The sequence below is a fragment of the Streptomyces sp. NPDC093591 genome (assembly GCF_044764885.1).
GTDB lineage: Bacteria > Actinomycetota > Actinomycetes > Streptomycetales > Streptomycetaceae > Streptomyces.
This window is the reverse complement of the sequence record NZ_JBIWIY010000016.1, coordinates 1-50604: the sequence shown is the minus strand read 5'-3', so window position 1 is coordinate 50604 and position 50604 is coordinate 1. Positions and strand designations below refer to the sequence as shown.

The following is a 50604-nucleotide window of genomic DNA, read 5'->3' as shown; positions in this document are numbered from 1 at the left end:
GGGGGGGGGGTCGCCCCCACCCGCGGGTTGGTCCCCCCCCCCGCCCCCCCCCCCCCCCCCCCCCCCCCGCCGGGGGGGGGGCCCCCCCCCCCCGCGGCCCCGCCCCCAACGCAAACCCAAGGCGCTACGCGAACCCCCACCCCACAGCAACAGGCCGCCGCAGGCACCCCGCTCAGCCCCCGGACGTGTCCAGCTCCGCGTCCTCCCCGACCCCCGCGCAGTCATAGGGGTCCTTCAGCCAACCGTCCGGCAGCACCACCCGGTTGTTCCCGGACGTACGCCCACGCGGCCCATCGGCCCCCACCGGCCACGGCTGATCCAGATCCAACTCATCCAGCCCAGAGCGCAGTTCCTCCAACGACGACGTGATCGCCAGCCGCTTCCGCATCTCCGAACCGACCGCGAAGCCCTTCAGATACCAGGCCACATGCTTACGGAAGTCGATGACGCCACGCGCCTCGTCCCCGATCCACTCCCCGAGCAACGTGGCATGCCGGACCATGACGTCGGCCACTTCCCGCAGCGCCGGACGCGCGATGCCCGCCGTACGCCCCTCGAACGCCGCGACCAGATCCGAGAACAGCCAAGGCCGCCCCAGGCACCCCCGCCCGACGACCACCCCGTCACACCCGGTCTCCCGCACCATCCGTACCGCGTCCTCGGCCGACCAGATGTCGCCGTTACCGAGCACAGGAATCTCCGGCACGTGCTCCTTCAGCCGAGCGATGGCATCCCAGTCCGCCGTGCCGCCGTAGTGCTGAGCCGCCGTACGCCCGTGCAGCGCGATGGCCGTCACGCCCTCCTCCACGGCGATCCGCCCGGCGTCGAGGTAGGTGATGTGATCGTCGTCGATGCCCTTGCGCATCTTCATCGTGACCGGCAGGTCCCCCGCCCCACTCACCGCCTCCCGCAGAATCGCCCGCAGCAGATTCCGCTTGAACGGCAGCGCGGACCCCCCACCCTTCCGCGTCACCTTCGGCACGGGACACCCGAAGTTCAGGTCGATGTGATCGGCCAGCCCCTCCTCCGCGATCATGCGGACGGCTTTGCCGACCGTGGCCGGATCCACTCCGTACAACTGCACCGAACGAGGCTTCTCGCTCTCGTCGAAGTGGATCAGCTGCATGGTCTTCTCGTTGCGCTCGACCAGCGCCCGCGTCGTGATCATCTCGCTGACGAACAGCCCCTTGCCCCCGCTGAACTCACGGCACAGCGTGCGGAAGGGCGCGTTCGTGATCCCGGCCATGGGGGCCAGGACGACGGGCGGCTGAACAGTGTGCGGCCCGATCCGCAGGGGCGAGGCGACGGGCGAGACGGTCATGGACATCCACCCATTCTCACGCACCGGACAAGGTACAGCGAAACTCATTAGTTAGGCGTACTATCCAAGGATGCCGGAGCTCAGCCCTCGCCGCCGCCTGATGGTCCTCGCGATCTGCTGCATGAGCCTGCTGATCGTGAGCCTCGACACCACGGCCCTCAACGTCTCCCTGCCCGCCATGCAGCGGGACCTCGACGCGAGCACGTCGGGTCTGCAGTGGACGATCGACGCGTACACCCTCGTCCTCGCCTCCCTCCTCATGCTGGCCGGCTCCACGGCGGACAGAATCGGCCGCAAGCGCGTCTTCATGGCGGGCCTCGTCCTCTTCACCATCGGCTCGGCCCTGTGCTCCGTCGCGCCCGACCTCGACTGGCTGATCGCCTTCCGGATGGTGCAGGCGGTGGGCGGTTCGATGCTCAACCCGGTGGCGATGTCGATCATCACCAACACCTTCACGGACCCGCGCGAACGAGCCCGGGCGATAGGCGTCTGGGGAGCCGTCGTCGGCATATCGATGGCCGCGGGTCCGCTGGTCGGCGGCCTCCTCGTCGACGCGGTGGACTGGCGCGCGATCTTCTGGGTCAACCTGCCGGTCGGACTCGCCGCCCTCCTCCTCACCTTCCGCTACGTCCCCGAGTCCCGCGCCCCGAAGGCCCGCCGCCTCGACCCGGTGGGCCAGCTCCTGGTGATCACGCTGTTCGGCTCACTGACGTACGCGATCATCGAGGCGCCGAACGCCGGGTTCACGGCGGTGCTCCCGTTCGCGATCGTCGCCCTCGCGGCCCTGCTCGGCCTCCTCCGGTACGAGCCGCGCCGCGCCGAGCCCCTCATCGACCTGCGGTTCTTCCGGTCGGCGCCGTTCAGCGGGGCCACGGTGATCGCGATCGGCGCGTTCGCGGCGCTGGGCGGGTTCCTGTTCCTGTCGACGCTGTACCTGCAGAACGTACGAGGGCTGGACGCGCTGCACGCCGGGCTGTGGATGCTGCCGATGGCGACACCGATGTTCCTGTGCGCGCCGCTGTCCGGACGGCTGGTCGGCAGCCGGGGGCCTCGGCTGCCGCTGCTGATCGCCGGTACCGCGATGACGGCGAGCGCGGCGATGTTCGCCCTCTTCGACGCGGAGACGTCCGACGTCACGCTGGTCATCGGGTACGCGGTGTTCGGGATCGGGTTCGGGTTCGTCAACGCGCCGATCACCAACACGGCCGTCTCCGGAATGCCGCGGGCGCAGGCCGGCGTCGCGGCCGCCGTCGCCTCCACGAGCCGTCAGATGGGGCAGACGCTGGGGGTGGCGGTGGTCGGTGCGGTGCTGGCGTCCGGGGTGGGGGCGTCGTCGTACAAGGACGCGTTCGTCTCCGCCGCCGTACCGGGATGGTGGATTCTCACCGGGTGTGGGCTCACGGTCCTCGTCGTGGGCGCGGTGACCAGTGGCCCGTGGGCCCGCCGTACCGCTGAACGTACGGCTCAGAGGCTGGAGTCGGCTGAGATTCGCGATGCGTCGAGGGTTGTCGCGTAGTCGGGCGTTGGACGGCTACAGGTGGGCGGGGATCGCGCCCACGCGGCGGAGCCGCACATGTCACAGCCCCGCGCCCGCCTCGCGGAACTCCGCGGACTCCGCCCGCAGCCTCTTCAGCAGCATCTTCCAGGCGGGCTCGGCCAGGTGGCCGGCCATCGCGGCGCGGAAGCGGGCGGCCATGAGGCGCTGGGTCTCCTCCAGGTGGACGATCGAGGAGCGCCACTCGTCCTGCGTGTACGCGCGCTCACCGAGGGCCGGGCGGCGGGCTGGCCGCTGTGGACGTGGCTGTCGCTGGCGGCGTTCCCGTTCGTGGCGTGGGCGTTCTACGCCGTGGAGCGCAGGGCGGACCGTCAGGGCCGTACGCCGCTCGTGCCGCCGAGCCTGTTCCACCTCCTCTCCCTCCGCCGCGGCCTGGTGATGATCGTGCCGTTCTCGATCGGCTTCAGCGGCTTCATGTTCGTGGTCACGGTGGCGTTGCAGCAGGGCGCGGGGCGGGGCCCGGTCGCGGCGGGGCTGGCGCTGGCCCCCATGGCGGTGGTGTTCTTCTTCGTCTCGCCGGCCGGTCCACGGCTGGTGGCCCGCTACGGCACCCGGGTCGTCACCGCCGGTGCGGCGATCCAGGGGGTGGGCGTGGCCCTGATGGCGCTGGCCGCCTGGCGCTCCTGGCCGCACCTCGGCCTCGTCGAACTGCTCCCCGGGGCGGCGATCGCCGGTGCGGGCCAGGCCCTCCAACTCCCCGTCGTCTTCCGGATCGTCCTCTCCGAGGTGCCGGCCGCGCGGGCGGGCGTGGGCAGCGGGGTGATGATCACGCCCCAGCAGTCGTCGTTGGCCCTGGGTGTGGCGACGCCGGGCACGCTCATCCTCTCCCTGGTCCCGGCGACGGGCATGCGTGACGCCCTGGTCACCACGCTCCTGGGCCAGTTGGCCGGAGTGGCGCTGACGGGGCTGCTCAGCCTGCGTCTGCCGCGCACGATCGGCTGACCGACTTGTGAGGGTGTGGCCACAGGTTGGTCAACTCGCGAGGGAGGAGTCCCTGTTGATGTTGGTCTTGCTGCACACTCCTTGCTGCGCACGGCCGCTCGGGGCCGGGCACGCGGACTCGATGTCCTCGGACGCTGGAGGCGTCATGCTGGAGATCAACACGAGCAAGGTGAGCCGCTGGGACCACCACGGACGCGAGCACGTCGTACGGGTACAGCGCAAGGGCGCACAACGCACGATCAGATGTGACACCTGTGGTTGGCGCCAGGGCGCGCAGTTCCTGCCGTGGCTGAAGGCGGAGGAGCATCTGGCGGAGGCGCATCAGGCGACGGTGGACCCGACGGAGACGGGATCGGACGGGTGACGCCGATGACGCGCATCCGCCGGTACCGCACCGAGGACCGGGACGCCGTCGAGGACATCTGCGTCCGCACGGCACACGAGGGCGGCGACAGCCGGCCGTACTACCGGGACCCCGGCATCTTCCCGACGACCTTCGCCATCCCGTACGTCGTCCTCGAACCGGACCTCGCCTTCGTCCTGGACGACGGGACGGGCCGGGCGGTCGGCTACATCCTCGGCGCCGCGGACACGCCCCGCTTCGTCGAGGACTTCCGCACCAAGTGGCTCCCCTCGGCAGCCGAGCGCTACCCCGAGCCGCCCGAACCGTCCGAGGCGCCCGAACCGCCGAGCACCCCGGACGAGGCGATGATCCGGCTCCTGCACCACCCGGAGCGCATGCTCGTTCCGGAGGTCGCCGCCTACCCGGCCCACCTGCACATCGACCTGCTCCCCGCCTGGCAGGGACAGGGCCACGGCCGCGCCCTGATGCGCACCCTGTTGCAGGCCCTCCAGGACAAGGGGGTCCCGGCCGTCCACCTCTCGATGGTCACGGCCAACACCCCGGCCAGGGCCTTCTACGACCGCCTGGGCTTCCACGAGATCGCCGTCCCGAACCCCGGCCCGGTCACCTACCTCGGGCGCACGACCGCCGCCAACTCGCCCTCGACGCCCGTCTGATCGGCCATTCCCTACTTGCCGGAACGGACGGAACAACCGGAACGAACGGAACGACCGGAACGAACGGAACGAACGGAACGACCCACCGGCCCTAACGCCCGAGGCCCGCGACCGCCACGGTGGCGGCCTTGGCGATCAGCGCGTCGCGGCGCTCGGCGCCCTCCTTGCCCCGGGTGGACATGACCGCCATGACGATGGGATTGCCACCGTCCTCCGGCCACAGCACGGCGATGTTGTTGCGTCCCCCGTACCCGGCGCTGCCGCTCTTGTCGGCGACCTCCCAGCCGTCCGGGACGCCCGCCCGGATGAGCGTGCCTCCGGTCATGTTCGTCGTCATCCACCGCCGGAGCAGCTCGCGTTCGTCCCGTTTCAGGGCGTCGCCGAGCAGGAAGGCCCGCAGGCTTCCCGCCATCGCGCGCGGTGTGCTGGTGTCGCGGATGTCGCCGGGCCTGCCTTCGCTCATGTCGGGCTCGTACCGGTCCATCTCGGTGACGTCGTCGCCGAGGTCCTCCAGCACCTTCTCCAGGCCGTCGGGGCCGCCGAGTTCGTCGAGGAGCAGGTTGACGGCCGTGTTGTCGCTGTACCAGAGGGTCGCGGCGCACAGCCCCCGCAGGCTCATGCCCTTCTCGACGAAGTTCTCGGACACGGGCGAGTCCGCGACCACGTCGTCGCGCGAGGCGGTGACCACCTTGTCGATGCCGTCCGTCCCGAACTTGCGGAGGATGGCACCCGCCGCCAGCGCCTTGAACGTGGAGGCGTACGCGAACCGGTCGTCCGCCCGGTACCCGACCGTCCGGCCCGTGCCGGTGTCCAGGGCGTAGACGCCGAGCCGTGCGTCGAACTCCCGCTCCAGTGCCTGGAATTCACCGGCCGTGGGCTTGGTGGCCGGCGTCGGTGACGCGGATCGTGCCGCACCGGCCGGTGAACCGGCCCCGGACGCGGTCTGCTGACCGCACGCGGGAAGCGCGGCGAGGGCGAGTAAGCCTGCTGCCGCCCAGGCGGCGCTCCGACGGACGCGAAGCGAATACGTCATGGGAGGGATCTCCAAGCAATCGAAGGGGTAACGGAACCGCCGCCACTCTCCGGCCTTTCAGCGGCCGGGGTCCAAGACCCGAACGCTCGATTCCATGCTGTTTTGGCATAGTGGGGCCCGTGGATCTTGTCGCGGCATGCCGGGCGTTCGTCAGTGTGAGCGAGCACGGCAGCTTCACGGTGGGCGCGGCGGCGGCCCGGACGGCCCAGTCGGTGGTGAGCCGCCGCATCGCCGCGCTGGAACAGCGCCTCGGTGAACGGCTGTTGGACCGGTCCTCGCGGACGGTGACGCTGACGCCCTTCGGCCGGGACATGCTGCCGACGGCGCGGCAACTGGTGCGGCTCGCCGACCGATTGGAGCACGAGGCGGAGGCCGCGCGACGCCGACCGCTGCGGCTCGCCGTACCCGCCGGCTGCCCGACCGCCGCCGTGGCCCGCCTCATCGCCGAGGCACACGAGCAGGGGATCCTCCTCGACCCGTTCCCCGCCGGACCGGCCGAGCGGGCCGACCTCGTGACGTCCCGGCAGGTGCGTGCGGCGCTGCTCGCGGTGGCCCCTACGGAGGCGACCTGGACGGTTCCGCTGGGTCTGGCGGTCGCGCAGGACCCGGGCGGCGGACCGATCTACCTGGACACCCTGCGCCCCGGCCGCGCCGACCGCGACCGGCGGCCCCGGCGCGTGTGGCTCCAGCCGGAGGACGACGTACCGCACGTCGGCGACCGGCTCGCCCGCCTGCGCGACGCGGTCGGCCTACGCCCGGCCCAGCTGACCACCGCCCCCACCCTGGCCACCGCCGCCGCGGACGTACTCAGCCACGGCGACGCCCTGCTGTGCTCGGCCGCGCAGGCCCGCGAACTCGGCCTCCACTGGCGCCCCGTCGGCGAACTGGGCCCCGCCTTCGCGCGCGGGTTCTCGCTGGCCGTGGCGGACGAGTCGGACACCGACGCGGTCCGCGTACGCCAGACATGCGCCCACGGCATCGCCCACTGCCTCGACGCGACGCAGCCCTCGGAGCCAGCCGCATGACCACCCGCACCAAGAGACCACGCCGCACCCCGCACACCCACCCGCGCGACACCACCGGACCGCACCCGGCCCAACCGACCCTCGCACCACCCCTGGCCACCGCCACGCCGGACACACTCAGCCACGGCGACACCCCACCGCACCCGACCGCACAGGCCCACGACCCGCACCCTCACCCGCACCGGCGAGAACCCTCGGAGCCAGCCACATGACCACCCGCACCGAGAGACTGCTCGGGGATCTGCGCCGGGACCTGCGCGAGGGCGGGCTGTTCGGCTCGTTCCTCGTCCGGGACCTGGAGACCGGCGACGAGATCGGCATCGACCCCGACATCGAGTTGCCCGTCGCGTCCCTGGTGAAGATCCCGCTCGCCCTGGTGACGCTGGAACGCGTCCGGCGCGGCGAACTCGACGGCGCCAAGGTGATCGAGGTGCCGCCGGGCCGGATCACCACGCCCGGCCCGACCGGCCTGAGCCGCTTCCGTCACGCGGCCCACATCGCCGTGGAGGACCTGCTCTACCTCAGCACCTGCATCAGCGACAACAGCGCCGCCGACGCCCTCTTCGAGCTCACGCCGCCCGACGAGGTGGGCGCGGTCCTGCACGAGTTGGGGCTGCGCGGCATCGCCGTACGGCACACCATGCGCGAGCTGATGGAAACCCCGGTGGAGCGTTTCGACCCGGCGGACGTACACCTCGCGCACGCCCTCGCGATCGACGCCGGCACCCCGGGGCGCGGCCACCGGGTCCCCCAGCTCGACGTCTCGCGCGCCAACACCGGGACGGCACGGGCCTTCGTCGACCTGCTGCAAGCCCTCTGGCAGGCCCGCCCCCGAACCGAGGACGGACCCGGCACCGAGGACGGCGCCGAGCCCTCGGCGATGGCGATCCACCCCGACGTCGCGGCCCAGGTACGCGGCTTCATGGCCAACAACCTCGTCCGCAACCGCCTCGCCCCGGACTTCGACTCCGACGCCTCCACCTGGTCGTCCAAGACCGGCATGCTGCTCAACCTGCGCCATGAGGTCGGCGTCGTCGAACACGCCGACGGCCAGAGCTACGCGATAGCCGTCCTGACCGAGTCCCGGGTGGCCGCCGGCCGCCAGCCGGGCGCCGACGCACTCATGGGCCAGGTCGCCCGGCGCCTGCGCGACGAACTGCGCTCGAGGTGGATCTAGAGACTCCCGAACGCTACCGGGCCGTGACCGCCAGCTTCGCCCCCAGCGCCACGAACGACCCGGCGAAGCCCCGCCGCAGCCATGTCATCACCCGGGGCCGGGAGGTGACCTGCCTGCGGACGGAGGCCGCGAGCACCCCGTAGGCCGCGAAGACCGCGAAGGTCACCAGCATGAACACCCCGCTGAGCGCCAGCATGCGCGGCAGGGCGTTCGCCTCGCCCGGATCCACGAACTGGGGCAGGAACGCGAAGAAGAAGATCGTCAGCTTCGGATTGAGGAGGTTGACCAGCACGCCCCGCAGGATCACGCGCCCCGAGGAGCGCGGCGCGGCACCCTCGTCGACCGCGATGGCGTCCTTGTCCCTGAGCGTCGCCCACGCCATGTACAAGAGGTAGGCGACACCGGCGTACTTGAGGAGTTGGAAGGCCGTCGCGCTCGCGTGCAACAGCGCGGCGACCCCGGTGATGGTGGCCAGCATGTGCGGCACGATCCCGAGCGTGCACCCGAAGGCGGCGACGACGCTGGCGCGACGGCCGCGGGAGAGACCGGCGGCCAGGGTGTAGACGACGCCGGTGCCGGGGGTGGCGACGACAACAAGGGTGGTCAACAAGAACGCGATACTCATGGCCGACACCCTGCGGCCCCGGGCACCCCGGGTACAGGACCAATCGCCCGCCGTCTACGAGGACCAATGCGCCTCACCTGAAAACGCCGGTTCCCCGCACCCACCCAAGGGGCGCGGGGAACTGCGCGACAAGCCACGACGAACCCGCAGCCGGCGGATCACACGAGCCAGGCGGACGCTGACCCGTCCAACCACCTAGCAGCCGATGAGACGTCCAGCCAGGTAGCCCTCGATCTGGTCGAGAGACACCCGCTCCTGCTTCATCGAGTCCCGCTCACGAACCGTGACGGCGTTGTCCTCAAGCGTGTCGAAGTCAACGGTCACGCAGTACGGCGTACCGATCTCGTCCTGGCGACGGTAGCGGCGCCCGATCGCACCCGCGTCGTCGAACTCGATGTTCCAGTTCTGCCGCAGCGCCTGCGCGAGGCCCTTGGCCTTCGGCGACAGCTCCGGGTTGCGCGAAAGGGGAAGCACGGCCACCTTCACCGGGGCCAGACGGTGGTCCAGACGCAGCACCGTCCGCTTCTCCATCTTGCCCTTGGCGTTGGGCGCCTCGTCCTCGACGTAGGCGTCGAGCAGGAACGCCAGCATCGCCCGCCCGACACCGGCCGCCGGCTCGATGACGTACGGCGTCCAGCGCTCGCCGGCCTCCTGGTCGAAGTAGGAGAGGTCCTGGCCGGAGGCCTTGGAGTGCGCGCCGAGGTCGTAGTCGGTGCGGTTGGCGACGCCCTCCAGCTCGCCCCACTCGTTGCCGCCGAACTGGAAGCGGTACTCGATGTCAGCGGTGCGCTTGGAGTAGTGGGAGAGCTTCTCCTTCGGGTGCTCGTACCACCGCATGTTCTCCTCGCGCAGGCCCAGGCCGGTGTACCAGTTCCAGCGCTGCTCCATCCAGTACTCCTGCCACTTCTCGTCCTCGCCCGGCTTGACGAAGAACTCCATCTCCATCTGCTCGAACTCGCGGGTGCGGAAGATGAAGTTGCCGGGCGTGATCTCGTTGCGGAAGGACTTGCCCATCTGCGCGATGCCGAACGGCGGCTTGCGGCGCGAAGTGGTCTGCACCTGGGCGAAGTTGGTGAAGATGCCCTGGGCGGTCTCGGGGCGCAGGTACGCGATCGAGCCGGAGTCCTGCGTCGGGCCGAGGTGGGTGGAGAGAAGACCCGAGAACTGCTTGGGCTCGGTGAACTGGCCCTTGTTGCCGCAGTTCGGGCAGTTCACATCCGCGAGGCCGTTCTCCGGGAGGTGGCCCTTCTTGGCCTCGTACGCCTCCTCCAGGTGGTCGGCGCGGAACCGCTTGTGGCAGGAGGTGCACTCGGTCAGCGGGTCCGTGAAGGTGGCGACGTGACCGGAGGCGACCCAGACCTCGGGGGCCAGGATCACGGACGAGTCGATACCCACCACGTCCTCGCGCGACGTCACCATGTAGCGCCACCACTGGCGCTTCAGGTTCTCCTTGAGCTCGACACCCAGCGGTCCGTAGTCCCAGGCGGCGCGCTGGCCGCCGTAGATCTCACTGCACGGGAATACGAAGCCACGGCGCTTGCTCAGGCTGACGATGGTGTCGATCTTGTCGGCGGCCACGGTGCTCTCTTCATTACGACGACGGGCGACGAAGCGAGGCGCTTCACAGCGAATGCTTCAGGGTACCGGCGGGGCCTCCCCCTCAACCAAATCGGTATCGCCATCCGTAGCGCTCCGTGGGCGGCCGCTCACGCTTGTTGACAATGGTTTCCACTTTTGCTGAAAATGACTGTCATGAACGTACGACGACACCACATATCCGGCGTTGCCCTCGCGGCCGTGACCGCGCTGGGCCTCGGCTCGCTCTCCGCCTGCTCCTCGGACAGCGCGGCCGCGGGCAACACGGACAAGTTCGACGTGGTCGCGTCGTTCTACCCGATGGCCTTCCTCGCCGAGCAGATAGGCGGCGACCATGTGAAGGTCACCAGCCTGACCAAGCCCGGCCAGGAGCCGCACGACCTGGAGGTCAGCGCCCAGCAGCGCGCGCAGATCGACGATTCCGACGCCGCCCTCTACCTGAAGAGTCTGCAGCCGGCCGTGGACGAGGCCGTTGAGCAGTCCGGCGTCAAGACCAAGATCGATGCCGCCACGCTCACCACGCTGGAGGACCACGGCGCCGTCGAGGACAGCCATGGGCACGAGGGCGAGGAGGCGCACTCCGAAGAGGAGGAGCACGCCCGCGACCCGCACATCTGGCTCGACCCGGTGAAGTACGCCGAGGTCGCCAAGGGCGTCGGCGCCGCCTTCGAGAAGGCGGACCCGGACCACGCGGCCGACTACAAGAAGAACACCGCCGCGCTGGTCAAGAAGCTCGACGCCCTCAACACGCAGTTCACGGACGGCCTGAAGAACACCAAGAGCAAGGTCTTCTTCACCAACCACGCCGCCTTCGGCTACCTCGCCGAGCGCTACGGCCTGACCCAGGAGGCCATCTCCGGCCTCGACCCGGAGAGCGAGCCCAGCCCGGCCCGGATCAAGGAGCTCCAGCAGGAGGCCAAGGCCGACGGCGTCACCACGGTGTTCTACGAGACACTGGTGTCCGACAAGACCGCGAAGACCCTCGCCGACGACGCGGGCCTGAAGACGGACGTCCTCGACCCGCTCGAGGGCATCACCGACAAGTCCAAGGGCGACGACTACTTCGCGGTCATGGAGGCCAACCTCAAGGCGCTGCAGACCGCCCTGGGAGCCAAGTGATCCATCAGGAGGACGGCATGACCGAGCCCGTCATATCACTGCGCGGCGTACACGCCGAGCTGGGCTCGCGCCCCGTCCTGCGCGGAATCGACCTCACCGTGCGCCGCGGTGAGGTCGTCGCGCTGCTCGGGGCAAACGGCTCCGGCAAGTCGACCGCCGTGCGCGGCATCATCGGCCAGGTACCGGTCGCCGCCGGCGAGATCGAGCTGTTCGGCACCGCGCGGGCCCGGTTCCGCGACTGGGCGCGGGTGGGGTACGTCCCGCAGCGCACGACCGCCGCGGGCGGCGTCCCGGCCACGATCACCGAGGTCGTCTCCTCGGGCCGCCTGTCCCGCACCCGCTTCGGCGTCCTGCGCAAGGCCGACCACGCGGCCGTGCGCCGCGCCCTGGAGCTGGTCGGGATGGCCGACCGCGCCAAGGACTCGGTGAACGCCCTCTCTGGCGGCCAGCACCAGCGCGTACTGATAGCCCGTGCCCTGGCCTCCGAGCCCGAACTGCTGATCATGGACGAGCCGATGGCGGGCGTCGACCTGGCCAGCCAGGAGGTCCTGGCCCGCACCCTCAGGGAGCAGGTCGCGGCCGGTACGACGGTCCTGCTGGTCCTGCACGAACTGGGTCCCCTGGAGCCCCTGATCGACCGGGCGGTGGTGCTCCGCGACGGCTGTGTCCTGCACGACGGCCCGCCCCCGAAGGCGGTCGGCCAACACGCGCTGCCCGGCCACGACCACGTCCACCCGCACGCGGCTCACGACGCCGAACCGATCCGGACGGGACTGCTGAGCTGATGGAGATCCTGAACTACGCCTTCATGCAGCGGGCCCTGCTCGCCGCCGTCCTGGTAGGCATCACGGCCCCCGCGATCGGCATTTACCTGGTCCAGCGCCGCCAGGCCCTGATGGGCGACGGAATCGGCCATGTCGCGATGACGGGCGTCGGCCTCGGCTTCCTCCTCTCCTGGTCCCCGGTATGGATGGCGACGCTCGTCTCGATCATCGGCGCGGTCCTCATGGAACTGATCCGCTGGTACGGCAAGACGCGCGGCGACATCGCCCTCGCGATGCTCTTCTACGGCGGTATGGCCGGCGGCGTGATGTTCATCAACCTCGCACCCACCGGCTCGAACGCGAACCTCACCTCCTACCTCTTCGGCTCCCTGTCGACGGTGAGCGAGTCGGACGTGACCGCGATCTGTCTGCTCGCGGCCTTCGTGGTGCTGGTCACGCTCGGCCTGCGCCGCCAGCTGTTCGCGGTGAGCCAGGACGAGGAGTTCGCGAGGGTCACCGGTCTTCCCGTCCGCGCCCTGAACCTGCTGACGGCGATCACGGCGGCCGTGACGGTGACGGTCGCGATGCGCGTCGTCGGCCTGCTGCTGGTCAGCGCGCTGATGGTGGTGCCGGTCGCGGCGGCCCAGCAGCTGAGCCGCAGCTTCGCGGCGACGTTCGCGATCGCCGTCGCCATCGGCGTCACGGTGACGATCGGCGGCACCGTGACCTCGTACTACCAGGACGTGCCGCCCGGCGCGACGATCGTGCTGCTGACCATCGGCGCGTTCATCGCGCTGACGGCCCTGGCGACCCCGCTGGCCCGCCGCAGGGCCCGCGCCCTGGCTGCCGCGCACCCCTCCGGCGACCCCGCGGAGTGCGCGATTCCGGCCAGCCGGGGGACCGACGGCAAGGTGAGCGTCTGACCGCTCTCAGTCCGGGCTGGCACAATGGCCCGGCAAGGCGCAGACGTGAGGAGGAACCGGTGACGACCGCAGGACCGCCCGTGAAGGGCCGAGCCACTCGGCAGCGGGCCGCCGTGGCGGCGGCCCTTGACGAGGTCGACGAGTTCCGCAGCGCGCAGGATCTCCACGACATGCTCAAGCACAAGGGCGACTCGGTCGGGCTCACCACGGTCTACCGCACCCTGCAGTCCCTGGCCGACGCGGGCGAGGTCGACGTCCTGCGCACCTCCGACGGCGAGTCGGTGTACCGCCGCTGCTCCACCGGCGAACACCACCACCACCTGGTCTGCCGCGTCTGCGGCAAGGCCGTCGAGGTCGAGGGCCCGGCGGTGGAGAAGTGGGCGGACGCGATCGCGGCCGAGCACGGCTACGTCAACGTGGCGCACACGGTGGAGATCTTCGGTACGTGTGCGGAGTGCGCCACGGCTTGAGCCGCTGAGGGTTTTTAGTGCGAGCGCCGCACGCTCTGCTGCGCCAGGTACCGCAGTCGCGTGCGGTGCGGGGTGTCAGGAAGCAGGTCCAACAACTTTTGCGCCTGCCTGGCATAGGCGTGCGCGACTGAGCGAGCCCGATCGAGCGCGCCGGTCTCCCGCACCAGCTTCCGCAACTCGGGGAAGGCCGCCTCCCGCATCCGGATCACGCCATACGGCGTCCAGGCGGGCCCGGCGCTCCGGACCGGCGTGTTCGTGGGCGAGCAGCACCGGCAGGGTGGGCCGGTGGTTACGCAGTTCGCTCGCGGGGTCCTTGCCGACGTCCTGCGGGGAGCCGTCGTAGGGCAGCAGGTCGTCGCGGATCTGGAACGCCATCCCTAGGGCCGTACCGAAGCCGTCGAGCGCGTCAGCGTGTTGGCCGCCGCCGCCAAGTTGCGCACCGAGCCGGCAGGAGAGCCCGAAGAGTACGGCTGTCTTCAAGCGGGCCATCTCCAGATAGCGCTCCCGCCCGCAGGTCAGGTCGTCCTCGATCTCCAGCTCCATGGCCACGCCCCTGGCCATGGCTTCCGCGGTGACGCTCATGCCGTGCCATGCCATGTTGACCTGTTCCGCGCTGTTGCCGCGCGTCAGGCATTCCGTGAGGCACTGCATGGCGGACATGTAGAGGGCGTTGGCGAAGCCCTGACCGAAGCGGCGCGGTGCGGTGTCCCGGCCCCGCCGCTGCTGGTCGCCGTCGATGATGTCGTCGTGCATGAGGCTGGCGACATGGATCATCTCCATGGCGACCGGCGGGCAGCACGGCCTCCGGCGATCCCCCCGCAGAACCGGCGCTCTCCAGGACCAGCACCGGCCTGAGCAGTTTGCCCGGCGGCAGCAGGGCGTGCTGCTGGATACGGGCGAGGGCATCGTCGTCGGCGCCCGTGACGCGGCGGGTGAGCTCGGCGCCGGCGGCTCGGTGGGTGGGCCACTGGCGGATGTCCTGGGGCGTCTTGGTGGGGGCGTCGGCCGTACGTGGCTCGGGTACGGTCGCCGACTGCCGCAGCGTCACCAGCGCGAGCCGCTTGAGTTCCGCCTTGCGGATGTGCGGGACGCGGCGCAGGACCGCGGGCAGATCGCTGGTGACGGCGTCGAGGTGGGACCGGTGCAGGGAGCCCATCGCCTCGATCGCGGCCGCGCCGTACGGGGGGAGTCCGGCGGCCAGTTTGTCGCCGTAGGCGAGGAGTTCGCGGGCCTGCGCGGCGGACCGGCGCAGCGCCTCCAGCACGCCGGGGGTGGCGCGGCGTTCGAGAAGTTCCGAGCGATCGGCCCCGCAGGCGCGCAGCATTTCATCGGAGATCCCGGCCCAGCCGCGCGCCAGGTCCTGGGAGAGGTCCCGGAGATTGTCCACCCGGTCAAGGCCGGCACCGAAGGCCATGGCGAGTTCGTCGAGGACAGGATCGTCGCTGGGGCAGCCGAGCAGAGAGGGACATCCGGACGGGGGTGCCAGCGACGCCTCGGGCCAAAGCGGAGAGCTCTTCCTCGGTGGTGAAACGGGTACGGCCGAGGTCGGCGCGGGTGGTAGTGATGAACTCCTCCACCGGCTGCCGGGGAAGCGGAAAGCGGGTGATGGCGTGCACGAGGGCGGCACGGACGGGATGTTCGGAGGTACCGGCGCTGATCTCTTCGAGCAGCAGTCCGGTCTCGCGGTCGAAGCGGCCCGGGCTGGACATGTCACCGTCGTCGGCCAGGTCGTCCACCCACCGCACGAGTCCTCCCACGGCGGCCATCGCGGGGCGGTGTCGCGCGGGCAGCAGGGCGCCCGGCATGGCCATGCCGCGGTCGGTCTTCAGGGCCAGTTGGAGGCAGGTGCGGTACGAGTTCCGCAGCCTGGTGTCCGTGATTCCGGAGGCCGTTAGGCAGTCATTGAACTTGTCGATCTCCCAGCGAGCCACGACGCTGCCTTTCTTCTTCTGAGTACGGGGCCGGGGCCCAGGTAACGGTCATCGTGCCGCCCGTGGAGAGCAGCAGAAACCCGAGGAACAGACCGCCCAGGTTGGCCATGACGAGACTGACGAAGGCGGCGGCGAGGGCGAGGACGCCGGGGAGGATGCGCCGGCCGGGAGCCCACCAGGCGAGGCCGCCGGATGCCAGGCCGACGGCACACACAAGCCACCCGGTGGCCCCGGCGAGCCCGGAAAACTGAACCAGCCCGAGTCCACCCCAAGTGGTCCATACGCCCTCAAGCCCACCGACCATGATCAGTAGCCCACCCCAGAACGGCCGGGACCGACGCCACACCGCCCAGCTCACGAGCAGCCGTTCCCGTCACGGCTGACGCCGGCGTGGAAGCCCTGGGCCGACATGGTGGCGGCGGTGTAGGAGCGCGGCTTGATGGTGACCTGCGAGGCCTTGAAGGAACCGGCGGTGAGTTCGAAGGGACGCGAGGTCTCGGAGCCGTTGGCTTCCACGTCCAGCCCGGCGTCGGACATGGACAGACGGGAAGCGGACAGCCCGGCGGCTTCGATGGTGAACCCGGATGCGGTCATGGACTCCATGCCGATGTAGACGATGAACCGCCCGGCGAGAGGGAGACGCACGGGGGACGTGAGGCACACCCGCTCGGCCCGAAAGTCCTTGAACAACTCGACGAACGCAGCGTCGGACTTGCCACCGGGGGCGAGAGACAACCCGGAGACGGAGACACGATCAGTGGTGATGGTGACGGGCGCCCGCCCGGCAAGAGACACCTCGACGGCACCGGCGTTACCACTGACGACCAGAGCAAGGGCGGCGCCGTGAACGGCCGCCAGCACAGGGACGCAGTACCGCCACCGAACCCGCCGCTCCCCCAGTCGGACTTTCCGCAAGGACACGGCCGGGTGAGGGGTCGGCAAGCCCTGCTGATTCAAGACGGGTATTTCGAGCCACTTTGCCGCATTCATTACCAACGTGCCCAGCCTGAAATGCCTGGAAGTTCCATGCCGGCGGAAACCTTCCGCCTCATTTCGACGCCCGGAAGGCCGTGAAGACGCACATAGGGTGAGGTATGCGCTTTTATCTGGTTCGCGGTTCCCTTGATGTGGTGACGGTGCGGTGATCGGAATGCCCGTGTCGATGGGCGTGCCTCCGGTACGATCTGGTTATGTCTGACGGACTCCCTTTGAGTGAGGTATTGGCGAGCCTTCGCAGGGAACTCGCCATCGCTCACGGCCAACGTGATCCGCTCATGCCATTACAGGTAAAGGCGATCGAGGTTGAGCTCACGGTCGAGGTGGCCAAACAAACCGCGGCCGACGCGGGTATCAGCTGGCTCGTGGTCGCCAAAGGAAGTAGAACTTCCGCGTCAACGCACTCTCATAAATTGACGCTCACCCTGGATCCCGGTTTCGTCGATTCCAACGGGAACCGGGGCGAGCTTCCGGTCACGCCCTCGGTGCTGATCCGGGATGACGGCTGAAATGGCCGAGACCCGCACCGCCCGAGTGGCCAAAATCAGATTCGATGCGGCCGACGGCCGAGTGTTCCTCGGCAGCGGGTTTCTGCTCGCCGACGGCCTCGTCCTGACCGCCCAGCACGTCGTGACGAAGGCGTACGAGTACGCCGGCGGCCGCGTTCCCGCGCGGCGGTTCACAGTCAAGCTGGAGGGATCCACGTCGGCGGCGGTCGCGGAGATCGTCCCGCTGGAAGCCGACGGTCTCGACGCCGCGCTGCTCATTGTCCCCGACTTGGACGCGCCCAGAGGCACCGCCGCCCTCGGAGGCACCCACCACGGCGCCCAGGCGCTGGAGAACTGCCGCATCATCGGATACCCGGTCGCGGGCATCGAATCCGGCTCCGCGTCGCCCAAGCCGATCGTCGTGCGGGTGAATCTCGCCCCGGTGGCCGGCGACGACACGGCGCTCGCGATTCAGGTCATCGACCCGACGCCGCGGGCCGACGAGGATTGGGGCGGGATCTCGGGGGCGGGCGTGATCGGCCCGGGCGGGCATCTGCTGGGCATCGTGACCAGCGTCCCCAGGCAGTGGAACGGCCGCCTGCGCGGCGTCTCGATCGCCGAGATGAAGTCGGCAGCCCAGCGGTACGCGGCGACTGCACTCGAACCGCTGCGGAACCTTCCCCTCGACGATCTGTCGGTGCGGCCGCCGGTCTTCCGCGCCGAGAACTGGTCCAGTGACCCGCCGCGGCTGTCCGACGCGAGCCTCTTCGCCTTTGTGAACTACCGGTTCCGCCAGGTCGAGTTCGTCAACGACGGCCAGAGCGAAGCGGTGCTCGACCGCATCGTCGGCTGGGCGAACAATCTGCCGCCGAGACCGGATCTGAGGATCGCGCGGCTGACCGGTCCGGCCGGGGTGGGCAAGTCCAGGATCGCCGCCGAGGCCTGCCGGAGACTCACCGGGGACCTGAGCACGACGTGGCAGGCGGGATTCGCCGACTACGACAAGCTCTCCGGCACACACAGCTTCGCCACGCCGCATTTCATCGTCTTCGACTATGCCGAGCACCAGCACGAACTGGTTGGCGCGTTCATCGAGAACCTCTTTGAGCAGGCGATCAATGCCGGCCACCTCGGCGCCTCGGTCCGGCTCCTCGTCATCACCCGCAGCGAGGATGCCTGGCCGGGGCAGCTCCGTCCCCGCAATGTCGATCTCCCCTCGCTGCTCACCGGCTCCTTCGACCTGACCACACAGGCGTTCGATGAGCCGGATGTCCGCGAACGGCATGCCGAAGCCGCCTATCGCTCCTTCAGCAGGGCCATCGGCGGACCGGACGCGCCACGGGATCTGCCGTCCGAAGAGCTCCGGCGGATCGCCGAGTACGACCGGCCGCTGCTCGTCCACGTCGCCGCCTTGCTGGCGGCCTCCGGCCGGGCTGTGCCCATCTCCGCCGCCGACGACTCGGCGCATCTGCTCCTTGACAGGCTCATCGACCTCGAAGTCGGCCGTCTGACCAGGTCGAGCGGGGCGCATACGGACGGCGCGACCGCGCTGGCGGATCGCGGCCGGGCGATGCAGGCGCTCTGCGTCGTGACACTCACGGCTCCGACTGTGCAGGATCTCGTGGAACTGCTGGAATCAACGCCCGCTTTCCAGGACGAGCCGGAGTGGTCCCGCGGGAACGTCGCCAACGCGCTGCACCGCCGCTACCCGGCCACAGTCGTCGCGGACGGAGCCTCGGGCGCCCTGGTCGCGCCGATCGAACCAGATCTGATCGCCTCTCACCTGCTCGCGACCGCGGAGGGCCGAGCCGCTCTCGTCGAGCGGCTCGTCGTTTCGCGCGCCGTCGCCGCGCACCCGGCGTATCTCGCGCGCCTGCTGAACTCCCTCGCGCTCGCCGCGGACGACTACCCCGAGGTCAGTGACGATCTCAGAAGCCACCTGGGGCAATCCCTCGCTCAACTCGTCGACAGCGCCGACGCCTCGCAATCGCTCTCGGAACTGCTCCAGGCGCATCTGCGGCGCCTGGTGGACGTCGCCGTGGAACTCGCCGGGCGGCAGGACCTGAGGGCGGCACGGCAGCTGACCACCGCACTCGGCCTGCCCTATCTGACCGGGGCGGATGTCATCAACGAGGCCGCGTATCACGCTCACTTCACCGTGCCGCACCCGCACGATGCGCTCGACGGGCTCTCGGCCGCGCTCGCGGCTCGGGGTGTGGTTCACCGAACCGCCTCGGGTGAACCGGAGGACATGTATGGCATCTACCTGAACTACGGTGCCCGCCTGCGCTATCTCGGCGAGGCGACCCGAGCTCTGAACGCCACAAGGAGCGGAATCGGCTACCTCGAGGAGGCGGTCGCAGCCGGTCGGCGAGACCGGCGGGCAACATTGGCGACCGCGCTGCACAATCTGGCCGGCGCTCTCGCGGCCGCCGGCGAATACGACGAAGCCCTGCGCACGGCCGAACGCGCGGTGGACTACCTGACCGAGCTCGTCGCCGAAGACCGTAGGAAGCACCTCCACTTCCTGTCGCTTGCGCAGGCCCAGTACAGCGGTGAGTTGCGCAGGGCGGAGCGCGCGGCCGAGGCGCTCACGGTGTCCCGCCAGGCGTTCCAGGGCTGCGAGGAGCTGGCCCACTGGGGCTACAAGGCGTACAAGGCTTATCTGCCGTACATGACCCAGATCACGGGAATGCTCGCCGACGCCCTCGCCGACAACGATGAGCCGAACGAGTCCCTCATGCTGCACCAGTACAGCACCTTTCTCGCCGAGGAACTCGTCGACCAGGACAGGGCCGCGTCCCTGAGCGAGCTGGCGGTCCAGACCGACGGACTCGCCGTGAGCTATTACGTCCTCGGCAGAATGGACGACGCGGTCGCCGCGATCTCCAGGACCGTCGCGGTCTACGAGGAGCTTGTCGAGGACGGCGAGGAGCGCTATCTCCGCCCTCTCCTGAGAGCGTACGAGACGGCGGTCAGGTTTCGCTGTGCGGCGGGGCAGGATCTCGAAACGGCCCTGCGGATCTGCAACGACGGACGTGCCATCGCCGAGAACCTGGAGCAGACCGGCCGGGAGCTCGTGGGGAATCTCGGTATGAGGCTCCGGATGACGGACACCGATCTCGGCTTCAAGTTCTCCCGGGCGATCGATCAGACGATCGAGATCCTGATCGACCTGGCCCAGGGTCGCCTGAGCGGGGATCCTGACTTGCCGAAAAAAGGGTCATCGATCGTGTTCGACGGAACCGACGTGGATCCGGCGACGCTCGCCGGACTGGAGGAACTCACGCAGAGCATGGGGCCGGGCGACAAGATCTACGTCTATACCGACAACAGCCTGCTTCTCCCGCGCCTCCAAAAACTCCTGGAGTTCATCCGGTCGGAACCGGTGATCCGGATGCGCGTGATGCGGATGCTCGCGGATTCGACGAACGAGACGAACGAGGGACTCGAAGCCTGCCTGCGGGCTCTGCCCAGCGTCGCGAAAGCCCTCCAGGCCGACGCCGTCGATGGCGCGGGCCAGAAGCAGCTTCGCGAATTCCTGGAGGACCACGAAACCCTCGCACACCTGGATCCGGACGACCGGGCGCACTGGGGGTCCTTCAAACTGGCGGTGGGTGCCCTCGGCATGCTCGGCGGGCCGGCCGTGAGGCTCGGGGCGAATTCCGAGACATTCCGTGTCATCGTTCCCGGAATTCTCCGCTACACATATCTGGCCGGTGACCGTCTGGCCGGGCTCACCGCCGGATGGTTCGTCAAGAGCGTGTGGAAAGGCGTCCTGGACCCCGATCATCGGGACTTCATCGCGCTGAACGACCGGTTCGCCGGGAACGTGTTCGCCTCAGGTGATCACGGGCGAGCCCTGGCCCTCTGGAAGGACGTGGTCGACCGGCGCGAGCGGGTTCTCGGGCCGGATGACCGGCGCACGATCGTCGCCACCGGCAACCTCGCCGTCTGCCTCCTCACGTTCGCCGAATTCGATCAGGCGGCGGCTCTCTTCGAGTCGGCCATCGGACGCGGCGATCGAGTCATCGGGCCAGATGACCCCGACGTGCTGCGGCTGCGGAGCAATCACGCCGGACTGCTTTTCAGACGCCGGCGATACGACGAGGCGCTGGCGCTCCAGCAGGACCTGTTGCGCAGATACACGGACATCCTCGGCGCCGACCACCAGGAAGCACTCAGCGTTGCGGGCGACCTGGCCCTTACCTTGCGGGCGCTCAGGCGATACTCGCAAGCAGAGGTTCTGGCAGAGGTCACCCTGGAGCGGGCCATGCGGATATTCGGGGTGGGGGATCGGCGAACGCGGCGATACGAGGAGAGGCTCCGACGGATCAATGAACCGCTCGAAGCCGACGAGGACGACGCGGAAGACGAGGACTGAGCGTCAAACGTCGGCCGGGCTGAGTACGTCAGCCCGGCCGACGTCACCGTCAGTCCTCCGTCCGCCCCTCCATCGCCAGCAACTCCTCATTCGGGATCGCTCCCCCAAAACGCCGGTCACGCGACGCGAACTCCAGACAGGCTCGCCACAGGTCACGTCGGTCGAAGTCCGGCCACAGCACGTCCTGGAAGACCATCTCGGCGTAAGCGCTCTGCCAGAGAAGGTAGTTGGACGTACGCTGCTCACCACTCGGCCGCAGGAACAGATCAACGTCCGGCATGTCCGGGTAGTACATGTACTTCGCGAAGGTCTTCTCATTCACCTTCGAAGGATCCAGCCGCCCGGCCTTCACATCCTCCGCGAGGGCCTGCGCGGCATCCGCGATCTCGGCCCGCCCGCCGTAGTTCATGCAGAAGTACAGCGTCAGCCGGTCGTTGTCCTTGGTCTGCTCCTGCGCGACCTGAAGCTCCTTGGCGACCGACTTCCACAGCTTGGGCATCCGGCCGACCCACCGCACCCGGATCCCCAGCTCGTCGAGCTGGTCCCGGGTCTTGCGGATGAAGTCCCGGTTGAAGTTCATCAGGAAGCGCACCTCGTCCGGCGACCGCTTCCAGTTCTCGGTGGAGAAGGCGTACAGGGAGATCGCCCCCACACCCATCTCCACCGCACCCTGCAGAACGTCCAGCACCCGCTCGGCACCGACCTTGTGCCCCTCGGTCCGCGGCAGCCCACGTTCCTTCGCCCAGCGGCCGTTCCCGTCCATGACGATCGCCACATGGTTGGGGACGAGCTCGCCAGGGAGCTTCGGCGGGCGGGCACCGGACGGATGCGGCTCCGGCGTCTTGTACTCGCGGCGCCGACGCCCCAGGAACCCACTCACGGCCATGTGCTTCTCGTCTCCCTTGCTTCTACTTCTCGACGTAGCGAAGTGAGCGCAGCCCGCGCTCCAGGTGCCAGTGCAGGTAGGCGGACACCAGCCCGCTGCCCTCCCGGACGTACCGCGCCTCGCAGGCGTCCGCGGTCTCCCAGTCTCCCGTAAGCAGCGCGGCCAGCAGCTCCAGGGTCTGCGGCGACGGTACGACGCTACCGGCCACCCGGCAGTCGACGCAGACCGAGCCACCGGAGGCCACCGAGAAGAAGCGGTTCGGCCCGGGCATCCCGCACTTGGCACAGTCGCTGAAGGAGGGGGCGTAGCCGTTGACGGCGAGCGACCGCAGCAGGAAGGCGTCGAGAACGAGGTGCGGCGCGTGCTCGCCACGGGACAGCGTCCGCAGCGCGCCCACGAGCAGCAGGTACTGCTGCACGGCAGGCTCACCCTCGTGATCGGTGAACCGCTCGGCGGTCTCCAGCATGGCCGTCCCGGCGGTGTACCGCGCGTAGTCGGTGACGATCCCGCCGCCGTACGGCGCGATGGTCTCGCTCTGCGTGCACAGCGGCAGCCCGCGCCCGATCAGCTCACTCCCCCGCGCGAAGAACTGCACGTCGACGTGGGAGAAGGGTTCGAGCCGCGCCCCGAACTTCGACTTGGTCCGCCGCACCCCCCGGGCCACGGCCCGCACCCGCCCGTGCCCACGAGTGAGCAGGGTGATGATCCGGTCCGCCTCACCCAGCTTCTGGGTCCGCAGCACGATGCCGTCGTCCCGGAAGAGACTCATCGCACACCCCCGCGGGCTTTCGGCCGGGGGTCCGGGGGTTGCCCCCCGGGACAGCACAGCATGATCCGGTCCGCCTCACCCAGCTTCTGGGTCCGCAGCACGATGCCGTCGTCCCGGAAGAGACTCATCGCACACCCCCGCGTCCCCCGGGGCAGCACAGCATGATCCGGTCCGCCTCACCCGGCTTCCGGGTGCGCAGCGCGATGCCGTCGTCGCGGAACAGACTCATGGGGTCATTCTCTCGTACGGCAGGAGTCAGCGGGCGCGGTCGGGGTGGCTGATGGCGTCCCAGGGGGCGAGGTTCCAAGGGCTGGAACGATTCTCCGGGTCCAGCAGGGAGCGCAGGTGCGCGTCGGCGACGTCCTGCGGTGCCGCGAAACCGGCGTCCTCCGTGCCCCGCAGCCCGTCCCGCCACACCTTCCGCCCGAGCAGATAGTGAGCGGCGTACTCCCGCCACGAGCCGTACGTCCCCGCCACCGCCGGCACGATGTTCTTCAGCGCGGTCCAGGCCTCGGACTCGCCGATCAGCCCGCCGGCGAAGCCACGGCGGGCGATGTCGACGTACAGGGCAGCGTCCCAGGCGAGCGGCGAGACACCGGTGAGCCGGTACGCCCGGGCCCGGTAGCCGCTGCGGGACAGGTCGTCGAGCCGGCCGGCCAGCTGCTCACGCGAGGTGATCTCCCACTGGTCGGCCAGCCAGCGCCGCGCGCTGTCGTCGTCGATCCGCGTGAACGGGTACAGCGTGGTGCGCGAGGCGCCACGGTCCCGGCTCACCGGCGCGCTCAGCGACACCATCCACAGCTGGTGCGAGGTGAGCGGCACGGGGTAGCGGCGGGACGCCTTCGCGCCACGTCTCCTCCATCTCCACAAAGCCATGCCGCCGCACCTTACGTGCCCACCGTTACGTCAAGGAACCTCACCCCGGCTGCGTGCGTTCGCGTACGCCGTCGCCGCGCGCAGCCGCTCGGCGGGGCTTGCCGTGCGTACGGACGCCGGCTCGGCGTCCCACTCCTTGCCGCCTCCGTACGGTCTGAGTTGGACGTACGGTCCCTCGTGACCCATGACGATGCCGATTCTCCCCGAACGAGTGTCGACGACGTAGGCGCCGATCGGTGGCTTCATCGCAGGACCGCCGCGAGGCGCTGCGCGGTCTCGACGGAACAACGGCCCAATTCGACGAGCGGGCAAGGGGCTTCACGCGCAAGACTCGCCGGATCGATCCGGAGTGTCGGAAGCGTAATTCCTGCCTTCTCCAGCGCCGCCCGCAATTCCTTCACTGCTTCCTCCGCTTCTTCGACGCAGCGCGCCGAGTGTCGTGCCGTCACGTCACTCCCCTCATATTTGGGTTTCACCCTTTTCATCTCCATGGTGACCTGCGACGCCTACACTCGGCAGGAGTCTGTGCCCTACAAGTGCAGGGCAGTACAAGGGGGTTGGCCATGGCCAATGGTTCGCGTCAGGCGGCCTGGGAGTTCTTCGGGTCCGAGCTGAAGCGACATCGGGAGAACGCGGGGCTCACTCAGGTGGAGTTGGGCTTGCGGGTGTTTGTCTCCGGCGGATACATCGGGCAGTTCGAACAGGCAATTCGAAAGCCGCAATTGGATGTCGCCCAGCGGATTGACCAGACGCTACAAACCGACGGTATTTTCGAGCGGATGTGGCGACGGCTGATCAATGACCAGAGGTACGCCGATTACTTCGCCAGGGTCGTGGAGCTGGAGCGCCTGGCCACGAAGATCTGCGAGTTCGCGCCTGCACTGGTGCCGGGCCTGTTGCAGACGGCGGGGTACGCGCGGGCGGTGACCCTGGCTATGAACCCGTTCGCGACAGACGAGCACATCGAGGACAAGGTGTCCGGCCGACTGGAGCGCCAGCACATCCTCAAGGACGCTACAAGGCCCGTGTATTGGGTCGTACTCCACGAGAACGTGCTGCGCATCCCGGTTGGCGGCCCTGCGGTCATGGCGGAGCAGCTTGAGCGCGTGGCAGCGATGGCACGGGAGCGGACCCTGCTGGTGCAAGTGCTGCCGTATGCGGCAGGCGCGTATGCCGTGATGACCGGCGACCTGAAGCTCATGGAGTTCGAGGACGCCCCGCCCACCGCCTATACAGAAGCGGTGTATTCGGGGAACCTCCTCGACGATCCGGCTGTGGTGAAGCGCGCGTACACGGCATACGATCTGCTGAGGGCCGCCGCACTGTCGCCAGAGGCGTCCCTGGTCCTGATCGAGCAGGCGGCGGAGGAGTTCAGACGATGCGCGAGTACGACCTGAGCAACGCCCGCTGGCGCAAGAGCTCCTACAGCGACGGCAACGGCGGAAACTGCATCGAGGTAGCCGACGGAGTCCCCGGCACCGTCCCCGTCCGAGACACCAAACTCGCCTCGGACAGCCCCGTACTCCTCATCCCCGCCCCCGCCTGGAGCAGGTTCCTCACGTCCCTGAAGTGACCCTCGGCAGCGGAGGACCACAGACGATGCGCGAGTACGACCTGAGCAACGCCCGCTGGTGCAAGAGCAGCTACAGCAACGGACAAGGCGGCGACTGCGTCGAGGTCGCGTACGACTTCCTTGACGCCGCCCGCTGGCGTAAGAGCACCTACAGCAACGGCGAAGGCGGGAACTGCCTCGAGGTAGCCGACGGAGTCCCCGGCATCATCCCCGTCCGAGACACCAAACTCGCCTCGGACAGCCCCGTACTCCTCATCCCCGCCCCCGCCTGGCAAGGCTTCGTCACCTCTCTGAAGTGACCCTCGGGACCGGGTCCGGCTCCGGGTCGGCGTCCCGGTCGGGGTCCGGCTCCGTCGCCGCCCACAGTTCCGCGAACTGGCTGATGCGGTCCTCGATGTGGTCCGGCTCCGCCCTCAGCCAGGTGCCGTCCGGGTTGGACTGAAGGTCCGGCTTGGTCTCGTAGCACATCTCGCCGTCGAAGATGATGAAGTCGTTCACCCTGGGGTTGGACTCCATCAGTGACCGCACGGCGATCCGCGCCTCGATGCCCCGCCTGCGCTGGTCCTCGCACAGCGCTCTGAGTTCCGGCGTGACCTCCTCCGGGACCCGTACGACGAACAGGCGCCGGATCTCCACGCCCCGCCTCCTGATCGCCTTCTCCTGCGCGGCGAGGTACCGCTCGGCGGGCCCGCTGGTCCAGAACTCCCGGTCCACCGAGGTGCTGGTGGCGTCGAGGGTCATCTTGACGCAGTCGGTGATGTCGATGAGCCACTCGTGGTTCTCGCCGGGGCACTCCGCGCTGCCGCTGCCGAGCCCTTCCATCGTCTTGGCGAGGCGGCCGAGTTCCTTCTCGGCGAAGGCCTGCACGATGTCGCCGCCCTGCTCACGGACCTTGGTGTAGCCGAGGACCAGCCGGGTCACCTCGTCGGAGCGGAGCACCGAACCGTCGACCTGGCTGAACAGCGTCGTCGCGGCGAGGATCTCGTTGAAGCGGGTGTCGACCTTCTCGAACCGCTCCCCGAAGTCGATCAGGTACTGCACGATCAGTGCCGCGCTGCCGATGACGATGGACGCCACCCACTGCCAGATGTTGCCGTCGTCCTGGTCCAGGATGCTGGTCAGCAGGAAGGCCCCACCCGCCGCCGAAGCGGTGATCAGGATCCGCCAGAACATCTTGGGCATGCGCGGCTCCGGGCGCGGTGGGTGACCGTTGTTCCCTGTGCCTAAGGGCGCTCCGTTCATTTCTCATCCCCCGTGTCTGTATGCGGTTTCGGTTCCGCCCCTCAGCGCGGGCTCAGCGCCTGGTGCGGTGTCGCCACGGCCTGGAGGGCCAGCCGGTCTCTGATGCGCCGGCTGAGGTTCTCCCATTGGCGGGAGAACCCCGGTTTCTGTTCCAGTACGTCCCACAGGTGACCCAGCGCGGGGTCCACGTGTGCGCGCGGCATCCACAGATGCAGTAGGTGCACCACGACCGGATGGAGCGCCTCGACGACCGAGGGGCCGTCCGCCGCGCCGATCCTGTTGTTGTCAAGCATGAGCTGAACAGTCGTCAAAAGCCAGTCGTGCAGGGCGAGATCCTCGCAGAGACCGGCCGCGGCGGCGGCCGGGACGTCTTCCGGCAGCCGTAACTCCATGGTGCGCAGCCCGCCTTCGGCCACGGTGAAGTTCGTCAGGGCGGCGCGCTCGCCCGCGGGCTGGCGTCGCGCCACCCAACGCAGGTGTGTGGGACGGGACTTGAAGGGCACGCGGCGGTCCAGGAGCGCGTGGCGGCGGAGCTGGGCCAGCAGGCCCTCGGCGATCGTCCCGAGGTCGAGTTCACCGCGTCCGGCGCCGCGCAACACTCCCTCGGCGGTGGCCTGTTGGGGCAGTTTGCCGAACGGTTCGACCAGACCCGGGCGGACCAGGTACTGCCCCCAGGGGCGCCGGATGTCGGGCCCGGCGGCCGGGACGCTGAAGTACGCGGTCGACTGCAACAGGCGGCCCTCGGTCAGCGCCGCGCGGGCGACGACCGTACCGACGGCCCGGACCTTGCTGCCGTTGGAGGTGGGCAGCCGGCAGTCCACCCCGGTCAGCACCTCGGGGGAAAGGGCGTACATGGTGGGCCGCAGGGAGACCCGGACGGGTTCGTCGGCGCGGAGCTTGAGGAGCTGGGCGGCGGCCCGGCCGTCCAGCGCCTGGAAGGACGGCAGCAGACAGGTACGCACCTCCCCGCAGGCGAGGACGGAACGCGCCGACTGTCCCCGGGCCGCCGTCATCTCAGGTCCCCTCAGCCTCGGAGGAGTCGCCGGGCTCCTCGTAGAAGACGTATGTGGCGCGCTGTGCGACGGCGGCCGGTACCGCCATCCCCTCCCCGCCGGACCGGTCGGCGACCTGCTTCAGTGCCCCGGCGTCGACGTCTATCTGGTCCAGGATGAGCCGTACGGCGTCCTCGACGGCGAGGAACCGGTTCGGCATGAGTGTGCAGGTGCGGTAGGCGCTGAAGGCCGCTGTGGTGTCGGTGAGCTTGATCAGGGGCGGCAGCCGGTCCCAGTCGTGCGGGAACTCCTCGCCCGTCCAGGCCTGCGGCACCAGCACGGGCTCACCGAGGTGCCGTAACAGCCCCAGCCGGGCCAGTTGCCATACGGCGGCCAGGAAAGGGCAGGACCACAGGCGCTGGCCGTCCTTCTCGGACCACAGCTCCACGTCCATGAAGACGGAGTGGTTGCGGGCCGCGGTCTCCTGGGGCGGCTGCCACCCCTTGACCTCGCCCAGGGCGCTGCGGGACATCGTGGGCGTGCGCTGGCCGTTGGCGAGCCAGCCGGTCTGGCTGACGGGTGGGCGGGAGCCGTAGCTGCCGGGCGGCGGTGACTCGACGAGGCGGTGCATGACCGATTCGGCGAGCTCGATGCGGTCGGCGACCGCGCAGGCCGACTCGCGGGCGAGGTAGTCGATGACGAGGCCCGCCTTCTCGGCCTCCTTCAGCACCATCGGGATCAGTTCGGCCGGGGTGGAGAAGCGGGTGAAGTAGTCGTCGATGAGGAAGCAGGTGCTGATGCGCGGCCGCTTGCTGCGGCGGGCGGCGGAGGCGCGCACCGCGTCCACCCAGATCCGTACCTCGGCGAAGTGCTCGCGCAGCCGGTCGGGCCCCGCCTCGAAGTCCTCCATGTAGAGGTGGCCCAGCTCCAGGGAGAGATGGGACAGCGGCACGGACTTGGTGACGGGCTCGGCGGTGGTCTCCCGGAAGACGGCTTGGGCTTCGGTCATGCCTCCTCCCAGGCCTCGTCGTCGGTCAGCCGTGCGGCGAGCCGGCTCAGCGCCGTCCAGGTCTCCTGGTTGGCGATCTTGCTGTCGAGCACGTCCACGTCCGTGATGAGCTGCTCCCGCCACTGCAGGACCGGTTCGAGGGGTACGGAGCCGAGGAGCTGGCTGTAGCCGATACCGGCGGTGGAGGCGAGCTGCTTGAGGTCGCCGTCGGTCTTGCGCATCCACGCCGACTGGGTGGGCGAGACCTGGGACCACAGCGCCGACTCGGGGTCGGGTACGGCGCTCCGTACGAAACGGATGGCACCCCGCAGCGCATCCTCGTCGTGGCCGCGGTCGACGCCGCCGGCGACGATGCCGCGCCTGCCGAAGACGAGGCTGGCGGCGGCCGCCACATGCTGGCGGGTCCAGCGGTGGAAGACCAGCCAGCGGGCCGTGACCTCGCTCATCTCGGGCTGTGCGGTGGCCTCCAGGGCCATGTCGACGGCGTAGGAACGGCCGGCGCTGAGGTCGACGATGACCAGGTCGAACTCGTAGTACAGCTTCATCAGCAGGTCGACGCACCGGCGCAGGTTGTCGTCGGTGGTGGCGAACTCGCCGCCGCTGACGTCGCCGGGCATCAGCACCAGCCGGCCGCAGCCGGGCGGGGGGTCGCGCAGCACCTGGTGCTCGGTCTTGGCCCAGACGTCGATCCGCTCCGGCTCGCTGACCTCGCCTATCAGATAGGCGTGCAGGCCGCGGTCCTCGGTGTCCTCACGGGCGTCGGCCACGTCGAAGACGGCGACCGCGGTGGGTGAGCCGAAGTCGAAGTCCAGGTAGCAGACGTCGTCCCCGGCCAGCGCCCGGTGGTAGGCGAGGTTGGCACTGGTGACGGAGCGGCCCGTGCCTCCCTTGTCGGAGGCGGCGAAGATCAGCACGGTTCACACTCCCCGGTCCGCGGCCTCGCGGGCACGGGCGAGCGAGTCGAGCTGTCCCAGCACGTCGAGCGTCAACGCGTAGGCCGTACCCGGCTGTTCGTCCACGAGGCTGCGGGCGCGGCGCAACTTGACCTCGATGTTCCTCAGTTCCATCCCGTGCCGGCCGGCGTCCGTGGGCGCGGGTTCCATCTGTTCGTTGCCCAGCAGGTGGGCGGACTCGCTGAGCAACGCCCTTGCCAGCTCGGTGAGTTCGAGGCTGCGGATCGGTGGCTGCCGGTACATCGCGTGGGCCTGGACCATCACCTCGGTGACCCGCTCGGTGATGCTCCAGGACACCGGGACGCGCCGCTTGTGGATCTCCGCGTCGGGATAGGCGGCGTGGATGTTGTCCCACAGGCCGACGCCCTCACCGTCGCGGATGCGGCGCCGCCACATGTGGTCGAAGATGTCCTCGGCGAGTCTGAGCAGCCGGTCGTGCGAGGCGAGGTTGCGCGACAGCGTGCACAGCTGGACGGTCCGCTTCAGCAGCTGTGCCGAGAAGTCGGTCATGGACCAGGTCATGGGCGGGCCGATCCGCTCGCTGCCCTGCAGGGGCAGGGCGACGCCCACGTTGTGCAGCTGGTGGACCATCGGGTCGTCGAGGGTCATCCGGCTGGTGATGCGGCCGCGTTCGGCGAGGCGTTCCATGACGCCGACGGTGCGGGTCAGGTCGTCGTCGGTGGCCCGGCGCCGCATCAGGTCGTGCACGAGGATGGCGGCGACGGAGAGGGAGAAGTACTCGGACTCCAGCCGCTGTCCCGTCGTACGCCAGGGGATGTCCTCCAGGGGCCAGCTGTCGGCGTCGAAGCGGGCGATGCCGGACCAGTACTGCTGGGTGAGCTCCCAGCGCAGCCGGAGCGCCTCGGCGAGCTTCTGCTGCTCGGTGTTGAGCAGGCCCAGGGTGAGCGTGCGGTCGGAGAACAGGTCCTGGATACCGTCGAGCGCGACCACGGTGAAGTACAGGTACGGCACCGAGTTGGCGACGCCCGCGGGCTGCGGGCCGATGGGTTCGCTGGTCTCGACCTCGGGGGCGTCCTTGACCATGGTCCACGCCCAGCCGCACTCGAACAGCTGGTTCTCGTCCTTGAGGCCTTCCTGGACGTCGATACCGAGGAAGACGCTCTCGACGAGCGCCGCGCGCAGCGGACGGAAGCGGTTCTGGAACTTGTTCAGCACCTGCCGCTGCGACATCCGTCCCTGGCCGAGGAGTTCGCAGAGGGTACGGCCCTGGGGGGCGTCGGTGTCGAAGACGTTGACGACGAAGGAGCGCAGCAGGCTGACCATGGCGGCGGTGAGCCGGTTGCTGGTGGCTTGGCGCAGCTCGGCGATCGTCTCCCTGATGTCGCTGCGCCGGGTCCTGGTCTCGTAGACCTTGAGGAAGCCGAGCGTGGCGAGGCACAGGGTGATCGACATGGAGAACGAGTCGGTCACGCCGAGTTGGCGCTGCTCCTCGGTGAGCTCCTTGGTCTTGTCCCGGGAGCCGAAGTAGTAACCCCCGGCGAAGGTGGGCCTCTTGTCCTCGCCGGTGTGGGTCCGCATGAACTCGGCCGCGGCCGTGACGATGTTGGCCGGGAGGTCCAGCCGCCCGCCCGCCTTCTTCAGGGCCTGCTGGACGTCGTCCTGAGTGGTGTCAGGGTCGTCCAGCCGGAACGCGGGGATCTCCGTGGCCGGGTAGAGCAGGCAGAGCAGCCGCTCGGCGTCGGCGACGCTGCTCACTCCGCCCCATTCGCCCCACTCCCACTCTCCCCCGGCGAAAGAGTGGCGAGCGATCGCCTGCCAGATGTCCAGCAGATGCTGACGTGGCTTGATCTGCATCCCATGCCCCTCACACAGGCCGCCCTGCCATCAGTTGAGCAATTCACTGTTCTCTTGTGAAGATTCGCCGATCAGTCGACCGGAATGTCCACATCCGAATTACGCCGCCAACCGTGGGCGACAAGCATTCCCTTGTATCCCTCGCGTACTCGCGCCGAGGATTTGAGCGGCCTGACCTTGAAGTCTCTCGCAAACCGCTCCAGGCTCGCGTACACGTCAGACTCTCCCACGTCACACGCGGGGAAGAAATGCTCACCGGCGTGATAACCCTGTGAATGCGCCATGAAAGCGGCGGCGAACGGGGCACCGGGGGCGAGGCAGCGCATGAAACGCTCCACGCCCAGCGCGAACTCGCCGGGAGACTGTGTCATCGACTCGGCGACGAAGAACATGGTCCCGACGGACCACCGCCCCTCGTACCGCTCGAGTTCGAAGATGTCACCCTGCTCGACCTTGACGACCTTGCGGAACTTCTCACGCGGGTCCACATCAAGGGAGCGGTAGGCCTTCTTCCGGCACAGGGCGGCCCAGAACTTGTCCCAGTTCTCCCCGTAGGAGTCGACCTGGCCGTCCAGGTACTCGACATTCGAGGAGGAGCGCTCGAAGAGAGTGATCTCGTCGCACCACGGCAGCATGGCCAGTGCGGGATAGAGATTGACGCCGGCACCCACATCGATACCGGAAACCGGGCCGACGCCCTGCTTCCGGAAATGATCGCCGAAATGATCCCGGATGATCTGCAGGATCTCCGCGTCCTCTTCCTGTAAGTCGCGGTAATTGTGATCAAGGTAGGCGATCGAGTCGAATGCCTCGTCCCATGGCACATCGGCATTCTTCACCTGGACGCCCCCCGACGATCTCTGGGTCATTCCACCAACGGTACCAAAAACAGGCGCATCGGGAGCGCGTTGAGGCATAGGCATCAGGGCAGTCTTGAAGAGGCGGACCGCGCTCCTCAAGATGGGCGGACCTCGGCTGAGCACCTGAAACGGCAGGCAGCAGGTACTCACCCGCACGAGTGACTCCATTCCATCACACAGGGGGCGGCTGATGGCTGTACCGGAGGAACGTTTCCCTTTCTCGGGCGGCACCACTGACCAGGCGTTCTTCGCCGACATCAACGACCGGCCGCTGACCATGAGGGGCGTCACCGAGGCGGATCTGCCCGAGCTCCTGCGCGTGGACCGGGAGGTCTTCCCCGAGGAGCCGTATCCGTACTTCGTGCTGCGCCAGCACTTCGACGCGCACGGCGACCGCTTCCTCGTCCTCGACGACGGCGAGTGCCTGCACGGCTACGTCCTCTTCGTCAACTCTCCTGATGGCTACGCGTGTTGGGTCCTGAGCCTGGCCGTCAGCGCCGACCAGCGGGGGCGTGGGCTGGGCAAGCGGCTGATGCTGGAGGTACTGCGGCAGCTGCGCCGGGAGCGGGTGCATGAGGTGCGGCTGACCGTGGAGCCGACGAACGCGGCGGCGATCCAGCTGTACCGGTCTTTGGGGTTCTCGACCGAAGGCGGGGTGCACAGGGATTACCTGGGGCCCGGGGAGGACCGGTTGATCATGACACTGGGGATGGGGTAATCCCCCGTACGCATACGGGAGTTACCGGGATGTGACGTTCCGTCAATCAGCGGCAGGCTGCTGGGCATGAAGCAGATCACCAAGAGCGCCGCCCTGATCGCCGCCGCCTCCGGAGTCGTCTTCGGTCTCGTCACCCCGCTCACCGCGTCCGCCAACGGCGTGCCCGCGCCGCTGAAGTGGACCAAGTGCGAGGGCGGGGGCCTGGATCCACGGCAGGAGTGCGCGACCGTATCCGTACCGATGGACTACGCCGATCCCACCGGCCCGAAGATCGATCTCGCCATCTCCCGCATCCCCAGCGAGAAGCCGTCGGCGCGCCGGGGCGCCCTGCTGATCATCGCGGGCGGGCCCGGGGGGACGAGCCTCGGCGAACCCTCGGACAAGGGGCAGCGGCTGCCGAAGGAGGTACGGGAGGCCTACGACGTGATCGGGTTCGCCCCGCGCGGCAACGCACCCTCCGCGCCGGTCAGTTGTGACCTGGAGGAGAGCGACCTCGCCCTGACGAAGGCCCGCCCGTGGCCCGCCCCCGACGGGTCCGTCACCGAGAACATGGCCTACGCCCGGCGCGTCTCGGACGCCTGCACACGCAACGGCGGCGAGCTGATGAAGCACATCAGCACCAAGAACAACGCCCGCGACATCGACCGCATCCGGGCCGCGCTCGGCGAACACAAGCTCTCGGCGTGGGGCGACTCGTACGGCACGTACGTCGGCACGGCGTACCTGGAGCTGTTCCCGCACCGCACCGACCGCATCGTGCTGGACAGCAACGACGACGCCGACCCGGTGCGGGCGGAGCGCGCCTGGCTGCAGGCGTTCGAGGTGGGCGTCGAGGACAACTTCCCCGAGTTCGCCAAGTGGGCGTCGACGCCCGGCAACCGGTACCGGCTCGCCCGCACCGCCGCCGAGGTGCGCCCGCTCTTCCTCCGCCTCGCCGCCCGCCTGGACCGCGAGCCGATCCCCTGGCCCGGCGCCAACCCGGCCGAGCTGAACGGCAACGCCCTGCGCCAGACCATGCTGGACAGCCTCTACGACCCCGACGACTACCCGGTCCTGGCCGAACTGATGCTGGCCGCGCGGAAGGGCGAGGTGCCGCCCGCGCCCCAGCTGCCGCCGCTGACCGCGCTGCAGAACCTCGCCGCCGTCGGCTCCGCCACCATCTGCAACGACGGTGCCTGGCCCAAGTCGGCGGCCGCGTACGAGAAGGGCGTCGCCGAGAGCCGCGCGAAGTATCCGCTGACCGCGGGCATGCCGAGGAACGCGATGATGTGCGCCGGCTGGCCGTGGCAGCCGAAGGAGGCGCCGGTACGGGCCACCGACCGCGGCCCGTCCAACGTCCTCCTCGTCCAGAACGAGCGGGACGTGGCCACGCCGCTGAGCGGCGCCCTGAAGCTGCGCGAGGACCTCGGCAGGCGGGCCGTCATGGTCACCGTGAACTCCACCGGCCACGGCGCCTACCTGGAGAACGGCAACGCGTGCGGTGACGCCACCGTGTCCCGCTTCCTGGCGACCGGGGAACGGCCGGCCCGGGATCTCTACTGCGACTGAGCACACCTGCGGTACCGGCGGGCCAGCGTGTGGAAGGCCTCCTTCGGTTCCCAGTGCCAAGGCGAGGCCGGGTCGTCGGGGCGGTTCTTGATGGCCTTGGTGATGCTGTAGCTCGCCAGGTCGAGGTCGTAGCGCGGGTTGTCCGGGCGGTGCGGGGCGTCCGGGGAGACGAACTCGAAGGCCATCGCCGCGTACAGGCCCATCGACTCGAAGACCTCCAGCAGATCGGCCATGTAGGCGGCCTGTGTGCGCTCACTGCGCACCAGGTCGCCTTTGATCTCGTGGGGCTCCTTCGTGTAGTCGACGATGTCCCAGCCCATGCCGCCCGCCTCGGGGGCGCCGACGTACGCGCACGTGCCGAACTCGGTGATGGCCAGGGGCTTGCCCCAGCGCAGGTAGCCCTTCAACTCCCGGACGTAACCGGCTGGTTCGCGATGGTACGAGTAGTAGTCGATGCCGACGACGTCGAAGAGGTTCCAGTCGACCGGTTCGAACTCCTCGTCCTGTGCGGCGGCGTAGCTGAGGCGGCCGTGGAAGACGGAGCGGCCGACGCTCGCCGCCTTGGCGGTGAAGCGAGCGAGCCGGCGCCGCATCTTCGCCATGTCGACATTGCCCTTCTGGAGGTTGTCGATGCGGTCCAGGACCGTCTCCCCCGGCACGATCCCCGGCACGAACAGCCAGAACTCGCAGCCCACGCTGAAGTCGACGCTCGCGCCCTGCCGCCGCAGCCGCTCCGCGAACCGGCCGCACTCGGCGATGCCCTCCAGGATGTCCCGCTCCGGTACATCTCCCAGGGTCGGCTGGAGCCAGACGTGCAGCCCGCGTTCGGCGGCCTCGGCGGCCGTGGCGGTCAGGCGTTCGACGCCGTCGCCGGTGACGTCGAGGGTGTCGGCGTGCAGCTCGTCACGGATCGCCCGGACGTCCTCGCGCATCCGGGCGGCACTCCACGCGGTGCCGGGTGTCTCACCCGCCCCGACGGTGTAGACGACACCCCTGTGCTTCAGCCGCCTGCGCCCCGGCTCCCGCCCGGTGGCCACGGCCTGCCCCGCGGGCAGCACCGCCCCCGCAAGCCCGACGACGGCGGCCCCCGCCAGAAACCGTGCCCTGCTGATTCCCTTGGTCTTCTCCATACGGCCACTGTGGCGAGCGCGGCGCCGCAGCACCGTCCGCCGAAGGTCTACGGCGCCGCAACCAAGGGATGAGACAGGGCGTCGATCACTGGAGAGATCGTCGAAGGCCCACGAGCGAAGGAGAACGAGATCTTAAGCGCCGCTTCCACCTCCAAGTCCCCGATGACCAGACGCACGCTGCTGACAGCCGGCACCGCCGCCACCGCGGCCGCCCTGCTCGCGAGCACCCCCGCCCACGCCACCCCCGGCGACGACGACGTCACCGCCCGCCTCCGCGCGCTGGAGGAGCGACACGGCGCCCGCCTGGGCGTGTTCGCCCACAACCTCGCCACCAAGCGAACCGTCCGCCACCGCGCCGACGAACGGTTCCCGATCTGCTCCCTGTTCAAGACCCTGGCGGCCGCGGCCGTACTGCGCGACCTGGACCGGGACGGCGAGGTTCTCGCCAAGCGCATCCACTACACGGCCGCCGACCTGGTGGCGAACTCCACCGAGACCGAGAAGCACCTCGCCACCGGCATGACCGTCGCCGAACTCGCCGACGCGGCCATCCGCTTCAGCGACAACACGGCCGGAAACCTCCTGCTGCGCGAGCTCGGCGGCCCCACCGCCATCACCCGCTTCGCCCGCTCCCTGGGCGACCCGGTGACCCGCCTCGACCGCTGGGAGACGGAGCTCAACTCGGCGGAGCCGTGGCGCGTCACGGACACCACGAGCCCGCGCGCGATCGGCCGGACGTACGCCCGTCTCGTCCTCGGCAACGCCCTGAACCGTCCCGACCGGGGCCTCCTCACGCACTGGCTGCTGAACAACACCACCAGCGCCAACCGCTTCCGCGCCGGTCTGCCCAGGACCTGGACGGTCGCCGACAAGACGGGCGGCGGCTTCTACGGCACCAACAACGACGTGGGCATCGCCTGGACCGAGGACGGCACCCCGCTCGTGCTCGCGGTCCAGACGACGAAGCCGCAGCAGGACGCGGCGCCGGACCACTCCCTGATCGTCGAGACGGCCGCGCTCCTGGCGGACACGCTCACCTGAAGCGCCGTACGTAACGCCGCTGCCAAGGCGTCTCCACGGCGTGCCGGTCGTAGCCCCGCCGCACGAAGGCCACGGCCTCCTCGGCCGGTACGCCGTCCAGCACCGCCAGACAGGCCAGCGCCGTCCCCGTACGACCGCGACCGCCGCCGCACGCGATCTCCACGCGTTCGGCGGCGGCCCGCTCCCAGGCCTCGGCGAGGGCGGCACGGGCCGCCGCGCGGTCGGACGGGAGACGGAAGTCGGGCCAGCGGATCCAGTGGGAGTCCCACGGGACTTCGGGGGGTGGCTTGCCGAGGAGGTAGACGCCGTACGACGGGGCCGGCGCCCCCGGTTCGAGGGGGCGGCGCAGGCCCCGGCCCCGGACCAGTCGGCCGGACGGCAGCCGCAGCACGCCCGGATCTCGCTCGTCCCACTGTTTCTCGCCGTCCGCCACACTCTCCACACGCCCATTCGACCCCGGCCTCGCGCCCCGGGCAACCGAATCCGCCGCAGCGGTGGTCTGGAGGGCGAGGGAGGGTGCTTGATGCAGGCCGAACTAGAGGCCCAGTTCCAGGAATTCGTCAGGGCGCGGTGGTCCCACTTGGTGCGGACCGCGTATCTGCTCACCGGCGACGCGCACCATGCCGAGGACCTGACGCAGACGGCGCTGGCGAAGGCGTACCGCTCATGGCGGCGGGTGGCACGCGCCGACCATCCGGAGGCGTATGTCCGGCGGATGCTGGTCAGCTGCAACAGCGACCGGTTCCGCAAGCGGCGCGTCGCCGAGTCGCTGACCGCCGCGCCGCCGGAGACGCCGGGGAGCGAGGCGGGCTACGCGGGCGTGGACGAGCGGGGTGCGCTGCTCGGCGCGCTCGCCCAACTGCCGCCCAAACAGCGGGCGGTGGTCGTCATGCGCTATTGGGAGGACCTGTCCGAGGCGGAGGTGGCCGACGCGCTCGGCTGCTCCCTCGGCACGGTCAAGAGTCAGGCGTCGAAGGGGCTGGCGAAGTTGCGTACGTATCCGGGGCTCGCCCGGGTGACGCCGTCCGGGCAAGGAGGCAGCAGGTGAACGACGACGAGCGGCGAGAGGGAGCGCGCAGCGATCCGGACTTCGAGGAGCGGTTGCGGGAGCTGCTCGCCGAGGACGCCTACACGATCCGCCCGTCACCGGCGCCGTATCCGGCGATCCGGCGCCGGGGGTTGGTCGAGCGGCGGCGCCGGGTGGCGGCGGCCGGGGCGGTCCTGGTGACGCTGGCGGCGATGCCGGTGGGAGCGTACGCGCTGAGCGGCGGGGGCGCGGGCCGGGGTGTGGCGACGACCCCGACGCCCTCGGTGAGTGCCACGCGGGCCCCGTCGCCGACGCCGTCTCCGACACCGAGCGGGCCCGCGCGGCCGGCCACGGAGGGGCAGTTGCTCGACGGCATCACCTTCGAGCAGGCCGTCGAGGGGCTGGAGAAGTGCCTCGCCTACGACCAGTCGCACTCGCGCCCACCCGAGTTCGACAACGACCTGGGCACGGCCGACAGTTACCGGATCATCCTGGCGATGAACAGCACCGGTGACTCCAACGCGTCGGGCGACGGCATGTACGTCGTCGCGGTGCAGGGCAAGCCGCAGCAGACCAGGCTGATCTGCCGGATCTCGGACGGCGAGGCCGTGGGCCTCAACACCAGCTCCGGCAACGACGCCGACGTCATCCCGGACGAGGGCCCGGTGTTCGTCGACCCGAACAACGGCAAGCTCTACCAGCAGTCGGTCATCGACCGCGGCAACTGGAAACTGCCCTTCCGCTGGGGTCTGATCGGCACGGTCAAGCCATCGGTGGCCAAGGTGACCGTCTCCTACGGCGACAGCAGTGCCGAAGCCGTCTTCGACCACGGCTGGTTCGTGGCGTCCGGCGTGCTGAACGAGCAGGTCACCCTCGCGCCGCACATCAAGGGCTACGACGCCGACGGCAAGCTGATCTACGACTCCGACGACGACAAGTACTACGAGCGGACCCTGCCGTAACACCGAAGGGGCCGGGGGCGCCGCACAGGGGACGGCGCCCCCGGCCCGTCGTCACGACGGCTGTGGCTCGCCGCCCGGCACCACGCCGTTCACCGCGGCCGCCAGGCTGAACGGCGCCGGCCGGTTCCGCATCGGCCGGGTCACCTGTTTCGCCACGCACGACGGCATCCCGGCCGTCGCGTCCGCCGCCTGGCGCCGGTACGCGCTGGGCGACATGCCGACCAGCTCGGTGAAGCGCGTGCTGAAGGTGCCGAGCGAGGAGCAGCCGACCTCGAAGCAGACCTCGGTGACGCTGAGGTCGCCCCGGCGCAGCAGCGCCATCGCGCGCTCGATGCGCCGCGTCATCAGGTAGCCGTACGGCGACTCGCCGTAGGCGGTCTTGAACTCGCGGCTGAGGTGCCCGGCCGACATGTGCACGCCGCGCGCGAGGGCCTCGACGTCCAGCGGCTGCGCGTACTCCCGGTCCATCCGGTCGCGGACGCGGCGCAGCGCGACGAGGGTGCGCAGGCGCTGTTCCTCCGGCGTCGGGTTACTGGATCGCACACCCGCATCTTCCCGGGCCGCCTCCCACGCCGTCCACTCCCGCGTCCGACGCGCGCGGGAGGCGAGGAGGGCCATCACCGGTGCCGAGGCGATACACATCCCGGTCAGCCGGCGACGTACGCCGCGAGGTGCTCACCGGTGAGGGTGGAGCGCTCGGCGACGAGGTCGGCGGGGGTGCCCTCGAAGACGATCCGGCCGCCGTCGTGGCCGGCGCCGGGGCCGAGGTCGATGATCCAGTCGGCGTGCGCCATGACGGCCTGGTGGTGCTCGATGACGATGACCGACTTGCCGGAGTCGACGAGCCGGTCCAGCAGGCCGAGGAGCTGCTCGACGTCGGCGAGGTGGAGACCGGTCGTCGGCTCGTCGAGGACGTACACCCCGCCCTTGTCGGCCATGTGCACGGCCAGCTTCAGCCGCTGCCGCTCACCGCCGGACAGCGTGGTCAGGGGCTGGCCGAGGGTGAGGTAGCCGAGCCCGACGTCCGCCATCCGCTCGACGATCTTGTGCGCGGCCGGGATCCGCGCCTCGCCCGCGCGGAAGAACTCCTCGGCCTCGGCCACCGACATCGCGAGCACCTCGCTGATGTCCCGGCCGCCGAGGTGGTACTCCAGCACCGAGGCGTCGAACCGCTTGCCCTCGCACTCCTCGCAGGTGGTGGCGACGCTCTGCATGATCGCCAGGTCGGTGTAGATGACGCCGGCGCCGTTGCAGGTGGGGCAGGCGCCCTCGGAGTTGGCGCTGAACAGGGCCGGCTTCACGCCGTTGGCCTTGGCGAACGCCTTGCGGATCGGGTCGAGCAGTCCGGTGTACGTCGCCGGGTTGCTGCGCCGGGAGCCGCGGATCGCGGTCTGGTCCAGGGATACGACACCCTCCGGTGCCGGGATGGACCCGTGCACGAGCGAGCTCTTGCCGGAGCCGGCGACGCCGGTGACGACGCAGAGCACGCCGAGCGGGATGTCCACGTCGACGTCCTGGAGGTTGTTCGCCGTGGCGCCGCGGATCGCGAGCGTCCCGGTGGGCTTGCGCACCGAGTCCTTCAGCGCGGCCCGGTCACCGAGGTGGCGCCCGGTGACGGTGTCGCTCGCCCGCAGCTCCTCCAAGGTGCCCTCGAAGCAGACGGTGCCGCCCGCCGTGCCGGCGCCGGGGCCGAGGTCGACGACGTGGTCGGCGATGGCGATCGTCTCCGGCTTGTGCTCGACGACCAGCACGGTGTTGCCCTTGTCGCGCAGGCGCAGCAGCAGGTTGTTCATCCGCTGGATGTCGTGCGGGTGCAGCCCGATGGTGGGCTCGTCGAAGACGTACGTGACGTCGGTCAGCGACGACCCGAGGTGCCGGATCATCTTGATGCGCTGCGCCTCGCCGCCGGAGAGCGTGCCGGAGGCCCGGTCGAGCGACAGATAGCCGAGGCCGATCTCCACGAACGAGTCGAGGGAGTGCTGCAGCTTGGCGAGCAGCGGCGCCACGGACGGCTCCGCTATGCCGCGGACCCACTCCGCCAGGTCGCGGATCTCCATCTTGCAGGCGTCGGCGATGTTGACCTTGCCGATCTTCGAGGAGCGGGCCAGTTCGCTGAGCCGGGTGCCGTCGCAGTCGGGACACTCGGTGAAGGTGACCGCCCGGTCCACGAAGGCCCGGATGTGCGGCTGCATCGACTCGCGGTCCTTGGCGAGGAAGGTCTTCTGGATCTTCGGGATCAGTCCCTCGTAGGTGAGGTTGACGCCGTTGATCTTCACCTTGGTCGGCTCGCGGTAGAGGAAGTCGTGCCGCTCCTTCTTGCCGTACTCACGGATCGGCTTCTCCTTGTCGAAGAACCCGGATTCGGCGATGACCCGCACGACCCACCCGTCGCCGGTGTAGGTGGGGATGGTGAACGGATCCTCGGACAGCGACTTCGAGTCGTCGAAGAGCTGGGTGAGATCGATGTCGGAGACCGTGCCCCGCCCCTCGCAGTGGGTGCACATGCCGCCGGTGCGGCTGAAGCTGACCTTCTCGGTCTTGGTCTTGTCGGCGCCGCGGTCGACGGTGAAGCCGCCGCTCGCGGAGACCGAGGCGACGTTGAAGGAGTACGCGCCGGGTGGGCCGATGTGCGGCTTGCCGAGCCGGCTGAAGAGGATGCGGAGCATGGCGTTGGCGTCGGTGGCGGTGCCGACGGTGGAGCGCGGGTCGGATCCCATCCGCTGCTGGTCGACGGTGATGGCCGTGGTCAGCCCGTCCAGTACGTCGACCTCGGGCCGCGCCAGGTTCGGCATGAACCCCTGCAGGAAGGCGCTGTACGTCTCGTTGATCAGCCGCTGCGACTCGGCGGCGATCGTGTCGAAGACGAGCGAGCTCTTGCCCGAGCCGGAGACGCCGGTGAACACCGTCAGCCGGCGCTTCGGGATCTCGATGCTGACGTCCTTGAGGTTGTTCTCCCGCGCGCCGTGCACCCGGATCATGTCGTGGCTGTCGGCAACGTGCGGCTCGGTCATCGTGAAATCTCCATCTGCGACTCGGTCGGGGAACGTTGCGCGGAGGTGGGCTCAGCCCCGCTCCTGGATTCGGATCAGGTTGCCCGCGGGGTCGCGGAACGCGCAGTCGCGGATGCCGTACGGCTGGTCGGTCGGCTCCTGGACGACCTCGGCGCCGCTCGCCTGCACCTTCTCGAAGGTGTCGTCGACGTTCGCGGTGGCCAGCAGGATCCATCCATAGGTCCCCTTGGCCATCATCTCGGCGATCGTGCGGCGCTCGTCCTCGGTGATGCCGGGGTCGGCGGCGGGGGGTGCGAGGAGGATGGACGTGCCCGGCTGGCCGGCCGGGCCGACCGTGATCCAGCGCATCTTGCCCTGGCCGACGTCGGTTCTCACCTCGAAGCCGAGGGCGTCCCGGTAGAAGGCCAGGGAGGCCTCCGGGTCGTCGTGCGGGAGGAAGCTGGCGTGAATGGAGATGTCCATGTCCGTCACGCTAGCGGCGGCGGTGGGGCGGCGCTTCTCGATTCCTGACGTGTGCCGGCGGCAGCGCGGGGTTCTTTCGCCCCCGCCGCCCCTACCCATTCCCGTCCCCCGGGGGCTGCCGCCCCCAGACCCCCGCTTCGGCCCTGAACGGGCCTCGTCCTCGAACGCCGGACGGGCTGGAGTGCCTGGACCGGCGTTGCGAGGTGAAGCCCCCTGCGGGCGGGTGGGGGTTAGGGATGGGGTGGACTTGTCCTCGAACGCCGGACGGGCTGGAGTGCCTCGACCGGCGTTGCGAGGTGAAGCCCCCTGCGGGTGGGTGGGGGTTAGGGATGGGGTGGACTTGTCCTCGAACGCCGGACGGGCTGGAGTGCCTCGACCGGCGTTGCGAGGTGAAGCCCCCTGCGGGCGGGTGGGGGCTGGGGATGGCGTGGCCTCCTCCTCAAACGGCGGACCCGCCAAATCCAGCCCCTCCGGCGTTTGAGGAGCGGGGGTCCAGGGGGCGGAGCCCCCCGGGCGGGGTCGAAGGGGCGGAGCCCCTTGAGGATGGGACGGGTAGGGGCGGCGGGGGCGAGGAAACCCGGCGTCAGGCGACCCTCCCCGCGATCCCACGGAAGTGCACCGTCATAGCCCGCTGCGCCCCCTCCACATCCCGCGCCCGCAGGGCCGTCACGATGTCCCGGTGCCAGCGGGCGGTGAGCTCGGGAGACGGGTCGTCCGGCCGCCCCCGCGCCCCGGACACCCGCCGGAACACCGTCCAGAACGCGGCCAGCAGCTGCGGCACAAGGTCGTTGCCGAGCGAGGCGTACAGCAGCTCATGGAACTCCCGGTCCAGCTCGGGAAAGGCCCGCCCCGACCGCCCCGCCACCTCCATCCGCGCCACGACGGCTTCCAGCCGGTCCAGCTCCACCTCCGTGACCGTCGCCGCCACCCGCCGGATCAACCCCTCCTCCAGCACCTCCCGCACCTGAAGGATCTCGGCGAGCGCACCCGAGTCGTCGCGACCGTGCCGGGCGAGCGTGCGAAAGGTCAACCCGTCGATCAGCGGCGTCAAGGACGCCTGGCCGACATACGTCCCGTAGCCGTGCCGGATCTCCACGATGTCGAGGGCCTGGAGCGCCTTGAGCGCCTCGCGGACGGAGTTGCGGCTGACGCCGAGGTCGTCCATGAGCTCGGCCTCGGTGGGCAGGAGGGCGCCGGCCTGGAGCCTGCGGTCGATGATCAGCTGCATGACCTGGCGCTGGATCCGGCTGTTCCTGGACTCCTCGGACGTACGACTGTTCCTGGGCTGCCCGGACATGCGGCGCATGCTACGCGCACCTGGACGTCCCACGTCCCATGTCGGCGGGATGCGGCCCTGACGGGGGATCAACTCACGCCATTTCACAGCGACATTGGTCCGACCTGTGGCAGATGCGCCATTCGTGTGAGATCCCTTGACCGCCCCCACGGCCCCACCTATGGTCGCGCTGACCGGGAGGACGTAGGACGTCGTATCTCCTCACCGGGGCACGCATCCCTCGCTTCTCCTCGCCCCATGGCCCATCGCCCCCATCGTCTGCTCGCCCCATCGCCCCCATCGCCGGAGCACACCACCCACCGCTGGAGGACCCGTGCGCGACGTGACCCCCGACGTGCCGGCGCTGCACCGCCGGTCGATCCTGAAGTACACCGGCGCGCTGGGCGCGGCCGCCGCCGTCTCCGGTTCGCTGTCGGCCTGTTCGTCGGGGCCGGAGTCCACGAACGAGACCGGCGGGGGCGGCGGCCAGGACCGGACGCTCACCGCGGTCATCGGCTACGGCAACGACGGCAGCTGGGACCCGACCCAGACGGCGTCCGCCTTCTGCATGGCCGCCAACAACCACATCTACGAGGGCCTCCTCGACACCGACCCGATCTCCCGGGAGCCGTACGCCGCCCTCGCCACCCAGGTGCCGGCCGACCCGAACGCCACGACCTGGAAGTTCACCCTGCGCGCGGGCGCGAAGTTCCACGACGGCAAGCCGGTGACGGCCGACGACGTGGTCTTCGTCTTCGAGCGGATCCTCGACCCGAAGACGCAGACCCTCGCCAAGGGGTTCTTCGCGAGCTGGCTGAAGGAAGTGCGGAAGGTAGACGCGCAGAACGTCGAGCTGGTGCTCAAGTTCCCCTTCCCGGACGGGATTTCACGCCTCACCCTCGCCAAGATCATGCCGAAGCACGTGTTCTCCCAGCCGGGTGCCTGGGAGGACGCCATCAAGGGCAAGGCGATCGGCTCGGGGCCGTACCGGCAGACCGCGCACCACCCGAAGTCCAACACCACCTTCGAGGCGTATCCCGACTACAACGGCCCGCGCAAGCCCGCCTTCAAGAAGATGAACTGGCTGACGATCGTGGACGCGGCGCCGCGCGTGGCCCGGATCTCCGGCGCGAGCGCGGGCGCGCAGATCGCGGACAACATCCCGTACGCCAACATCGGGCAGCTGGAGAGCGGCGGGCTGACGGTCGCGGGCGGCGCCGGGATGAACAACCTGTTCCTGATGTTCAACACCAAGCACAAGCCCTTCGACGACGTACGCGTCCGCCAGGCGCTGCACTACGCCATCGACACCGAGAAGATGATCGAGGTGGCGCTGAAGGGGCACGGGAAGCCTTCGTCCTCCTTCCTCAACGAGGCCAACCCCAGCTACCGGCGCGCGAAGACCGTCTACGACCACGACCCCGACAAGGCGAAGGCGCTGCTGAAGGAGGCCGGGGTCAGCGGGCTGGAGATCGAGATCCTGGCCGTCAACGTGAGCTGGATCGTGGACTGTCTGCCGACGATCAAGGCGTCCTGGGACGCGATCGGCGTCAAGACCACCCTCTCCCCGCAGGAGACGACGGCCGTCTTCACCAAGATGGACCAGAAGCAGGACTACCAGGTGGTCGCCGCCGCCTCGAACCCCAACCAGTTCGGCCTCGACGCCGACCTGATCATGCATTACAACTACGGCCCCGAGAACCTGTGGATGCAGTACACGCGGTGGGCCGACAACTCCGTCGCCAAGGCGCTGTTCAAGGACATGGACCGGGCGACCCAGGAGTCGGACACCGAGAAGAAGAAGACGATGATCCAGGACTACATCGACGTCGTCGCCGAACAGGCCGTGCTCTACCCGGTCGTCCACAACGAGCTGATGACGGCGTGGAACCCGAAGCAGCTCACCGGCATAAGGGCACAGCCGTATCCCGGTATCAACCTCCTCCAGGCCAAGTGGGCCTAGGGGTCCTGGGAGTCCCTGAGTGGTCACCGTCGTCAGGATCCTGGCCCGTCGTATCGCCCTGCTCGTGCCGCTGATGCTCGGCATCGTGCTGTTCGTGTTCCTGGTCATGCGGTTCTCGGACGTCGATCCGGCGTCCGCGTTCTTCCAGGGCGCCAACCCCACCGCCCAGCAGCTGCACGACTTCCGCGAGGAGAACGGCCTGCTCGATCCCCTCCCCGTCCGCTACGTCGCCTTCATCGGCGATCTGCTCCACGGCGACATGGGCACCAGCGCCCTGACCCGGGCGCCGGTCGTCGACCAGGTCATGACCGCGCTGCCGCTCACCCTCCAGCTCACCTTCCTGGGCCTCGGCATCGCGGTCGTCCTGTCGCTGCTCGGCGGCGTGACGGCGGCCATCTACCGCGACCGTCTCCCCGACCAGATCATCCGCGTCGTCTCCCTCACCGGGGTGGCCGCGCCCGGCTTCTGGCTGGCGCTGCTGATGATCCAGTACCTCGCCGTCGACCTCGGCTGGTTCCCGACCGGCGGCTACATCAACCCGGCGGACTCCTTCACCGGCTGGCTGAAGACCATGACCCTGCCCGCCTTCGCGCTGTCGCTGCCGGTGGCGGCGCAGCTGACGCGGATCGTGCGGACGGCGGTGGTGGAGGAGCTGGACAAGGACTACGTCCGCACGGCGATCGGAAGCGGGCTGCCACCGCGAGTGGTGGTCGGCCGGAATGTGCTCCGGAACGCGCTCATCAACCCGCTGACCGTCCTCGGCCTGCGCGTCGGATATCTCCTCGGCGGCGCGGTCGTCATCGAGACGATCTTCTCCCTCCCCGGGATGGGGAAGCTGATGATCGACGCCGTGAAGAACGGTGATCCGGCGGTGGTCCAGGGAGTGGTCCTGACGACAGCCACCGGCTTCGTCGTCGTCAACCTCGTCATCGACATCCTGTATCTGCTGGTCAACCCGCGCCTGCGGGAGGCGACGTGACGTTCAACCGCAAGCGCCTCGCCGAGGCGCTGTCCCGTCCCGGCATCCGGCTGCGCGGCTGGCGCCGGCTGCCGCTGCTGTCGAAGATCGCCGTCTGCTTCCTGGCGGTCGTGGTCCTGATGGCGCTGCTCGCCCCGGTCCTCGCCCCGCACGACCCGCTCGACCAGCAGCCACCGGTCGACGGCACCGGGCATCCGTCCGCCGGCCACTGGATGGGCCAGGACAGCCTCGGCCGGGACATCCTCAGCCGGCTGATGTACGGCGCCCGCTGGTCGCTGGCGATCGGGCTCGGCGCGACCGGGCTCGCGCTCGTCGTGGGCGCCCTGATCGGCGCGATCGCGGCGACCTCCCGCAAGGCGGTCGACGAGACGCTGATGCGCTGCCTGGACGTGGTGATGGCGTTCCCGGGCATCGCGCTGGCCGCCGTGCTCGTCGCGGTCTTCGGCGGCGGAATCACCGTCCTGATCTGCGCGATCGCGTTCCTGTTCACGCCGCCGGTGGCGAGGGTGGTCCGGGCGAACGTCCTGGACCAGTACGGCGAGGACTACGTGACGGCGGAACGGGTCATCGGCGCCCGCACCCCGCACATCGTCATCAGGCATGTCGCCATCAACTGCGCGGCGCCGGTGCTGGTGTTCTGCACGGTCCAGGTGGCGGAGGCGATCGTCTTCGAGGCGTCGCTGTCCTTCATCGGCGCGGGCGTGCGGCCGCCGGACCCGTCCTGGGGCAGTGTCATCGCGGACGGCAAGAACATGGTGCTGACCGGCGGCTGGTGGGCGACCGTCTTCCCCGGTCTGCTGATGCTGGTGACGGTGCTCTCGCTGAACATCCTCTCCGAGGGCGTGTCGGACGCCTGGGCGGCCCCGTCGGCGCGCGAGGTCGACGTACGGGACGACGACGACCGGCTGGAGGCGCCGGAACCGGGCAGTGGCGAGGTACTGCAACTGTCGGGGCTGACGGAGGCGGCGGCGCGGCTGCGGGCACGGGCCCGGCCGTTGCCCCAGGGGCGGCAACCGGTCCTGGCCGTGGAGAACCTGGCGATCGGGTTCGAGGGCCGTCACGCCGGCGTGGACATCGTCGACGGCATCAGCTTCGAGGTGCAGCCCGGTGAGGTGCTGGGCCTGGTCGGCGAGTCGGGCTGCGGGAAGTCGCTCACCGCCCTCGCGGTGATGGGCCTGGAGCCCAAAGGCGCCCGAGTCCGCGGCCATGTCCGTTTCGACCAGCGGCAGTTGGTGGGTGAGCCGATGCGCGTACGGCGACGGCTCCTGGGCCACGAGATGGCGATGATCTACCAGGACGCCCTGTCGTCCCTGAACCCGGCGATGACGATCCGCGCCCAGCTCAGGCAGGTCGTACGCCGCGGAGGCCGCCGTACCCCCCACGACCTGCTGACGATGGTCGGCCTCGACCCGGACCGCACCCTGCGCAGCTACCCGCACGAACTCTCCGGCGGCCAGCGCCAGCGCGTCCTGATCGCCATGGCCCTGTCCCGCGACCCGAAGCTGATCGTCGCCGACGAGCCGACGACCGCGCTGGACGTCACCGTGCAGGCACAGGTCATGGAGCTGCTGCTGAGGCTGCGGGAGGAGCTGGGCTTCGCCCTGATCCTGGTCTCGCACGACCTCGCGCTGATCGCGGACGTGACGGACCGCGTGGTCGTCATGTACGGCGGGCAGATCGTCGAGACGGGCGTCACCGCCGACCTGGTGGAGGCGCCGGCCCACCACTACACGCGCGGGCTGCTCGGCAGCGTGCTCTCCCTCGAGTCCGCCCAGGAGCGGATGACGCAGATCAAGGGCGTGGTCCCCTCCCCCGCCGACTTCCCGGCGGGCTGCCGTTTCGCGGACCGGTGCCCGCTGGCGAGCGAGGTGTGCCGGACGACGGCGCCGGACCTGGTCGGGACGGCGACGCATACGGCGGCCTGCCATCACCCGGCGATCCTGCTGGCGCCGACGGATCGCGAGGAAAGCGGGGTCGTCCAGTGAGGGCGCAGAGTGTCCCGGTGAACGCGCTGGTGGAGCTGTCGGACGCGCACGTCGTGCACAAAGCGCGCAGCGGCGGGCTGTTCACCCGGGACAAGGTGTACGCCCTGACCGGCGCCGATCTCACCATCGCGCCCGGCGAGACGGTGGGCGTGGTCGGTGAGTCGGGGTGCGGGAAGTCGACGCTGGCGAAGGTGCTGGTGGGGGTGCAGCGGCCGACGTCCGGGACGGTGGCCCTGCGGGGCCGGGACCTGTGGGCGATGAGCCCGGCCGAGCGCAGGACGGCGGTCGGGGCGGGAACCGGGATGATCTTCCAGGACCCGTCGACGGCGTTGAACCGCCGCCTGACGGTCCGGCAGATACTGCGCGACCCGCTGGACGTGCACGACCGGGGGACGAGGCCCCAACGGGAGGAGCGAGTACGGGAGTTGATGTCCCTCGTGGGCCTGCCCCGCGCTCTCACCGACGCCCTGCCCGGCCAGCTGTCGGGCGGCCAGCGCCAACGCGTCGCGATCGCACGGGCGTTGGCCCTGGACCCCGACCTGGTGGTGGCGGACGAGCCGACGAGCGCGCTGGACGTGTCGGTCCGGGCCCAGATCCTGAACCTCCTGCTGGACCTGAAGGAGCGGCTGGGCCTGGCCCTGGTCTTCGTCTCCCACGACATCCAGACGGTACGGCGGATGAGTGACCGCGTGATCACGATGTACCTGGGCCGGATCGTCGAGGAGTCCCCGGCGTCCGGCGTCACCGACGGCTCCCGGCACCCGTACACCCGCGCCCTCTTCTCCGCGACGCCGGGTCTGCTGGACCCCATCGACCCGATCCCGCTGGTCGGCCCGGTGCCGTCGGCTACGCGGCCGCCGAGCGGGTGCCCCTTCCGGACGCGGTGCTGGAAGGCGGACGGGGTGTGCGGCGAGGTGATGCCGGACTTCTCGGCCGCGTCGAGCCCGGAGCACCGTTACAGGTGTCACCATCCCGTGGAGGAGGGCGAGACCACCCGCGACCTCGTACGGCAAAGTCACCATTCCAAGGAGCCTTGATGACCATCCCCACCCCGCTCACCGGTGTCGTCCCGCCCGTCTGCACGCCCCTGACACCGGACCGCGAGGTGGACGTCCCGTCACTGCTCAGGCTGATCGACCACCTGATGGAGGGCGGGGTGCACGGCCTGTTCGTGCTCGGTTCGACGTCGGAGGCGGCTTATCTGACGGACCGGCAGCGGCGGCTGGTGGTGGAGGCGGTGGCCGGGCATGTGGGGGGCCGGCTGCCCGTGCTGGCGGGCGTGATCGACATGACGACGCCGAGGGTGCTGGACCATGTCCGGGAGGTCACGGAGGCGGGGGCGGACGCGGTGGTGGCGACCGCGCCCTTCTACGCCCGCACCCACCCCGCCGAGATCGCCCGCCACTACCGCCTGATCGCGGCGGCGTGCCCGGTCCCGGTCGTCGCCTACGACCTCCCGTCCGGCGTCCACACCAAACTCCCCGCGGATGTGATCCTCGATCTCGCCGCCGAGGGCACGCTGGCCGGTCTGAAGGACTCCAGCGGTGACCTCGCCGGATTCCGCGAGGTCGTGGTCGGCGCCCGCACCCGCCCCGACATCACCGGCTTCAGTGTGCTGACCGGCTCCGAGCTGATCCTCGATGCGGCGCTCGCGGTGGGGGCGGACGGGGCGGTGCCGGGGCTGGCCAACGTCGATCCTCACGGCTACGTCCGTCTCGACCGGCTGTGCCGGGCCGGGGACTGGGAGCGGGCCCGGGTCGAACAGGAACGTCTGTGTGCTCTCTTCGGCATGGTGACCGTCGGGGATCCGGGGCGGATGGGCGGGAGCTCGTCGGCACTGGGTGCGTTCAAGGCGGCGCTGCAGCTGCGTGGGGTCATCGACTGCGCGGTGACGGCGGAGCCTCAGGTGCCGTTGTCGGCGGAGGAGGTGGAGCGGGTGGGGAAGTTCTTGGCGGGAGCGGGGTTGCTGTAACGGGGTTTTTCGCCCCCGCCGCCCTTACCCGTCCCATCCCCAGGGGCTCTGCCCCTTCGACCCCGCTCCCAGGGGGCTCCGCCCCCTGGACCCCCGCTCCTCAAACGCCGGAGGGGCTGGATTTCAGCCCGTCCGGCGTTTGAGGACGAGGCCCGAAGGGCCGACAGCGGGGGTCCGGGGGCGGCA

General features: G+C 69.7%; 48 protein-coding genes and 3 pseudogenes. 25 read left to right on the top strand and 26 right to left on the bottom strand.

The window, feature by feature from the left end:
* Positions 1 to 172: 172 nt before the first annotated feature.
* The gene (gene dusB, locus ACIREI_RS30645; RefSeq protein ID WP_403339554.1) at positions 173 to 1327 is read right to left on the bottom strand and encodes a tRNA dihydrouridine synthase DusB; all 1155 of its coding nucleotides are present in this window, start codon (positions 1325 to 1327) and stop codon (positions 173 to 175) included.
* Positions 1328 to 1391: 64 nt separating this feature from the next.
* On the opposite strand from dusB, the gene ACIREI_RS30640 reads away from it, so the two are divergent.
* A complete protein-coding gene (locus ACIREI_RS30640; RefSeq protein WP_403339551.1) occupies positions 1392 to 2837 on the top strand; it encodes an MFS transporter in 1446 nt (481 codons plus the stop codon).
* A 75-nt stretch (positions 2838 to 2912) separates the two neighbouring features.
* Here ACIREI_RS30640 and ACIREI_RS30635 read toward each other — a convergent pair.
* Positions 2913 to 3077: pseudogene (locus ACIREI_RS30635) on the bottom strand (XRE family transcriptional regulator); the annotation flags it as partial.
* A 3-nt stretch (positions 3078 to 3080) separates the two neighbouring features.
* Here ACIREI_RS30635 and ACIREI_RS30630 point away from each other — a divergent pair.
* The 3 genes and pseudogenes from ACIREI_RS30630 to ACIREI_RS30620 form a co-directional block, all read left to right on the top strand.
* Positions 3081 to 3818 (top strand): annotated as a pseudogene (locus ACIREI_RS30630) (MFS transporter); the annotation flags it as partial.
* Positions 3819 to 3963: 145 nt separating this feature from the next.
* Positions 3964 to 4182, top strand: a complete 219-nt coding sequence (locus ACIREI_RS30625; RefSeq protein WP_403339549.1) for a hypothetical protein — start codon at positions 3964 to 3966, stop codon at positions 4180 to 4182.
* 5 nt (positions 4183 to 4187) lie between these two features.
* The gene (locus ACIREI_RS30620; protein ID WP_403339546.1) at positions 4188 to 4838 is read left to right on the top strand and encodes a GNAT family N-acetyltransferase; all 651 of its coding nucleotides are present in this window, start codon (positions 4188 to 4190) and stop codon (positions 4836 to 4838) included.
* A gap of 91 nt (positions 4839 to 4929) precedes the next feature.
* Here the strand turns inward: ACIREI_RS30620 and bla (ACIREI_RS30615) are convergent, their stop codons facing one another.
* Complete coding sequence (gene bla / locus ACIREI_RS30615) at positions 4930 to 5871, bottom strand: class A beta-lactamase (protein ID WP_403339544.1); 942 nt, start codon at positions 5869 to 5871, stop codon at positions 4930 to 4932.
* Positions 5872 to 5990: 119 nt separating this feature from the next.
* On the opposite strand from bla (ACIREI_RS30615), the gene ACIREI_RS30610 reads away from it, so the two are divergent.
* On the top strand, positions 5991 to 6896 hold the full coding sequence (locus tag ACIREI_RS30610) for a LysR family transcriptional regulator (RefSeq protein ID WP_403339541.1): 906 nt from the start codon (positions 5991 to 5993) through the stop codon (positions 6894 to 6896).
* Between the two features lie 208 nt (positions 6897 to 7104).
* Positions 7105 to 8073, top strand: a complete 969-nt coding sequence (locus ACIREI_RS30605) for a serine hydrolase (RefSeq protein ID WP_403339539.1) — start codon at positions 7105 to 7107, stop codon at positions 8071 to 8073.
* A gap of 13 nt (positions 8074 to 8086) precedes the next feature.
* Here ACIREI_RS30605 and ACIREI_RS30600 read toward each other — a convergent pair whose 3' ends face one another.
* Both ACIREI_RS30600 and ACIREI_RS30595 read right to left on the bottom strand, forming a co-directional pair.
* Positions 8087 to 8698 carry a LysE family translocator gene (locus ACIREI_RS30600; protein WP_403339537.1) on the bottom strand — a complete coding sequence of 204 codons (612 nt, stop codon included), beginning with the start codon at positions 8696 to 8698 and terminating at the stop codon, positions 8087 to 8089.
* A gap of 195 nt (positions 8699 to 8893) precedes the next feature.
* Entirely contained in the window at positions 8894 to 10276 is a 1383-nt protein-coding gene (locus tag ACIREI_RS30595) for a glycine--tRNA ligase (protein WP_403339534.1), read from the bottom strand.
* A gap of 174 nt (positions 10277 to 10450) precedes the next feature.
* Between ACIREI_RS30595 and ACIREI_RS30590 the strand changes: the two genes are divergently transcribed.
* Genes ACIREI_RS30590 through ACIREI_RS30575 form a run of 4 tightly spaced genes read left to right on the top strand, consistent with a single transcriptional unit; the run spans position 10451 to position 13570 of the window.
* Positions 10451 to 11413, top strand: a complete 963-nt coding sequence (locus ACIREI_RS30590) for a metal ABC transporter substrate-binding protein (protein ID WP_403339531.1) — start codon at positions 10451 to 10453, stop codon at positions 11411 to 11413.
* 17 nt (positions 11414 to 11430) lie between these two features.
* Complete coding sequence (locus ACIREI_RS30585; protein WP_403339529.1) at positions 11431 to 12198, top strand: metal ABC transporter ATP-binding protein; 768 nt, start codon at positions 11431 to 11433, stop codon at positions 12196 to 12198.
* Entirely contained in the window at positions 12198 to 13100 is a 903-nt protein-coding gene (locus ACIREI_RS30580; RefSeq protein ID WP_403339527.1) for a metal ABC transporter permease, read from the top strand. The genes ACIREI_RS30585 and ACIREI_RS30580 overlap by 1 nt, the downstream gene beginning before the upstream one ends.
* Positions 13101 to 13159: 59 nt before the next feature.
* Positions 13160 to 13570, top strand: coding sequence for a Fur family transcriptional regulator (locus ACIREI_RS30575; protein ID WP_403339524.1), 411 nt, complete (start codon positions 13160 to 13162; stop codon positions 13568 to 13570).
* Between the two features lie 75 nt (positions 13571 to 13645).
* Here the strand turns inward: ACIREI_RS30575 and ACIREI_RS30570 are convergent, their stop codons facing one another.
* The 4 genes and pseudogenes from ACIREI_RS30570 to ACIREI_RS30555 form a co-directional block, all read right to left on the bottom strand.
* Entirely contained in the window at positions 13646 to 14344 is a 699-nt protein-coding gene (locus tag ACIREI_RS30570) for a polyprenyl synthetase family protein (RefSeq protein ID WP_403339521.1), read from the bottom strand.
* A 358-nt stretch (positions 14345 to 14702) separates the two neighbouring features.
* Positions 14703 to 15336: pseudogene (locus tag ACIREI_RS30565) on the bottom strand (phytoene/squalene synthase family protein); the annotation flags it as partial.
* 133 nt (positions 15337 to 15469) lie between these two features.
* On the bottom strand, positions 15470 to 15859 hold the full coding sequence (locus ACIREI_RS30560) for a DUF6114 domain-containing protein (RefSeq protein WP_403339518.1): 390 nt from the start codon (positions 15857 to 15859) through the stop codon (positions 15470 to 15472).
* Positions 15856 to 16362 carry a hypothetical protein gene (locus ACIREI_RS30555; RefSeq protein WP_403339515.1) on the bottom strand — a complete coding sequence of 169 codons (507 nt, stop codon included), beginning with the start codon at positions 16360 to 16362 and terminating at the stop codon, positions 15856 to 15858. Before ACIREI_RS30555 ends, ACIREI_RS30560 begins: the two co-directional genes overlap by 4 nt.
* 329 nt (positions 16363 to 16691) lie before the next feature.
* Between ACIREI_RS30555 and ACIREI_RS30550 the strand changes: the two genes are divergently transcribed.
* Positions 16692 to 17006 (top strand): trypco2 family protein, encoded by a 315-nt coding sequence (locus ACIREI_RS30550; protein WP_403339512.1) that lies wholly within the window; start codon positions 16692 to 16694, stop codon positions 17004 to 17006.
* 1 nt (position 17007) lies between these two features.
* Positions 17008 to 21369 carry a tetratricopeptide repeat protein gene (locus tag ACIREI_RS30545; RefSeq protein ID WP_403339510.1) on the top strand — a complete coding sequence of 1454 codons (4362 nt, stop codon included), beginning with the start codon at positions 17008 to 17010 and terminating at the stop codon, positions 21367 to 21369.
* A gap of 49 nt (positions 21370 to 21418) precedes the next feature.
* Here the strand turns inward: ACIREI_RS30545 and ACIREI_RS30540 are convergent, their stop codons facing one another.
* The 5 genes from ACIREI_RS30540 to ACIREI_RS30520 all read right to left on the bottom strand — a co-directional run bounded on the left by ACIREI_RS30540 (position 21419) and on the right by ACIREI_RS30520 (position 24349).
* Entirely contained in the window at positions 21419 to 22255 is an 837-nt protein-coding gene (locus ACIREI_RS30540) for an isoprenyl transferase (protein WP_403339507.1), read from the bottom strand.
* 22 nt (positions 22256 to 22277) lie between these two features.
* Positions 22278 to 23024: a DNA repair protein RecO gene (gene recO, locus ACIREI_RS30535; protein ID WP_403339504.1), complete on the bottom strand. Its 747-nt coding sequence runs from the start codon at positions 23022 to 23024 to the stop codon at positions 22278 to 22280.
* Between the two features lie 255 nt (positions 23025 to 23279).
* Positions 23280 to 23900 carry a DUF1266 domain-containing protein gene (locus ACIREI_RS30530; protein ID WP_403339502.1) on the bottom strand — a complete coding sequence of 207 codons (621 nt, stop codon included), beginning with the start codon at positions 23898 to 23900 and terminating at the stop codon, positions 23280 to 23282.
* A 30-nt stretch (positions 23901 to 23930) separates the two neighbouring features.
* Entirely contained in the window at positions 23931 to 24146 is a 216-nt protein-coding gene (locus ACIREI_RS30525; protein WP_369169242.1) for a hypothetical protein, read from the bottom strand.
* Positions 24143 to 24349: a hypothetical protein gene (locus ACIREI_RS30520; RefSeq protein WP_079052616.1), complete on the bottom strand. Its 207-nt coding sequence runs from the start codon at positions 24347 to 24349 to the stop codon at positions 24143 to 24145. Before ACIREI_RS30520 ends, ACIREI_RS30525 begins: the two co-directional genes overlap by 4 nt.
* Positions 24350 to 24463: 114 nt before the next feature.
* On the opposite strand from ACIREI_RS30520, the gene ACIREI_RS30515 reads away from it, so the two are divergent.
* From ACIREI_RS30515 to ACIREI_RS30505, 3 genes are read left to right on the top strand one after another with little or no spacing between them, the layout of a single operon-like run.
* Positions 24464 to 25297: a Scr1 family TA system antitoxin-like transcriptional regulator gene (locus ACIREI_RS30515; RefSeq protein WP_403339499.1), complete on the top strand. Its 834-nt coding sequence runs from the start codon at positions 24464 to 24466 to the stop codon at positions 25295 to 25297.
* Positions 25279 to 25473: a DUF397 domain-containing protein gene (locus tag ACIREI_RS30510; RefSeq protein WP_403339497.1), complete on the top strand. Its 195-nt coding sequence runs from the start codon at positions 25279 to 25281 to the stop codon at positions 25471 to 25473. Before ACIREI_RS30515 ends, ACIREI_RS30510 begins: the two co-directional genes overlap by 19 nt.
* 26 nt (positions 25474 to 25499) lie before the next feature.
* Entirely contained in the window at positions 25500 to 25772 is a 273-nt protein-coding gene (locus ACIREI_RS30505; protein ID WP_403339494.1) for a DUF397 domain-containing protein, read from the top strand.
* On the opposite strand, the gene ACIREI_RS30500 is transcribed toward ACIREI_RS30505, so the two are convergent.
* From ACIREI_RS30500 to ACIREI_RS30475, 6 genes are all read right to left on the bottom strand, one after another.
* The gene (locus ACIREI_RS30500; protein WP_403339492.1) at positions 25756 to 26655 is read right to left on the bottom strand and encodes a DUF6879 family protein; all 900 of its coding nucleotides are present in this window, start codon (positions 26653 to 26655) and stop codon (positions 25756 to 25758) included. The genes ACIREI_RS30505 and ACIREI_RS30500 overlap by 17 nt on opposite strands.
* A 101-nt stretch (positions 26656 to 26756) precedes the next feature.
* Positions 26757 to 27728 (bottom strand): SCO2521 family protein, encoded by a 972-nt coding sequence (locus ACIREI_RS30495; RefSeq protein WP_403339489.1) that lies wholly within the window; start codon positions 27726 to 27728, stop codon positions 26757 to 26759.
* A gap of 1 nt (position 27729) precedes the next feature.
* Complete coding sequence (locus tag ACIREI_RS30490; RefSeq protein WP_403339487.1) at positions 27730 to 28716, bottom strand: SCO2522 family protein; 987 nt, start codon at positions 28714 to 28716, stop codon at positions 27730 to 27732.
* Complete coding sequence (locus ACIREI_RS30485; protein ID WP_403339484.1) at positions 28713 to 29630, bottom strand: SCO2523 family variant P-loop protein; 918 nt, start codon at positions 29628 to 29630, stop codon at positions 28713 to 28715. The genes ACIREI_RS30490 and ACIREI_RS30485 overlap by 4 nt, the downstream gene beginning before the upstream one ends.
* Positions 29631 to 29633: 3 nt before the next feature.
* Positions 29634 to 31484 (bottom strand): SCO2524 family protein, encoded by a 1851-nt coding sequence (locus tag ACIREI_RS30480; protein ID WP_403339482.1) that lies wholly within the window; start codon positions 31482 to 31484, stop codon positions 29634 to 29636.
* A gap of 71 nt (positions 31485 to 31555) precedes the next feature.
* Positions 31556 to 32353 (bottom strand): SCO2525 family SAM-dependent methyltransferase, encoded by a 798-nt coding sequence (locus ACIREI_RS30475; protein WP_403339479.1) that lies wholly within the window; start codon positions 32351 to 32353, stop codon positions 31556 to 31558.
* Positions 32354 to 32534: 181 nt separating this feature from the next.
* On the opposite strand from ACIREI_RS30475, the gene ACIREI_RS30470 reads away from it, so the two are divergent.
* Both ACIREI_RS30470 and ACIREI_RS30465 read left to right on the top strand, forming a co-directional pair.
* The gene (locus tag ACIREI_RS30470; protein ID WP_403339476.1) at positions 32535 to 33062 is read left to right on the top strand and encodes a GNAT family N-acetyltransferase; all 528 of its coding nucleotides are present in this window, start codon (positions 32535 to 32537) and stop codon (positions 33060 to 33062) included.
* Between the two features lie 66 nt (positions 33063 to 33128).
* Positions 33129 to 34610: an alpha/beta hydrolase gene (locus tag ACIREI_RS30465; RefSeq protein WP_403339474.1), complete on the top strand. Its 1482-nt coding sequence runs from the start codon at positions 33129 to 33131 to the stop codon at positions 34608 to 34610.
* On the opposite strand, the gene ACIREI_RS30460 is transcribed toward ACIREI_RS30465, so the two are convergent.
* The gene (locus ACIREI_RS30460; protein WP_403339471.1) at positions 34598 to 35740 is read right to left on the bottom strand and encodes an abortive phage infection protein; all 1143 of its coding nucleotides are present in this window, start codon (positions 35738 to 35740) and stop codon (positions 34598 to 34600) included. The two genes, ACIREI_RS30465 and ACIREI_RS30460, sit on opposite strands and share 13 nt — an antisense overlap.
* A gap of 162 nt (positions 35741 to 35902) precedes the next feature.
* Here ACIREI_RS30460 and bla (ACIREI_RS30455) point away from each other — a divergent pair, with 162 nt between their 5' ends.
* On the top strand, positions 35903 to 36781 hold the full coding sequence (bla, locus tag ACIREI_RS30455; protein ID WP_403339468.1) for a class A beta-lactamase: 879 nt from the start codon (positions 35903 to 35905) through the stop codon (positions 36779 to 36781).
* Here the strand turns inward: bla (ACIREI_RS30455) and ACIREI_RS30450 are convergent.
* Positions 36774 to 37223 carry a protein-tyrosine phosphatase family protein gene (locus ACIREI_RS30450; RefSeq protein ID WP_403339465.1) on the bottom strand — a complete coding sequence of 150 codons (450 nt, stop codon included), beginning with the start codon at positions 37221 to 37223 and terminating at the stop codon, positions 36774 to 36776. The genes bla (ACIREI_RS30455) and ACIREI_RS30450 overlap by 8 nt on opposite strands.
* Positions 37224 to 37304: 81 nt before the next feature.
* Between ACIREI_RS30450 and ACIREI_RS30445 the strand changes: the two genes are divergently transcribed.
* Both ACIREI_RS30445 and ACIREI_RS30440 read left to right on the top strand, forming a co-directional pair.
* Positions 37305 to 37829: a SigE family RNA polymerase sigma factor gene (locus tag ACIREI_RS30445; RefSeq protein WP_403339463.1), complete on the top strand. Its 525-nt coding sequence runs from the start codon at positions 37305 to 37307 to the stop codon at positions 37827 to 37829.
* Entirely contained in the window at positions 37826 to 38770 is a 945-nt protein-coding gene (locus tag ACIREI_RS30440; RefSeq protein WP_403339460.1) for a hypothetical protein, read from the top strand. The genes ACIREI_RS30445 and ACIREI_RS30440 overlap by 4 nt, the downstream gene beginning before the upstream one ends.
* Before the next feature lie 51 nt (positions 38771 to 38821).
* Here ACIREI_RS30440 and ACIREI_RS30435 read toward each other — a convergent pair whose 3' ends face one another.
* From ACIREI_RS30435 to ACIREI_RS30420, 4 genes are all read right to left on the bottom strand, one after another.
* A complete protein-coding gene (locus tag ACIREI_RS30435; protein WP_403340035.1) occupies positions 38822 to 39238 on the bottom strand; it encodes a helix-turn-helix transcriptional regulator in 417 nt (138 codons plus the stop codon).
* A 179-nt stretch (positions 39239 to 39417) separates the two neighbouring features.
* Complete coding sequence (locus ACIREI_RS30430) at positions 39418 to 41781, bottom strand: ATP-binding cassette domain-containing protein (protein ID WP_403339458.1); 2364 nt, start codon at positions 41779 to 41781, stop codon at positions 39418 to 39420.
* Between the two features lie 51 nt (positions 41782 to 41832).
* Entirely contained in the window at positions 41833 to 42243 is a 411-nt protein-coding gene (locus ACIREI_RS30425; RefSeq protein ID WP_403339455.1) for a VOC family protein, read from the bottom strand.
* Positions 42244 to 42826: 583 nt separating this feature from the next.
* Positions 42827 to 43540 carry a FadR/GntR family transcriptional regulator gene (locus ACIREI_RS30420; RefSeq protein ID WP_403339452.1) on the bottom strand — a complete coding sequence of 238 codons (714 nt, stop codon included), beginning with the start codon at positions 43538 to 43540 and terminating at the stop codon, positions 42827 to 42829.
* A gap of 313 nt (positions 43541 to 43853) precedes the next feature.
* Between ACIREI_RS30420 and ACIREI_RS30415 the strand changes: the two genes are divergently transcribed.
* Genes ACIREI_RS30415 through ACIREI_RS30395 form a run of 5 tightly spaced genes read left to right on the top strand, consistent with a single transcriptional unit; the run spans position 43854 to position 50418 of the window.
* The gene (locus ACIREI_RS30415) at positions 43854 to 45482 is read left to right on the top strand and encodes an ABC transporter substrate-binding protein (RefSeq protein WP_403339450.1); all 1629 of its coding nucleotides are present in this window, start codon (positions 43854 to 43856) and stop codon (positions 45480 to 45482) included.
* A gap of 19 nt (positions 45483 to 45501) precedes the next feature.
* A complete protein-coding gene (locus ACIREI_RS30410; RefSeq protein WP_403339447.1) occupies positions 45502 to 46461 on the top strand; it encodes an ABC transporter permease in 960 nt (319 codons plus the stop codon).
* Entirely contained in the window at positions 46458 to 48446 is a 1989-nt protein-coding gene (locus ACIREI_RS30405; RefSeq protein ID WP_403339445.1) for a dipeptide/oligopeptide/nickel ABC transporter permease/ATP-binding protein, read from the top strand. Before ACIREI_RS30410 ends, ACIREI_RS30405 begins: the two co-directional genes overlap by 4 nt.
* A gap of 17 nt (positions 48447 to 48463) precedes the next feature.
* Positions 48464 to 49483 carry an oligopeptide/dipeptide ABC transporter ATP-binding protein gene (locus ACIREI_RS30400; RefSeq protein ID WP_403339442.1) on the top strand — a complete coding sequence of 340 codons (1020 nt, stop codon included), beginning with the start codon at positions 48464 to 48466 and terminating at the stop codon, positions 49481 to 49483.
* Complete coding sequence (locus ACIREI_RS30395) at positions 49483 to 50418, top strand: dihydrodipicolinate synthase family protein (protein WP_403339440.1); 936 nt, start codon at positions 49483 to 49485, stop codon at positions 50416 to 50418. The genes ACIREI_RS30400 and ACIREI_RS30395 overlap by 1 nt, the downstream gene beginning before the upstream one ends.
* Positions 50419 to 50604 lie beyond the last annotated feature (186 nt).

Coding starts and splice junctions, on each gene's coding strand:
- ACIREI_RS30625 (WP_403339549.1), top strand. CDS start 3,964: ATGCTGGAGATCAACACGAGCAAGGTGAGCCGCTGGGACCACCACGGA.
- ACIREI_RS30425 (WP_403339455.1), bottom strand. CDS start 42,243: ATGGACATCTCCATTCACGCCAGCTTCCTCCCGCACGACGACCCGGAG.
- ACIREI_RS30545 (WP_403339510.1), top strand. CDS start 17,008: ATGGCCGAGACCCGCACCGCCCGAGTGGCCAAAATCAGATTCGATGCG.
- ACIREI_RS30430 (WP_403339458.1), bottom strand. CDS start 41,781: ATGACCGAGCCGCACGTTGCCGACAGCCACGACATGATCCGGGTGCAC.
- ACIREI_RS30590 (WP_403339531.1), top strand. CDS start 10,451: ATGAACGTACGACGACACCACATATCCGGCGTTGCCCTCGCGGCCGTG.
- ACIREI_RS30605 (WP_403339539.1), top strand. CDS start 7,105: ATGACCACCCGCACCGAGAGACTGCTCGGGGATCTGCGCCGGGACCTG.
- dusB (WP_403339554.1), bottom strand. CDS start 1,327: ATGTCCATGACCGTCTCGCCCGTCGCCTCGCCCCTGCGGATCGGGCCG.
- ACIREI_RS30620 (WP_403339546.1), top strand. CDS start 4,188: ATGACGCGCATCCGCCGGTACCGCACCGAGGACCGGGACGCCGTCGAG.
- ACIREI_RS30460 (WP_403339471.1), bottom strand. CDS start 35,740: ATGGAGAAGACCAAGGGAATCAGCAGGGCACGGTTTCTGGCGGGGGCC.
- ACIREI_RS30480 (WP_403339482.1), bottom strand. CDS start 31,484: ATGCAGATCAAGCCACGTCAGCATCTGCTGGACATCTGGCAGGCGATC.
- bla (WP_403339468.1), top strand. CDS start 35,903: ATGACCAGACGCACGCTGCTGACAGCCGGCACCGCCGCCACCGCGGCC.
- ACIREI_RS30395 (WP_403339440.1), top strand. CDS start 49,483: ATGACCATCCCCACCCCGCTCACCGGTGTCGTCCCGCCCGTCTGCACG.
- ACIREI_RS30510 (WP_403339497.1), top strand. CDS start 25,279: ATGCGCGAGTACGACCTGAGCAACGCCCGCTGGCGCAAGAGCTCCTAC.
- ACIREI_RS30490 (WP_403339487.1), bottom strand. CDS start 28,716: ATGACCGAAGCCCAAGCCGTCTTCCGGGAGACCACCGCCGAGCCCGTC.
- ACIREI_RS30550 (WP_403339512.1), top strand. CDS start 16,692: ATGTCTGACGGACTCCCTTTGAGTGAGGTATTGGCGAGCCTTCGCAGG.
- ACIREI_RS30640 (WP_403339551.1), top strand. CDS start 1,392: ATGCCGGAGCTCAGCCCTCGCCGCCGCCTGATGGTCCTCGCGATCTGC.
- ACIREI_RS30530 (WP_403339502.1), bottom strand. CDS start 23,900: ATGGCTTTGTGGAGATGGAGGAGACGTGGCGCGAAGGCGTCCCGCCGC.
- ACIREI_RS30580 (WP_403339527.1), top strand. CDS start 12,198: ATGGAGATCCTGAACTACGCCTTCATGCAGCGGGCCCTGCTCGCCGCC.
- ACIREI_RS30495 (WP_403339489.1), bottom strand. CDS start 27,728: ATGACGGCGGCCCGGGGACAGTCGGCGCGTTCCGTCCTCGCCTGCGGG.
- ACIREI_RS30585 (WP_403339529.1), top strand. CDS start 11,431: ATGACCGAGCCCGTCATATCACTGCGCGGCGTACACGCCGAGCTGGGC.
- ACIREI_RS30465 (WP_403339474.1), top strand. CDS start 33,129: ATGAAGCAGATCACCAAGAGCGCCGCCCTGATCGCCGCCGCCTCCGGA.
- ACIREI_RS30475 (WP_403339479.1), bottom strand. CDS start 32,353: ATGACCCAGAGATCGTCGGGGGGCGTCCAGGTGAAGAATGCCGATGTG.
- ACIREI_RS30470 (WP_403339476.1), top strand. CDS start 32,535: ATGGCTGTACCGGAGGAACGTTTCCCTTTCTCGGGCGGCACCACTGAC.
- ACIREI_RS30445 (WP_403339463.1), top strand. CDS start 37,305: ATGCAGGCCGAACTAGAGGCCCAGTTCCAGGAATTCGTCAGGGCGCGG.
- ACIREI_RS30525 (WP_369169242.1), bottom strand. CDS start 24,146: ATGAAGCCACCGATCGGCGCCTACGTCGTCGACACTCGTTCGGGGAGA.
- ACIREI_RS30515 (WP_403339499.1), top strand. CDS start 24,464: ATGGCCAATGGTTCGCGTCAGGCGGCCTGGGAGTTCTTCGGGTCCGAG.
- ACIREI_RS30540 (WP_403339507.1), bottom strand. CDS start 22,255: ATGGCCGTGAGTGGGTTCCTGGGGCGTCGGCGCCGCGAGTACAAGACG.
- ACIREI_RS30420 (WP_403339452.1), bottom strand. CDS start 43,540: ATGTCCGGGCAGCCCAGGAACAGTCGTACGTCCGAGGAGTCCAGGAAC.
- ACIREI_RS30600 (WP_403339537.1), bottom strand. CDS start 8,698: ATGAGTATCGCGTTCTTGTTGACCACCCTTGTTGTCGTCGCCACCCCC.
- ACIREI_RS30505 (WP_403339494.1), top strand. CDS start 25,500: ATGCGCGAGTACGACCTGAGCAACGCCCGCTGGTGCAAGAGCAGCTAC.
- ACIREI_RS30435 (WP_403340035.1), bottom strand. CDS start 39,238: ATGGACCGGGAGTACGCGCAGCCGCTGGACGTCGAGGCCCTCGCGCGC.
- ACIREI_RS30500 (WP_403339492.1), bottom strand. CDS start 26,655: ATGCCCAAGATGTTCTGGCGGATCCTGATCACCGCTTCGGCGGCGGGT.
- bla (WP_403339544.1), bottom strand. CDS start 5,871: ATGACGTATTCGCTTCGCGTCCGTCGGAGCGCCGCCTGGGCGGCAGCA.
- recO (WP_403339504.1), bottom strand. CDS start 23,024: ATGAGTCTCTTCCGGGACGACGGCATCGTGCTGCGGACCCAGAAGCTG.
- ACIREI_RS30570 (WP_403339521.1), bottom strand. CDS start 14,344: ATGATCCATGTCGCCAGCCTCATGCACGACGACATCATCGACGGCGAC.